The organism is Gluconacetobacter dulcium (assembly GCF_014174165.1).
GTDB lineage: Bacteria > Pseudomonadota > Alphaproteobacteria > Acetobacterales > Acetobacteraceae > Gluconacetobacter > Gluconacetobacter dulcium.
The window spans coordinates 1-42,545 of the sequence record NZ_JABEQN010000033.1 but is presented as its reverse complement, the minus strand read 5'-3'; the positions used below and the strand labels follow the sequence as shown (position 1 = coordinate 42,545).

The following is a 42,545-nucleotide window of genomic DNA, read 5'->3' as shown; positions in this document are numbered from 1 at the left end:
TCACCAATTCCCGCGTCTCCATCGAACGCCGCTGCTATTCGCGCCATGCCGCTTCCCTCCCATCGGAGAGAACCTAGCAGATTATCACTCTAAGTGAACAGTATTGGGGGTATACGCCACGAACGCCCCTGCCGGCGCACCGACTACCGAACCGGTCACGTTCCGCGGCCCGTACCACAAAGATCCGCCATTCAGCACCGACGCCCCCGCGAGCGTGCCCGACGTATAGTAAAGATACGGCCGGAACGCGGCCGTCAGGTGCCGGTTCAGGACGACATGCTGCGGCGCGCTGACCGTGATGGTCACGAACGGATTGATATGCAGTCCGAAATAATCCGCGTTCCGCCCAGTATAGGCCCCCGCGAGATTGGCGTTCACCCCCTGCGCCTGCCAGGCGGCCAGGCTCGGGTTCAGATACTGGGTCTTCGTGGCGTTGTCGTATGTCATCGAAACCCGGCTCGTCGAGCCATTGTCCCAATCCTTCAACAGCTTGAAATCGACATGCGTCCGCCGATCCCAGCCCGGTCCCCGGAAATGATTGTCCGAGATGTGCGAGGCCGACGCATAGGCCCGCACGCCCGACCGTCCGATTTCCCCGCTTTGCAACCGGATGAATTCGCGATTGTACGAAAACGACCCGCCGGACGCCGATACGAACCCGCCCGCTTTCCTGTCCGGGTCCGCAAGCTCCATGCTCACCAACCCGCCGGAAGCCCCGGTCACCGGCGTCTCGACATCGGACGCACCGGGTTGCAGGCTGATCCGGCCAAGATTTTCCGTATCGGCATACTGGTTCGGAAAAACCATGTAAGTTCCGACATCGTTCAACGGCACGCCATCCAGCGTAAAGCCGATCTGGTCGCTGTTCATGCCACGTACACTGATATTACCCTGCGCCATGCCGAACGGGTCGGCATTGGCGACGGTCGCGCCGGGCATGGTGGCCATATATTGCAGGGGGTTGGGGCTGGGGCTGAGCCGGGCGATGGCCGCCTGGGTCACGGTGCTCTGCGCGTGCGTGTCACGATGCACCGTCATGAACCCGCCCCCCAGCACGTCGCGGCCCAGCGTGCCGACGATATCGACACGCTCCGCCTGCGGCCGCGCCACAGGCGGCGACGCGGCGGCCCGGCGCGACTTGTGCAGCGTTTCCGCGCGCACGCCATTGTCGATACAGGACAGGGAAACCAATGACGTCACAAGAACGATATTGGATGATATCTTCGCAATATGTCGTTTTTCAACATTGAACATTTCTTTTGTTCCAAGAAATATTTAACATCAGCGGAAGAAATCATATCAATACCGCTAGCGATGCACGGAACATTGGTGCAGTATCAGAATAAATAGAACAAGCTGTATTTTCGATCAGGTCCGTGCAGGAAAACTGCACACTGGAGGAACGATGCCGATCCTGACCACCGGCGCCCGCTGCTTTCTCGAAGTCGCCGAAGTCGGTTCCATCCGCAAGGCGGCGGTCCATCTGAACCTGTCGGCATCGGCCGTGAACCGCCAGATTCTCAATTTCGAGGACGAACTGGGCGTCCGCCTGCTGGAGCGCCTGCCACGCGGCGTCCGACTGACCGGTGTCGGCACAATGGTGTGGGAAAAACTCTGTCAGTGCCGCGACCAGATCGACTCGCTGCATACCGAACTGGAAAATCTCCGGGTCGGGGAGCGCATCGAAATCACCATCGGCATCATGGATTGCCTGGTCGGCAGCACTTTCGCCGATCTGCTGGCCGCGATCACGGAGCGCAACCCGCGCATCAAGATCAATATCCGAGTCTATTTTCTCGCCGAGGATCTGGTCCGGAAACTGAAATCCCGCGAGATCGACCTGATGGTCGCCTTCGCCCAGAACATATCAGATGACGATATCTGGAAAATACACAGCATCACGACCAGGGTCGGCGTCATCGTGCCGCCCGGCCACAGGCTGGCCGGGCGTGGCGCGATCCCTGTCGAGGCATGCTATCCGGAAACGATGCTCCTGCCCGAACGCAGCATGACCCTGGGGCGTCTGGTGCGGAGCGCGTTGCCCGAACGCCTGCGCATCGCCCCCCTGCGCACGAACTCGATGCGCCTGATCCGCGAAACCATCAAGCACAACCGGGGCATTTCCTTCATGAACGAGGTCGATGTCTGGAACGACGTCCATGCCGCGACATTGGTCTTCGTTCCGCTGGCCGACATGGACCTCAGCACGGAACTGAATTTCTTCGTCCGCGACCCCAAATCGGTCAGCGAGCCGGTCAGGACAGTTGCCGCATCCCTGCACGACCTGATCACGGCGGAACTGGTCCGCCTGTATCGGTAACGCCGCGAATACCGGAAACAGAAAAACCGGAAAAAACGAGGACAAGCGCGCCGGGTCACCCCCGGCGCGCATGCACCTGTTCGCTCTCACGCAACCCGGCGCGAACCGCCACCGCGATGCTGCCCGCCACCCGAGCGGGACTGGTTGCGGCCACCGCCGCCACCCCCACGGCCCCGGCCGCCGCCACCGCCGAGCACCGGCGGACGCATGGTCGATTTCTCGGCCGCCTCGGAATGGTACGGATGCTCCATCACCACCGGGATCGGCTTGCCGATCGCCTTCTCGATGTCGCGCAGCCACGCCCGCTGCTCGGCATCGCACAGCGACACCGCCCAGCCATCACGCCCGGCACGCGCCGTCCGGCCGATCCGGTGGACATAGCTTTCCGGCACGTTGGGCAGGTCGTAGTTGAAGACGTGCGTCACGTCGTCCACGTCGATGCCGCGCGCCGCGATGTCGGTCGCCACCAGCACCTTGACGGCGCCGGAGCGGAAGCCCGACATCGCCCGCTCGCGCGCGCCCTGCGACTTGTTGCCGTGGATCGCCTCGGCCACGATGCCATGGTCGTTCAGGAAGGCGGCGACCTTGTTGGCTTCATGCTTCATCAGCGTGAACACCACGGCGCGCTCGACCTTGGGCGAATCCACCAGCATCTGCAACGCATCGCGCTTCTTGTCGGTATCGACGAACATCACCGCCTGGCGGATCCGGTCAACGGTGCTGGACGGCGGCGTCACCTGCACGGTGGCCGGGTCGCGCAGCAGGCCGTGCGCCAGTTCGGCGATGCTGCGCGGCATGGTGGCCGAGAACAGCAGCGTCTGCCGGTCGCGCGGCAGTTCGGCCACGATGCGGCGAATGTCGCGGACGAAGCCCATGTCCAGCATCCGGTCGGCCTCGTCCAGCACCAGCACTTCCAGGCCCGACAGGTCGATATGGCCCTGGCCCATCAGGTCCAGCAGGCGGCCGGGGGCCGCGACCAGCACGTCCACGCCACGGCGCATCGCCTCGACCTGCCGGCCCTGGCCGACGCCGCCGAAGATCACGGCATGGCTCAGGCGCATATGGCGGGCATAGGCTTTGAAGCTCTCGTCGATCTGCGACGCCAGTTCGCGCGTCGGCGCCAGCACCAGCACGCGCGCGCCCTTGGGGGCCGCGCGACGCTGATGGGTCAGCAGACGGTGCAGGATCGGCAGCGCGAAGGCCGCCGTCTTGCCGGTGCCGGTCTGCGCCAGCCCCAGCAGGTCCCGGCCGGCCAGCAGGTGCGGGATGGCCCCGGCCTGGATGGGGGTCGGGGTGGTGTATCCCTCCTCGTTCAGCGCACGCAGCAACGGCTCGGCAAGCTGAAGGTCGGCAAAAGTCGTCATGAAATGAAGCGCCTCCGGGCACTCGGCAAAGGCCGGATTCCTCACGACAGGATGAGCATCCGGAAAACTCGAAAAAAACACGACGCACGGCCCGCGTCCCTGCAAAGGCAGGACACGCTGTCATTCACCGTAATCCGTGGGTCAGAAAGGGTCTCTTGTCCGTCCAGTCCGTGCCCCCCGCATCAATCAAGGCACGCGCGTACAAGTCCAGATACGGGACAGGCGGGGGCCGTCCACGGCCGGGCTTCTACCCGCATGCCGCCTCCACCGCAAGTCCTTATTCCAGATGGCAGCCCAGCGGCCCCGCCCGAGCGCCTAGGCCGGCGGCGTCTCGTGCAGCCGCTTCGCCAGCCTCATCGCCCCGTCGATGGCATCGCCCTTCGGCGCGGAGAGCCCGGCCCGCGTGGCGGGGGAAAGATAGGGCAGCACCAGCGGCGCCAACCCACCCAGCACACAGCAGGGCAAGGAGGCAAACCCGTCCGCCGCCCGCAGGGCACCCAGCAGCAGTTCGATTTCCGCCCCGGCCCGGCCCAGCAGGTCCCGCGCCTCCGCGTCCCCGTCCCTGGCCAGCGCGGCGACCATCGGCACCAGCGCGGCAAAATCGGCGGCCCGCGCCCCGACCGCCCACAGCATCGGGTCCGCCCCGCCATCCGCCAGCCGCGCCCGCACGGCCTCGCTCAACAGGGTGCGGGGAATGCGGCCATCGCCGGCGCGCAGCATCAGCCGGATGGCCTGCAACCCGATCCAGGCGCCGCCGCCTTCATCCCCCTGCGGAAAGCCCCAGCCGCCGACCCGCCGCGTCGCCCCGCCGGCAATGGCCAGCCCGACCGTCCCGGTCCCGGCCGCGACCATCGCACCGTCCGCGCCCGCATGCGCCCCCACGCAGGACGTATAGGCATCCGAGACGATCCGCAGCCGCGCGAACATCGCCGGCCGGGCGTTGAAGCGCGCCACCGCCCCGGTCGCCTCGGCCCCCGCCAGCCCGGCAACCGCGATCAGCCGGCAGTCCGCCCCCAGCAGCCCGACGCGCGACAGCGCCAGATCCAGCGCCTGCCGGATCGACTCCCGCGCCGGCCCGGCATCGAGGGCGATATTGGCCGGGCCGCCGTCGCCATCGGCCAGCACAGTGCCTTCGGGCGTCGCCAGCCGCAGGCGCGTCCGCGTCCCACCCCCGTCGATCCCGACCAGAAGCGTACGGACCGTCACGAGCGGCCCGCCCCGTCCCGTCGCATCATTTCAGCGCCCCCGGCGCCGCAGCAGGAACAGCGCCTGCTCGCCGAACAGATTGGCCAGCCGGATGGAGCGGCGCCAGGGCGCGCGCTCGCCATCCTCGTCCACCGCCATCCACTGCTCGACCACATAGCCCTCTTCCCGGCACAGCATCAGGAAGTCGAGGATGGTGCAGGGGTGAATGTTGGGCGTCTGGTACCACGGCGTATGCCACACGGCAGTCATCGGCATGCGCCCGCTGGTCAGCAGCTTCAGCCGCAACTGCCAGTGGCCGAAATTGGGAAACGAGACGATGGCATGCCGCCCGATCCGCAGCATCTGGCGCAGCACCTCGCGCGGCCGCTCGACCGCCTGCAAGGTGCGCTGCAACACCACGTAATCGAAGGCTTCGTCGGGATAATGCGCCAGATCGTGGTCGGCATCGCCATGCATCACCGGCAGCCCGTGCGCGACCGAGCGCGTGACCTCGCGCATGTCGATCTCGATCCCCCGCGCATCGCAGCCACGGGTGCGGAACAGATAATCCAGCAACGTCCCGTCACCGCTGCCGATGTCGAGCACCCGCGTGCCGGGACGGATCATGTCGGCGATCAGCCGCTGGTCTAGGCGCATGGGTCAGCCGATCCGTGCATGTTCGGCGGCGCCGGAGAGGAAACCGCGCACCGTCCGGTCGAAATCCGGCTCGTCGAGCAGAAACGCATCATGCCCCTTGTCGCTGTCGATCTCGACGAACGACACGTTGGCCGCCGCCCGGTTCAGCGCCCGCGCCAGCACCCGCGCCTGCGAGGTCGGAAACAGCCAGTCGGAGGTGAACGAAACGATGCAGAAGCGCGTGCGCGTGCCATGGAAGGGCCGCGACGGGTCCCCGTCATGCTCGGCGCCGAGGTCGAAATAATCCATGGCACGGGTGATGGTCAGATAGGAATTGGCATCGAACCGCCGCACGAACGACGACCCCTGATGGCGCAGATAGCTCTCCACCTCGAAGATCTCGCCGAACAGCGACATCGCCCCCGCCTGGTTGTACGGGTCGCGCCGCACCCGGCGGCCGAATTTCCGCGTCAGCGCCTCTTCGGACAGATAGGTGATGTGCGCCATCATCCGCGCCACCGCCAGCCCGCGCGCCGGTATCGCCCCCTGCTCCCAGTAGCGCCCGCCATGCCATTCGGGGTCGGCGAAGATCGCCTGCCGGCTCACCTCGTTGAAGGCGATGTTCTGCGCCGAATGAAAGGGCGAGGTCGCGATCGGCATCGCGGCGAAAACCATCTCGGGGAAGGTCGCGGCCCATTCCAGCACCTGCATCCCGCCCATCGAGCCACCGACCACGGCAAACAGCCGGCCGATCCCCAGCGCATCGACCACCAGCTTCTGCGCCCGCACCATGTCGCGGATGGTGATCGGCGGAAAATCGGTGCCCCACGGCTCGCCCGGCATGTCGGGGCGCGCATCGCGCGGCCCGGTCGAGCCCATGCAGCCGCCGAGCACGTTCATGCAGATCACGAAGAACCGGTCGGTATCGATCGGCAGCCCCGGCCCGACCATGCGGCCCCACCATCCCGGCTTGCCGGTCAGCGGATGGGTCTCCGCCAGATACTGGTCGCCCGTCAGCGCATGACAGACCACGATCGCATTGTCGCGCGCCGCCGACAGCGTGCCATAGGTCCGATAGGCAACCCGGACCGGCGCCAGCAGAAAGCCGCACTCAAGCTGCATCCCCTCGGGGAACAGCATATGCGCATGTTCGATATGGGCGGGCGTTGTCTGGTCCATTGCGCGGGCAGGCATTCCGTCATGAGCGATTGCGGGAAGCGGGCAATATCCCTGTCACGGTCCGGTCGTCCTATGGCACCAGCGCCCGCCGCACGCAACAGGCGCCTGCACCGCACCCGCACCACGCCCCCTCTCACAGGATCGTGCGCGGCCGCGCAGGTCCCTCCCGCACGATGCCGCGTTAAGGTCGGGCACGCGGCCAACCATCGAAGGAACCGACGCCATGACCATCAAGAAATTCGGCACCGCCCACTGGGAAGGCAGCATCAAGGAGGGCAAAGGCACCGTCTCGACCGAAAGCGGCGCCCTGTCCGCCCAGCCCTACGGCTTCAACACCCGCTTCGAGGGCGTCGCCGGCACCAACCCCGAGGAACTGATCGGCGCGTCGCACGCCGCCTGCTTCGCCATGGCCCTCTCGGGCATCCTCGGCGGCGCCGGCCTCACCGCCACCGCGCTGGATACGAAATCGGTCATCTCGCTGGAAAAGCAGGCCGAAGGCTTCGCCGTCACCGCCGCCCACCTGACGCTGACGGCCACCATCCCCGGCATCACCGAAGAGCAGTTCCAGGAACTCGCCGCCAAGGCCAAGGCCGGCTGCCCGATCTCCAAACTACTCAAGGCCGAAATCACGCTGGAAGCGACGCTGAAAGCCTGACCCTCTCGCCCGTCAGGCGGGGCGCGGATCGTGCCCCGTCTGACCGCGATGGCGTAGAAGATGATCGGCGAGCACGCACGCCATCATCGCCTCGCCCACCGGCACGGCCCGAATCCCCACGCACGGATCATGCCGCCCGCGCGTCGAAACCGCCACATTCTCCCTGCTCCGCGTCACCGACGGCACGGGCGTCAGAATCGAGCTGGTCGGCTTCACCGCAAACCGCGCCACCAGCGGCTGGCCGGTCGAAATCCCGCCCAGCACACCGCCCGCATGATTGGCGTCGAAGACCAGTCGCCCGTCTTCCATCCGCATCGGGTCGGCGTTTTCCTCACCGGTCAGCGCGGCGGCGGCGAACCCGTCCCCGATCTCGACCCCCTTCACGGCATTGATGCTCATCAGCGCCATCGCCAGATCGGAATCCAGCTTGCCGTAGATCGGCGCCCCCAGCCCCGGCGGCACCCCTTCGGCCATGATCTCGACCACCGCGCCGACCGACGATCCCGCCTTGCGCACGGCGCCCAGATACTCTTCCCACACCGGCACCATCTGCGGGTCGGGACAGAAGAACGGATTGTCCCCCACCGCGTCCCAGTCCCAGCGCGCCCGGTCCACGGCATGGGTGCCGACCTGCACCAGCGCGCCCCGAATCCGCACGCCCGCGCCCAGCACCTGCCGCGCGACCGCACCCGCCGCCACCCGCATCGCCGTCTCGCGGGCCGAGGACCGGCCGCCGCCGCGATAATCGCGAATCCCGTATTTCAGGTCATAGGCCACATCGGCATGGCCCGGCCGATAGCGTTCGGCGATATCGCCGTAATCGCGCGACCGCTGGTCCACATTGCGGATCAGCAGCGAGATCGGGGTGCCGGTCGTCTTCCCCTCGAACACGCCGGACAGGATCTCGACGGTATCGGGCTCCTGCCGCTGGGTGGTGAATTTCGACTGGCCGGGCCGCCGCTGGTCCAGCCAGGGCTGGATATCGGCCTCGGACAGCGCAATGCGCGGCGGGCAGCCATCGACCACACAGCCAATGGCCGGCCCATGACTCTCCCCCCAGGTCGTCACCCGAAACAGATGCCCGAAACTGTTATCCGACATGACCCGATAATCCCTTTGCTACGATCCCCAGTTCGTAAAACCTGACCGGAAACGGGGGCTGGCGAGTGAGAGCGGCCCGCAGGGCCGCGCCCGTCGTGTGTTTCCGAGCATCGGAGCGGAGCGGCCTTGATGGCCGTGAGCACCGAAGCGCAGGAAACGCGCGTCGGATCGCCGCCAGCGCCCGTTTCCGGTCAGGTTTTCAGTCGTTGGTGACGCTGATGTCGGGCGCCTTGGGGTTCTTCATGCCCACGATGTTGTAGCCGCAATCCACATGATGGATCTCGCCGGTCACGCCGCCCGACAGGTCGGAGAGCATGTACAGCCCCGCCCCGCCGACTTCTTCCAGCGCCACGTTGCGCTCCAGCGGCGCGTTGTACTGGTTCCATTTCAGGATATAGCGGAAATCGCCGATCCCGTTGGCCGCCAGCGTCATGACCGGCCCGGCCGAAATGCCGTTGACGCGAATGCCGTCGCCGCCCAGATCGGCGGCCATGTAACGCACCGAGGCTTCCAGCGCCGCCTTGGCCACGCCCATGACGTTGTAATGCGGCATCACCTTCTCGGCGCCGAGATAGGACAGGGTGAGAATCGAGCCGCCATCGGTCATCAGCCGCGCCGCCCGCCGCGCCACGGCGGTGAACGAGTAGCACGAGATGTCCATCGCGGTCAGGAAGGCATCGCGCGGCGTGTCCAGGTAACGCCCGCGCAGGAACTGCTTGTCCGCCCAGCCGATGGCATGGACGAGGAAGTCGAGCCGCCCCCATTCTTCCTCGATCCGGGCGAAGGTCTCGTCCATCGCCGCGTCGTCGGACACATCGCACGGCAGCACCAGCGACGACCCCACGCGCTCGGCCAGCGGGCGGACGCGCTTGCCCAGCGCCTCGCCCTGGTAGGTAAAGGCCAGTTCGCCGCCCTGGGCCGCCACGGCATTGGCAATGCCCCAGGCGATCGAGCGGTCGTTGGCCACACCCATTACGAGGCCGCGCTTGCCCTTCATCAGGGTGCCGGCGGGCGGGGCTTTGGACGCGCCATCTGACATGATAGAATCCTCGGAATGGATGGAATATGGCATGATCGGATTGGCGCCGTGGTTGCACAAGCGCGCGCGTCGGACAAGGTCCGAGCGGCCGTGCAGCCCCGGTTTCACCGAATGCGTGGCATGCCGGCCATGTCTCCGCCTCCCGCCCGGCCAGAATGGGACCGACCGTCATGACCACGCCGCTGATCGACCTGGGCTCCGACCCGTTCGCCCTTTTCGCCCACTGGATGCGCGCGGCCGAGGCCGCCGAACCCAACGATCCCAATGCCATGGCCCTGGCCACGGCCACGCCCGACGGCCGCCCGTCGGTGCGGATGATCCTGCTGAAGGGCGCCGACCGGCGCGGCTTCGTCTTCTACACCAACCTCGAAAGCCGCAAGGCCGGCGAACTGGTCGAAAATCCGCAGGCCGCCCTGCTGTTCCACTGGAAGAGCCTGATGCGCCAGATCCGCATCGAAGGCCCGGTCGAACCGGTCACGGACGCGGAGGCCGATGCCTATTTCGCCAGCCGCTCGCGCCTGTCGCGGCTGGGCGCCATCGCCTCCGACCAGTCCCGCCCCCTGGCCGACCGCGCGCTGTTCGAGCATCGGCTGGCCGAGGAAGAGGCCCGCTACCCCGAAGGCGCGCCCATCCCCCGTCCCGCCGACTGGTCCGGCTTCCGCCTGATTCCAGAGCGGATCGAATTCTGGCAGAATCGCGCCCACCGGCTGCACGACCGAGCGGTCTGGCGCCGCCCGGCACCGGATGCGGCATGGGAGACCACGCGCCTCTACCCCTGACCCCTTTCCCCGTCCACGTTCCTGGCATTCTGGAGAATAACATTGAAAAATATACAGAAAGTCCTGCTGCCTCTGAACGGAACCTCCAATGCCGAGGCCGCCCTGGCCACCGCCCTGCTCTTCGCCCGGCAGTTCGGCGGCCACATCGCGGGGCTGCATGTGCGCGCCGACAGCCGCGATGTCGCCCCCCTGGCCGGCGAGGGCCTGTCGGGCGCGATGGTCGAGGACATGATGTCCGCCGCCGAGCGCGAAGGCTCCCGCCGCGCCCTGGCGGTGCGCGAGATCTTCGACCGCTTCACCGCCGCCCACGGCGTGAAGGTCACGGACATGATCCCGCCCTTCTCCGGCAATCCCGTCGGCAGCGCCTCGGCCAGCCTCGTCACCATGACGGGCCGCGAGCATGAGGTCGTGACCTACCGCGCCCGCCTGTCCGATGTCACCGTGGTCCCCCACCCGGATTCGGGCGAGGAAATCTCGTCGTCCGAAACCCTGCACGCCATCCTGTTCGACAGCGGCCGCCCGGTCGTCATCGCCCCCCGCCGCGTGCCCGCCACCGCCGGCCGGCGGATCTGCATCGCCTGGAACGGCACGTCGGAATCCACGGCGGCCCTGCACCATATCCTGCCCTGGGCGGCCGAGGCCGGGGCCGTGCGCATCCTCTATTCCGGCGACTACCAGCGCCGCGGCCCCGAAGCCCGCGATGCCGCCGACTACCTGACCATCCACGGCATCCACGCCGACCTGGTGGAATTCGGCGACCCGGACGAGACGGTGGGCGCCAGCCTGCTGGCCGCCTGCCACGATTTCGGCGCCGACATGCTGGCCATGGGCGCCTATTCCCACTCCCGCCTGCGCCAGTTGATTCTCGGCGGCGTTACACGCCACGTTCTGGAGAATGCCGAAATCCCCGTGCTGATGAGTCGTTGATCCCTCTCATCATTGGTGCCATGCCCAAATACCACGACCATCAGACGTATATTTCACTTGAATATGGATCAAGGAAGGATTAGATGCCACTCAAAGCACGATTACACCTCGTGCATTGAGGAATATGGGTCTGCACCGTGGGTCTTGAACCGTCGATCATCCATGCCATAGAAGCCGCCGGCGAAAATGCGCCGGCGATCCTGCGCGCGGCGCTGGGGGCAATGCCGCGCGGGCGCATCGGCCTCGTGTCGTCCTTCGGCACCGAATCCGCCGTCCTGCTGGCCATGGCGGCGGAGATCGACCCTTCGGTGCCGGTGCTGTTCCTGGAAACCGGGCAGCATTTCCCCGAGACGCTTGCCTATCGCGACCGGCTGATCGCGCATCTGGGCCTGACCGGCGTGCGCGACATCCACCCCGACCCGGCCCAGATCGCGGCCCGCGACCCGCAGGGCCAGCTCTGGGCGTTCGACCCGGACGCCTGCTGCGCCCTGCGCAAGGTCGAACCGCTGGACGAGGCGATCATCCCTTTCGACGCCTGGATCACCGGCCGCAAGCGCAGCCAGGCCGCCACCCGCGCCCACCTGCCGGTCATCGAGCCGCAGGCGGACGGCCGTTTCAAGATCAACCCCCTGGCACGCTGGAACGCGGCGGAACTGGATGCGGAAATGACCCGCCGCGCCCTGCCGCGTCACCCGCTGGCCGCCCTGGGCTACCGCTCGATCGGCTGCGCGCCCTGCACGCAACCGGTCGCCGAAGGCGCGGACCCCCGCGCCGGCCGCTGGGCCGGACTGGCCAAGACCGAATGCGGCATCCACGTCTGACCACCCGCCGCGACGACCCCGACCCCCTTTTGCCGAACCTGCAAGGTAGCGCCCCCATGGACGATCTCGACCAACTCGAAGCCCAGAGCGTTTACATCCTGCGCGAGGCGTACCGGAAGCTGAAGCCATTGGCGATGCTGTGGTCGCTGGGCAAGGATTCCAACGTCATGCTGTGGCTGGCGCGCAAGGCGTTCCTCGGCCGGGTGCCGTTCCCGGTGATGCATGTCGATACCGGCAAGAAATTCCCCGAGATGTACCGCTTCCGCGACGAATATGTAAAAAAGTGGGAGCTGGAACTGCTGCTGGGCGACTGCCCGCCGGTCGAGGAGATCGACCCGACGCTCCCTCCGGCCGCCCGCTCCGCCGCGCGCAAGACCGCCGGCCTGGCGGCGATGATCGAGAAATACAAGCTGGAAGGCGTCATCGCCGGCATCCGCCGCGACGAGCAGGCCACCCGCGCGAAGGAGCGCGTGTTCAGCCCGCGCGGATCGAGCCATAAATGGGATGTCCGCAACCAGCCCCCCGAATTCTGGGACCAGTACGCCACCCCGCATGAAGAGGGCGTGCATATCCGCGTCCACCCGCTGCTGTCATGGCGCGAGATCGACATCTGGCGCTATATCGAGCGCGAGGGCATCCCGCTGGTCGACCTGTATTTCTCCAAAAACGGCAAGCGGTACCGCTCGCTGGGCGATCAGGACATCACCAGCCCGATCGAGAGCGAGGCTGCGACGGTGGCCGAAGTGATCGCGGAGTTGCAGACCACCCGCACCTCCGAGCGCGCGGGCCGCGCCATGGACCATGAATCGGAAGATGCGTTCGAGCGGCTGCGCGTCGCCGGCTATCTGTGAACCCAGCGGACGGATCGAGACACATCATGAGCAACGATATCCTTCGCCAGGACGCGGCCACCCCCATCGTCATCGTCGGCCATGTCGATCACGGCAAATCCACCCTGATCGGCCGCCTGCTGCATGACACCGACAATCTGCCCGAGGGCCGGGTGGCGCAGATCATCGAATCCAGCCGCAAGCGCGGCCTGAAGGTGGAGTGGAGCTTCCTGCTCGACAGCCTTCAGATCGAGCGCGACCAGGGCGTGACCGTCGATTCCACCCGCATCCCGTTCCTGCTGGGCAACCGGCAGTTCGTGATCGTGGACGCCCCCGGCCACCGCCAGTTCCTGCGCAACATGATCACCGGCGCCGCCGATGCCGAGGCCGCCGTACTGGTGATCGACGCCGCCGAGGGCGCGCAGGAACAGACCCGCCGCCACGCCATGCTGCTGCGCCTGATCGGCATCCGCCACGTCGTCGTGCTGATGAACAAGGTGGACCTGCTGGAGTACGACGAGCACAAGATCGCCGCTTCGGAACAGGCGGTCGCCGCCCTGCTGAAACAGCTCGACATCGAACCCAGCCTGTTCATCCCCGCCTCGGCGCGCGAGGGCGACAACATCGCCTCCCGCTCCCCGCGGATGGACTGGTACAAGGGCCCGACCCTGACCGAGGCCCTGGCCCTGGTCCCGTCCCCCGCCGGCCGCGCGGACCTGCCGCTGCGCCTGCCGGTGCAGGATGTCTACCGCTTCGACAGCAAGCGCGTGGTCGCCGGCCGCATCGAGCGCGGCCGTGTTTCGGTCGGCGACACGCTGGTCATCGGCACCCACGGCACCACCGCCCGCGTCGCCTCCATCGAAAGCTGGCACACCGCCCCGCAGATTTCCGCCGTCGCCGGCCAGTCGGTCGCCATCACGCTGGAGCCGGATGTCATCCCCGATCGCGGCGACCTGCTGCACCGGCCGGACGAAGCGCCGATCCGCACCGCGCGCATCCGCTCGCGCCTGTTCTGGCTGCGGCAGGAGCCGCTGCGCGTGGGCGAGAGCTTCCGCCTGCGCCTGGCCACCGCCGAACATCAGGTTACCGTCGCCTCGATTGATTCCGTGGTGCGGCTGGACGACCTGACCGAACACGCATCCGATCACGTCCCGCCCGAGGGCTTCGCCGAGATCACGCTGGCGGCGTCGGAGAGCATCCTGTTCGATGCCTTCACCCCCGGCACCACCGACGGGCGCGGCGTGCTGGTCGATCGTCACCAGCGCATCGTCGGCGGCGCGCCGCTGATCGGCCCGGCCGAAATCGCCAGCGGCACCAAGGCCATCCACCCCACCGACAGCACCGTCTCGCTGTGGGACCGCGCACAGGCGCGCGGCCATCGCGGCGGCGTATTCTGGATGACCGGCCTGCCCGGCGCCGGCAAAAGCACCATCGCCCGCGCGGCGGAATCCCGCCTGTTCGCGCAAAAGATCGACGTTTCGGTGCTGGATGGCGACACGCTGCGCGCCGGCCTGTGCGCCGATCTGGGCTTCTCGGAGGCCGACCGCACCGAGAACGTGCGCCGCGCCGCCGCCGTCGCCCGCATCCTGGCCGAAACCGGTCAGGTGGTGCTGGTGGCGCTCATCTCGCCGCGTGCCGCCGACCGCGAACTGGCCCGTCAGGTGGTGGGCGAAGGCTTCCACGAAATCTTCGTGGATGCCGATCAGGCCACCTGCGAGGCCCGCGACCCCAAGGGCCTCTATCAGGCCGCCCGCGCCGGGCGGATCAGCGGCTTCACCGGCATCGACGCGCCCTACGACGTTCCGGCCACACCGGACCTGCATCTGGCCACCGGTGCCGGCAGCGTGGGCGACGTCGCGGACCGTCTGGCCGGCTATGTGGCCGATAGCGTCACACTGGCCGAAGCCACCCGCCGCCGCTCCTGAGCGGACGGGCCGAGGCAGATAGACAGAGCGCAATGCACGATTAACAATCGTGCATTCCTCTTGTATTGCGCGCATGAAACCCCTAATGCCTCTGTAGAACGGGGCGACATCCTGTCGGCATCGGCCGGATCGGACATAAGAGGTACGGACCAGTGAGCGATGTCAGGAACAACCGCCGCGAGGCCGGCGGTTCGAGCGTGATCACCGCCAACCGGCTGCTGGACGGGCGCATCGTCTGGCAGGTGGCCGAAGGCGACTGGTCCCCCATGATCAAGGACGCGCGGATCATCCCGAACGCGGAGATCGAGGCCGCCATCGCCCAGGCCGCCGCCCGCCAGCAGGCCGACGGCCTGGTCGGCGTCTACGGCGTGCAGATCGAATCCGACGAAGCCACGCCGACCCCCGTCACGGTGCGCGAGCGCATCCGCGCCTTCGGCCCCACCGTCCATCCCGATTTCACGCCCGCAGCCGAGCTCGAAGCCCATGCCTGACACCATCCCAGCACCCGCGCTGCCCGTCGGGCATTACGGCTACGATCAGGTCGACCGCGCCTTCCTGGCCGACCGGGTAGAGCAGTTCCGCGATCAGGTCGCCCGCCGCATCGCCGGCACCTTGTCCGAGGACGAGTTCAAGCCCCTGCGCCTGATGAACGGCCTGTATCTGCAACTGCACGCCTACATGCTGCGCATCGCCGTCCCCTACGGCGTGCTCGATTCCCGGCAGATGCGCGAACTGGCCCATATCGCCCGCACCTACGACCGCGATTACGGCCATTTCACCACCCGCCAGAACCTCCAGTTCAACTGGATCAGGCTGGAAGACACGCCCGACATCCTGGCCCGGCTGGCGGCGGTGGACATGCACGCCATCCAGACCAGCGGCAACTGCATCCGCAACGTCACCTGCGACCAGTTCGCCGGCGCGGCACAGGACGAACTGGTCGATCCGCGCGTCCATGCCGAAATCCTGCGGCAATGGTCCACGCTGCATCCGGAATTCACCTTCCTGCCGCGCAAGTTCAAGATCGCGATCAGCGGCAGCCCCAACGACCGCGTGGCCGCCCGCTTCCACGATATCGGGCTGGTGGCCAAGCCAGCCCCCGACGGCGGCACGCAGTTCGACGTCTTCGTAGGCGGCGGCATGGGCCGCACGCCCATCGTGGGCGTGCACCTGCGCGACGACCTGCCGGAAGAAGACCTGCTGGCCTATCTGGAAGCCATGGTCCGCGTCTATAACGAGTACGGTCGCCGCGACAATATCTACAAGGCGCGGATCAAGATCCTGGTCCAGGCGCTGGGCACCGAAGGCTACCGTCAGAAGGTCGATGCCGAGTTCGCGTCCATGAACCGCGCCCGCTACCGCCTGCCGCCCGAGACGGTCGCCGCCATCCGCGCCCGCTTCGGCACGCCGGACCTGAACGCGCCAGACGACGCGGCCGCCCGGCTCGACCGCGCCCGCCGCGCCGACCCGGCCTTCGACCGCTGGGTGCGCACCAACACGCATCCGCACCGCGCGCCGGGCTACATCTCCGCCGTCATCTCGCTCAAGCCCGCCGGCGGCATCCCCGGCGACGCCACCTCGGCGCAGATGGATACGGTGGCCGACCTCGCCGACCGCTACGCCTTCGGCGAAATCCGCGTCACGCACATGCAGAATCTCGTGCTGGGCCATGTGCGGCAGGACGAGTTGCATGCGCTGTGGCAGGCCCTGCGCGCGGCAGACCTCGCCTCGGCCAATATCGGGCTGATCGGCGACATCATCGCCTGCCCCGGCCTCGATTACTGCGCGCTGGCCAATGCGCGCTCGATTCCGATCGCCCAGAAACTCGGCGCCCGCTTCGCCAGCCCCGAACTCCAGGAGACGATCGGCCCGATCGAAATCAAGATTTCCGGCTGCATCAATGCCTGCGGCCATCACCATGCCGGCCATATCGGCATTCTGGGCGTGGACAAGAAGGGCGAGGAATTCTTCCAGCTCACGCTGGGCGGCTCGCCGGGCAGCGACGCCTCGGTTGGCCAGATCCTCGGCCCGGCCCTGCCCGAGGACGCGACGGTGGACGCCATCGCGCGCCTCGTCGATGCCTATCTGGTCCACCGCACGGGGGGCGAACGCTTCCTCGATACCTACCGGCGCCTGGGCGCCGCCCTGTTCAAGGATGCCGTCTATGCCACTGCTTGAAGACGGACAGCTCGTCCCCGACACCTGGACGACGCTGGACGCGGACTCCCCCCTCCCCGCCACCGGCCCGGTCATCGTGCCGCTGTCCCGGCTTGAGGAAGGGCTGGCCCGCGCGCCCGGCGAAAAACTGGGCGTAGCCCTCGCGCCGGACACGGAAATCGACACGCTGCGCACCGCCCTGCCCCGCCTGTCGCTGGTGGCGGTCACCTTCCCGATCTTCCGCGACGGCCGCGCCTTCAGCCAGGCCCGCGCCCTGCGCGAGCACCTGCATTTCACCGGCGAAATCCGCGCCACCGGCAAGCCCCTGCCCGACCAGTACGAATTTCTCCTGCGCTGCGGCGTCTCCACGGTCGCCCTGCCCGCCGGCAGCGATCCGGAAATCTGGGCTCGTGCTCACACAAGATTCCGTATCGCCTATCAGCCGTCGGTCCGTGGCGAACGCGCCGAAGGCTTCACCATGCGGCGCGTTCTCTAACCGCCCGGCCAGCCCTCATCAGCCACCGGAGCCGAGAACCGCATCCCATAAAGGCTGTTCCAGGAAACGCCCCGCCTCGTCGCGCGGGGTACATCCCAGTTCCGCGACCGCCCAATGGTTGGGCATGAACACGCCGGGTCGCGGCGCACATTGCGCGGCATCCGTCACGATGCGGATATGGTCGGGTGCCAGACCCAGGGCCGCATAGGTCTTTGCCATCCACGGTGCCTGCGCCTCATGCGCCGAATACATGCCCCACCAGCGCACGCCCGGCGTGGCGGACGGGCCGGACAGCCACGCAGCAAGGCTCCCCGTCTGCTGGTAATGATCCCAGGGGCTGGACAGCAGAACGACACGCCCGACCGGAATCCGCGTGGCCAGAAACGCCGCCAGCCCGGCCCCCTGCGAAAATCCGCTCACGGTCATGTCGCCCCAGCGCGGCTGCCCGTTTTCGAGGTAGCGATCCCAATGTTCCGCCGGCCATTCACGCGCGAGATAGCGCAGCATGGCCGCCGTCCGGGACACCAGCCCTTCCGAGGGCGCGATGCTCAGACCCGGCATCGGCGCCCCGCCGAAAATCTTCGCGTAGCGGTATTGTTCGAAGCAAGGGTCCCGCCCGCTGGAGCAGAGTTGCACACCGGGCGGATTATACGTGTAATCGACCATCAGCACCCGATAATGCCGCGTCAGCGCATCGGCCAGAAACGGAATGGTCGGAGAGCGGCGCAGAGACGGCGCGCCCCCGAAAAAGACCAGAAGCCGACCGCTCTCCCCCGTATCGGGCAGATAGGCCGCCACATTATTGGCATCGGTTTTCCGGATGGCCGGGTCCGTATCCTGCGGCGCGACATCATGTTCGACCATCCGCGCCGCCCAATCCGTCGCCAGAGCGACGGGCATCCGCACACATGAAAGAAGGCAGACAAAGAGAACGAATCCAGCGACGCCACGCATGCCCGTCATGTCTCCGGCTCGCCGTTCGCGAACCAAAATGAACCATGCGCACCATATCATGCGCGCGCCTCTCCAGATACCCTGCACGCCCCTTTGCGCACCCCGCTCCATAACCCTTCCCACCCTCTCCGCCGTCGCCCGCCCACCCGCCCGTCTCCCCTCTTCCACCCACGGCACACCCATGCTACCGCCAGACGGATGACCCGACGCCTTTCCTGGACGGCCCGCCCGGCGGCGATCGTGCTGCTGCGGTCCTATCTGCGACTGGCGATCGGCACCACACGCTGGACTTTCGACATCCACCCGGATGCCGAGCCGCTCCTGACCGGGCAGGGCGACCATTCCGTGCTGGTGGCCTTCTGGCACGAAACGCTGGCCCTCACCCCGGCCCTGCTCCGCCGGTCCCTCACCCGCAACCCCGCCATGCGGCCGCACGTCCTGATCAGCCGCAATCGCGACGGCCGGCTGATCGCCGACATCATCGCCCCTTGGGGTGCGGGCACCATCGCCGGCTCGACCGACCGCAAGGGCAAGGACAAGGGCGGCGCCGCAGCCCTGCGCCAATTACTGGCCCTGATCCGGAGCGGGGAGCCCGTCGTCATCACCCCCGACGGCCCGCGCGGCCCGCGCCGGCAGGTCGAACAGGGCACGATCGGCCTGGCCCGCCTGTCCGGCGCCCCGATCGTGCCGGTGGGCGGCTGGTGCGCGCACTGGCGGCTGGGCGGCTGGGACCGCATGATGCTCCCCCTGCCGTTCGGACGCGGCCGGATCGTCTGCGGCGCGCCGATCACCGTCACCCGTGCGGATCAGGACACAGCCCGCGCCACCCTCGCCACGGCCCTCGATGCGGCCATGCACGCCGCGGCCCCCGCCCCGGCCCGCGCGGCGCAACGGCTCTGGGCCAGACTGGCCACCCTGCTGGCCCCGGCCTTGACGCTGCTGCTGCACCGCCGCCTCGCCCGTGGCAAGGAAATACGCGGCCGCCAGCGCGAGCGCATGGGCCTGACCACACAGCCCCGCCCTCCCGGCAAACTGGTCTGGCTGCACGCCGCCAGCGTGGGCGAAACCCTGTCGATCCTGCCCGTGATCGCGGACCTGCTGGCCCAGGATGCCAGCCTGCATGTGCTGGTCACCACCGCGACCGTCACCGCCGCCACCCTGCTGAAACAGCGGCTGGCCGACATCGAAGGCGGCACGCGGGTAATCCATCAGTTCATCCCGCTGGATGTCCCCCGCTGGATCGGCCGCTTCCTCCGCCGCTGGCGCCCGAACGCCGCCGCCCTGACCGAAAGCGAACTCTGGCCCAACCTGATCGAGTCCTGCCACCGCCACGGCATCCCGCTGGCCCTGCTGAACGCGCGCCTGTCCGACCGCGCGCGGGCCGGCTGGGGCCGCGTGCCCGGCCTGGCCGCGCGCATGCTGGGCCGCTTCGCCTGGATCGCTGCCCGTTCCGATCGCGACGCCGCCCGGTTCCGGACCCTGGGCGCCGAACGGATCGACACGCCGGGCGACCTCAAGAACGCCGCCGGCCCCCTGCCGGTCGACCCGGCGGCACTCGCCCATGTCCGCACGCTCCTCGCCCACCGCCCCGTCTGGCTGGCCGCCGCCACGCATGAAGGCGAGGAAGAGGATATCGCCAAGGCCGCCCGGCAGATCCGCACCCGCTACCCCACATTGCTGACCGTCATCGTCCCCCGCCACCCCGAGCGCGGCCCGGCCATCGCCGAGGGCCTGGACAAGGCCCCCCGCCGCGCGGCCGGGCAGGAACCTGGCCCGGACGATGCCTTCTGGATCTGCGATACGCTGGGCGAACTGGGCCTGTTCTACCAGGCGGTGCCGATCGTCTTCATCGGCAACAGCCTGCCCGGCCCCGGCCGGCGCGGCGGCCACAACCCGCTGGAGCCGGCCCGCTTCGGCGCCACGCTGGCCACCGGCCCCGAGACGGAAAACTTCCTCGACGCCTTCACCCGCCTGGGCAATGCGGTACAGATCGTGCCCGATGCCGACGCCCTCGCCAAATGGGTGGAAACAATGCTGGCCGACCCCGCCCGCCGCGCCGGGGCCGGGCAACAGGCCGCAGCGGCGACCCACGCCGATTCCACCCTTCCCAACCGTCTGGCCACACGCCTGCTCGCCCTGATGGACGCACGCTGATGCGCGCCCCGCGTTTCTGGTACGCGGCGGATGGCGGCTGGCCGGCCCGGCTTCTGACCCCCGCCGCTGCCCTCTACGCGCGGGCCACCGCGCGCCGCCTGCGCCAACCCGGCTGGCGCGCCCCGATCCCGGTCCTGTGCTGCGGCAACCTCACCGCCGGCGGCGCGGGCAAGACGACACTGGTGCTGGATCTGGCAACCCGGCTGATCGCGCGCGGCCGGCGCGTCCATATCCTGACACGCGGCTACGGCCGCCGCCGCGCCGACCTGCTGCGGGTCGATCCCACCCGCCACGACGCCACCGATGTGGGCGACGAAGCCCTCCTGCTGGCCGCCCTCGCCCCCACCCACGTCTCGGCCGACCGCGCGACCGGCGCCCGGGCCGCGCTCGCCGAAGGCGCGGACTGCCTGCTCATGGACGACGGTTTCCAGAATCCCAGCCTCTTTCAGGACATGAAACTGCTGGTCATCGACGGCGCCAGCGGCTTCGGCAACGGCCGCGTCATCCCCGCCGGCCCCCTGCGCGAACCGGTCGCGACCGGCGCCGCCCGCGCCCAAGCCGCGATCCTGATCGGCGACGACCACACCGGCGCCCTCACTCACCTGCCCGGCCACCTGCCGATCCTGCACGCCAGCCTGGCGATGCAGGACCCAACAGCCCTGCTGGCCGGCCGCCCCGCCATCGCCTTCGCCGGCATCGGCCGCCCGGAAAAATTCTTCGACGGCCTGCGCGAACAGGGCATCGCACCGGCGGCCTGCGTCCCCTTCGCCGATCACCACCCCTACACCCCCCGCGACCTGAATCGCCTGCGGGGCCTGGCCACCACCCACGGCGCGGCGCTGCTGACCACGCCGAAAGATGCCGCGCGCCTGCCCGAAACCATGCAGGCCCAGGTCCTGAGCATCGGCGTCGGGCTGGCATGGTCCGACCCAGCCACTCCGGAACGGCTGCTGGACCAATGGCTGGCAGGCAGACCGGAAAACAGCACCTCATGAGCACGCCCCGCGACGAAACCCGCCCCGTCACCCGGCTGATGCGGCTGGAAGCCCTGGCAGCGCGCACAGCCCTGGCAGTGCTGCGCCGCCTGGGTCCGGTCGGTGCCTCGAACGCCGGCGGCGCCGTCTGCCGCATCATCGGCCCGCGCCTGCCGGTCTCGCGCATCGCGGACGCCAATCTGCGCCTGGCCATGCCGGAACTGGACGCCTCCGCCCGCCGGGCGGTGATCCGCGCGGTGTGGGACAATCTGGGCCGCACGGTCGGCGAGTTCCCGCATATCGCCGCCCTGCCGGAAAACCCGACATCGGGGCCGGGCTGGGATGTCGTCGGGGCCGAACATCTGGCGGCGCAGGTCGCGCGCGGCGGCCCGGTGATCTTCATGTCCGGCCATATCGGCAACTGGGAGATGCTGCCGCCCGGCGTGGCCCGCCACGGGCTGCCCTTCGCCTCGTTCTACCGCGCCGCCGGCAATCCGCTGGTCGACGGCTTGATCCGCGCGCTACGCGAAGCGGCAATGGGCGAGACGGTGCCCATGTTCGCCAAGGGCGCGCGCGGCGCGCGCGGCGCGCTGGCCCATATCGCGCGCGGCGGCCGGCTGGGCATGCTGGTCGACCAGAAGATGAATGACGGCATCGAGGCGACGCTCTTCGGCCACCCGGCCATGACCGCCCCCGCCCTGGCCGCCATGGCCCTGCGCTATCGCTGCCCGGTCATCCCCGGCTATGTCGAGCGACTTGGCCCGGCCCGCCTGCGCATCCATGTCGAACCCCCGCTCGCCCTGCCCGACAGCGGCGACCGGCAGACCGACATCCTGGCCCTGACGCAGGCCGTCAACGACCGGCTGGAACGCTGGGTCCGCGCCCGCCCCGGCACCTGGCTGTGGCTGCATCGCCGCTGGCCCAAATCCTCCTACACCTGACCCACAGGCCATGCGCCCATTCCGATCCCCGCTCCAAGCAGGGTCGATCGCGGGCAGATTCGTCTCACAATCGCTTCAATCATAGGCAATCCACGCCAGAAATGTGACAAAGAAATGAAGCCCGCGTCTGTTCGCTGATTACGTTACGATCATATGCACCATTTCGTGCCTAAAATTAGGTCTTTCCTGCAACAAATCATTGCTTTTTTGCCACATGTCCGAACTTCTGCCTTTTTGAGTGGCGACTTCCACCAGATTCAATTTGGCAATGCCCGGCACCGCGCACTAGCGTTCCCCCGTTCCGCCCATACTCCGAGGACATGACAGATGCCCGCGACGATGACCCTGAAGGCGACCACTTTCTCCACCGACAACGTCGTTTCGCTGCGCGCGAATTTCCTGCCCCGCCATCGGGAATATCTGATGCGCTGGCTCGACGCCGGAACCTGTATGGGACTGTGCGACGTCGATGTTTCCCCCCGCTCCGGCAACGGCCCGATCGAGCATGTGCTGGTCTGGGTACGTGAGAACGCCGATCCGGCCTATCTGTTGCGTCCCGAGGGCATGAACTGGGTTCTGGTCGACAATCTGCGCGACCACCGTCTGGGCACCTTCAAGACCTTCGAAGCGGCGCTCTACGCAATCCGCCCCGTCCTGGCCTGCGGCGCGACTGCGGCGGCCTGACCGCCGCCGCTTTTCTGCCCGTCAGCTCTGTTCCCGCGCCAGACGGCCCGCCGCGGGACTGACAATCCGCCCGCCTCCCGCTGGCTGGATCTGGAAAATCGCCAGATCCCGGCGTGTCTGACCATCCGGTGTCAGCCCGAACACGCCATCCACCCCCGAAAATCCATCCGGCCGCGTCAGGGCTTCGACCGTGTAGCCGTTCGGCCTGTCCGCCGGCCGCGCGCGATCCAGCGCCCCAACCAGTGCCGAGGCGTCATAAGCCAGATCGCTCAGGGGCGTCGGCATGGTGTGATAGCGCGCCATGTAAAGCTGGACGAACCGCTGCCGCGCCGTCGGGTCGGGCGCCGCGTACCATGCGCCCTGCAACTGGCCGAGCTTGCCGGCGAATGACGCCCACAGCGCCGTCCCCAGGATTCGCACCGGCGGCAGGCCGGCATTCACCGGCGCCGCCGCAGGCGCGGCCCCATCGGCCGTCGCCACCGCACCCGGCACCGGCGGCACGCCGATCACCTGGAACGATTGCAGCGCCTCGATCACCGACGCCAGTTGCAGCCCGGTATCGGCCAGCAGCAGCGCATCGAAGGGCGGCGGCCCCAGCCGCGAGGGTGCGGGCGCCGGCTGCGCCTGCTGCACCGCGCCCCCCACCGGATCGACCGCCGCGGCCGCGTCAGGCGGCAACGCGGCCTGGGCGGCAGGCTGCGCCGCCATCGCGCGCACGTCGAAATTGGAAAGGGTCTTCAGCCCCTGCGTGATGCTGGCCGGGCTGTCGGCATGATAGACGATCTGCGGCACGGCCAGGCCCCGCGCCGCGCAATTCCGTGTCAGCGCCCGGCCCATCGCCCGGCCCAGCGCCGTCTCGGGCAGGAAGGCGGCAAAATGCTGCCGCCCCTCGGCCTGCGCCGCCATCACCATCCGCTCGACCTGCTGCTCCGGCGCGATCCCCAGCGCCCAAACCCCAGGCCGACCGACCGACACATCGCTGGTAAAGGCCAGCATGGGCACCGACGCCGTGGTGGAGACCGCGGCAGCCTGCCCGGTCTCGGCCGCCGTCAGCGGCCCGAGGATCACGCCGTCACCATTCGCAAGGGCCGCCTGCGCCGCCGCCCCGGCGCCACCGGGGGCACCCGTGTCGCGGATATCCAGCGGCGGCGCCGTCGGGCTGCCCAGCGCCATGCGCGTCGCCGACAGCATCGCCTGACCCAACCGTGCGTTCCCGCCACTCAGCGGCAGCAGCACGCCCACCGTCCGCCCCGGCACCACTGCCGCCGGAACCGGCGGGGTCACCGTCGTCGGGCCGCTCTCGGGGCCGGCGCAGGCGGCCAGACCGGCCAACGAGGCCACCAGCAGCAGTCCGGCCTTGCCAGACAGGCCATGACGGGCTGACTCTACGGGCTGTTTCTGCATCCGGGTTGCGAATGACCGATTCATCTTCCTCGTCCCTGCCTTTCCACGCGCCTCATGAAGCCGCGTCCTCCAGCCCTGCGCCATCTTCCCATAGCGGAGCCGACCTCGCCCGTCATGCCCCCGACACGCACGAGGACACGCCTCCGACGGAGGACCCGTTCGAAACCCACACCGAAGAGGAAGACGACACCCCTCCCACCGGCCATCCCGGCCGTGGCGTGCTGACTCTCGTCTCCACACCCATCGGCAATCTCGGCGATTTCAGCGACCGCGCCGCCGCCACCCTGGCGCAAGCCGACCTGATCCTGTGCGAGGACACCCGCACCAGCGCGCGCCTGCTCACCGCGCGCGGCATCACCACCCGCACCGAGCCCCTGCACGACCATAACGAGCAGCAGCGCATTCCCGCCCTGATCGGCCAGTTGGAACGCGGTCGCCGCATCGCCATCATTTCCGACGCCGGCACGCCTCTGCTCTCCGACCCCGGCTTTCGCCTGGCCCGCGCCGCGATCGCGGCCGATATCACGCTGACGGCGGTCCCCGGCCCCAACGCCGCGATCACGGCGCTGACCCTGTCCGGCCTGCCGCCGCATCCGTTCATGTTCTCGGGTTTCCTGCCGCCGCGCACGGCGGCAAGGCGCGAAACGCTGGCCAGACTGCGCGCCGCCGAGCAGGCCGGCCTGTCCGCCACCCTGATCTGGCACGAGGCCCCGCACCGGCTGGCCGAGATGCTGGCCGACCTCGCCGACATTTTCGGCGCCGACCGTCCCGCCGCCGTGGCGCGCGAACTGACAAAACGGTTCGAGGAAGTGCGGCGTGGCCCGGTCGCCACACTGGCCGCCTGGTACGCCGACAATCGGGCACGCGGGGAAATCACCGTCCTGCTGGGGCCGCCCGCCGAGGATGACGGCGGCGCCGACGATCTGGACGACCGGCTGCGCGCGGCACTGGCCACCCTGTCGGTCAAGGATGCGGCGTCGCTGGTCGCCGGCGCGATCAACCTGCCGCGCCGCACGGTCTATGCCCGCGCGCTGGAACTGGCCCGCGATGCCGGCTCCCAGGGCCCGCATCGCTAGCCCCCGATGCCCGGCCGATCCATCCCGCTTACTGGTCACCAATATTCGTATCGAACAGCCCATCGGGCATCGGGCCGCCGCCAAGACGGACATTGAACAGATCGACCTGCGTCGCCTGCCCCTGCGCATCCACCACACTCCACGAGCGCAGCGACAATGGATTGTCATGGAATACCAATGTCAGGCTCCCGTCCCCCGGCGAGGCGGTCCGCACCAGCGTAACCTGCACCAGCCCGTTGGCATGCGTGAAAGCCGTAACGGTCACGTCGCCCGACAGTTGCAGGCCGGGGCGCAGCAGCAGCCCCAGCGGCGTCTTGTCCAGCGGCAGCGTCGTGGTCTGGCCCAACTGGCTGTCATTGAAGACGACCTGACCATGATTGGCCACCAGCAACAACGGGCTCGGCTTGTCATATTCGAAGCGCATCCGCCCCGGCCGGTTCAGCCAAGCGGTGCCTGTGGCCCGCTTGCCATCCGGCGCCAGTTGCTGGAACTGCGCCTCCAGCGTCGTAATTCCGTCCAGATAGGTCTGAATACGCTGCACCCACCCGCGATCGGCGGTCGAGAGCGTCGCGGCCGCCGTCTGGGCATGCAGCGCGGCCACAGGCAGACAGGCCCCGGCCATCAACCCGCCCAGCAGGCAGGTCGCAAGACGGGTCGGCAGGAAAGGCAGGCGGTTCGGTCGCGTCATGGCACCCGGTCGGTCGCAGGAGGTCGCCAGCCGACACCTCGCGCAGGCACCGGTCCAGCCCGACTTCGTTGCCCGATCATTCCGGCAAGATCAAGGCGCCGACCCGACGGAAATGTTCTTTAAAAAGAGAACGAAAAAAACTGTTTCGTTAAGGAACCGTGTACTGGAGCCACACAACGCCCCTGCACGGATCAAAAGTCTTTTTGCTTCTTTTTCTTCAGAAAAAGAAGAAGACTCACCCCGCCGACCCGATCAGAATGCCGGCGGCAAATACCAACGCCCCACCGAACACGATCTGCACCACGGCGGAGCCGAACGGCGTATCCTGATACCGCCACCGCACCCACGAAATCAGCAGCAACTCGACCACGACCACCCCCATCGCCACGCTCATGGCAACCGGGAACCGGTCGATCAGGAACGGCACCGTATGGCCGATCCCGCCGGCGGTCGTCATCAGCCCGCAGATCAATCCGCGCAGTACCGGCGCCCCGCGCCCCGACAGTTTGCCGTCATCCGACAAGGCTTCGGCAAACCCCATGGAAATCCCGGCCCCCACCGACGCCGCGATCCCGACCAGAAAAGCCTCCCACGGCCGATGCGACGCGAAGGCAGCGGCAAAGACCGGCGCAAGCGTGGAGACCGACCCATCCATCAACCCAACCAGACCGGGCTGGATCACCTGCAACACGAAGCGCCGCCGCGCGTCCTCGTCCTCGTCTTCACGCTTGCCGGCCGGCAGGCGCTTCAGTTCGATCACCCCCGCCGCCTGCTCGTGCCGATCCTCGGCCACCGCCAGATCGCCCAGCAATTTGCGCGTGGCGGCATCATTCGTGCGCAACGCCGCCTGACGATAAAACCGCGCCGCGTCCGTCTCCATCTGGCACGCATGCCGGCGCACGGCCTCGATTCCCAGGCTCTGCACCTGCCAGGCCGGCCGCCGCACCATCACGCCCGCGATATCTTGCCGGCGAATCAGCGGAACATGCTGGCCGAACCGCTCGACATACAGATCGATCAGATCGCGCCGGTGCTCGTTTTCCTCATGCGCCATATCCGTAAATATACTGGCGGTGTCGGGATATTTCTCCCGAAGCACATAGGCGAAATCGGCATAGATCCGCGCGTCCTCATCCTCGCTCGAAATGGCGAGGGCAAGGATCTCCCGATCGTTCAGCGTCGTGAATTTGCGCATGGGAACTGTATGCCGGAACTCTCCCGGCATACACAAGACGTTTCGATATCGTGAGAATAACTCGCGTTATCGACTACAACAAATCAGAGACCGGTCAAACCGCCGCTTCGGCGAATATCCTGCTCACATCGCCCTGCCACGCGCCATGATACCGCTCCAGCCAATGCTCGGCCTGGGTCGGGGCGCCGGCCGCGATCGCCTGCAACGGCGCCAGCAGATGGCTCTCGTCCCGCCCGTTGCCATCCGTCACCGCCCGCGCGCGCAGCCCCTCGGCCGCGATCGCCACCATCCGGGCGGCCAGGTCGCGCGCCACCCCTCCGGCCCAGGGCGCGTCCAGCCCCTGGCGCGGCACGGCGGCACGCAGCGTGACATAGTCCGCCCAGTCCCGCTCGCGCACCAGCGCATCGGCCGCCGTCAGCGCCGCATCGTCATACAGCAGGCCCACCCACAGCGCGGACTGCGCCAGCATCATCTGGGGCGACCCCGCATCCGCGCCGCGCATTTCCAGGAAGCGCTTCAGCCGCACATCGGTAAAGGCGGTGGTCATGTGGTCCTCGAAATCGCCGATGGTCGGCACCAGACCCTCCAGCCCCTCCTGGCGCTCGCCCTTCATCCACGCCCGGAACGACCGCCCGGCCACATCCAGGATCTGCCCGTCGCGCACGATGAAATACATCGGCACATCCAGCAGCCATTCCACATAAGCCTCGAACCCGAATGACGGATCGAAGAAAGCCAACGGCATGCCCGAGCGCGCATTGTCGGTATCGGTCCACACATGCGCACGGTTCGAGAGCAGCCCGTTCGGCTTCCCCTCATAGAACGGCGAATTGGCGAACAACGCGGTCGCCACCGGCTGCAACGCCAGCGACACGCGCAGCTTGCGCAGCATGTCGGTTTCCGAGGCGAAATCCAGATTGACCTGCACGGTGCAGGTCCGCGTCATCATGTCCAACCCCAGCGTGCCGACCTTGGGCATGTAGTTGCGCATGATCGCGTAGCGGCTCTTGGGCATCCACGGCATATCCGCGCGCCGCGCCATCGGGTGGAAGCCCAGCGGCGCGAAGCCGATGCCCAGCGAGCGGCTGATGGGGCGGATCGCCTCGAAATGCCGGGCCATCTCATGGCTCGTATCATGCAGGCTGGCCAGCGGCGCGCCCGACAGTTCGAACTGCCCCGCCGGCTCCAGCGACACCGACCCACCGCGTTCCGAGCCGATTCCCTTCAGCCCGATCAGCTTTCCCTTGTCCTCGATCGCTTCCCATCTGCCGCCGCCATCCTGGCGGTTCAGGTCGGTCAGGACCTCGCCGATTCCGTCAGGTGCATAGGGCGGCGGCATCCAGGGCGCCCGCGCCGGCCCGGCGGCGGCCGGCAGGACAAAGCCGAATTTCTCATGCTCGGTGCCGATCCGCCACCGTTCGCGCGGCTTGCCCCCATCCGCCAGCAACCCGGCCAACTGGCCGATCGATTCAATAGGGGTGGTATCTTGCTCGCCGGGGTTCGACATCGTTTCTGAACAAGCCTTCAAAGACAGAACGGATCGACGGAAGGGTCCGCCGCAGCCATGCGACCGACCGGTCGGTTAGCGCGAATCTGCACCAGACGCGCGCCGGAAGCCAGCCCCCATCAGGGAGAGGCCGCATGCCGCCGCCGTATCCGCCCGCAGGATCCGTTTTCCCAACGTGATCATCCTGACAAACGGCCGCGCACGCAACATGCGCCGCTCGGCGTCGGAAAACCCACCCTCGGGGCCGACCAGCAGCCCGTCGCCATCGGCCACGCGGTCGATCTCCCCTACCCCGTCATCCGGCCCGCCGCGCTCCGCCGCCACGAACAGGGTGCTCCCGGCCGGCCACGCCGCCAGTTGCTCGGGCAGGCGCGCGGGCTCGCCGATCGTCGGCACGTCCAGGCGCTCGCACTGCTCCGCCGCCTCCATCGCAATGGCTTCCAGCCGCCCGACATTGACGCGATGCGTATTGGTGCGCTCGGTCAGCACGGGCAGGAAGCGCGTCACTCCCAGTTCGGTGCCCATGCGCACCACCATGTCGGTGGCATCGCGTTTCAGCGGCGCGAACAGCAGCACCGGCCCGCATACGGGTTCGGGCGCGCGACGGCGATGCAGCAGCCGCACCTGCGCGCGGTCGCGCCGCACCGCCACCAGACTGGCCAGCCATTCCCCGTCCCCGGCATTGAACAGCGCGACCTCCGCCCCCGGCGCCAGCCGCATCACGGTCCCAAGGTAATGGGCCTGCCCCGGCTCCAGATCGCGCACCGCATCCGCCTCCATCGGCGGCTTTCCGGCCGGATCGGCGAACAGGCGAGGACAATCCTTCATGACGACACCACCTCCGACCGGCCGGGAACGCGCCCTCCCGCACCCGGCCCTTGACCGCTTCCATCCCGCGCCCCATTCACACGCGGGCACAAGCCGCTCCCGATGCCTCTATTGTGCCCGCGTGTCCAGACGGAGACCCCAGCGTGACCCCGCTCCCCCATACCGACATCCGGACAACAGGCTGGATCAGCCGCCTGCCCGCGGCGCTGCGCCCTTACGCGCTGCTGGCACGGCTGGACCGGCCCATCGGCACCTGGCTGCTGTTCCTGCCCGGCCTGTGGGGCATCCTGCTGCCCGGCGGGGTCGAGGCCGGCGAGCGCCTGCGGCTGGCGCTGCTGTTCGGGATCGGCAGCGTGGTGATGCGGTCGGCCGGCTGCGTGGTCAACGACATGTGGGATCGCGATATCGACCGGATGGTGGCGCGCACGGCGGGCCGCCCCCTGGCCTCCGGTGCGCTGCGCATGCGCCAGGCCGCCTGGTTCCTCGCCCTGCTGCTGGCGATCGGACTGGTCATCCTGCTGCAACTCAACGGGCTCTGCCGCCTGCTGGGCGTGGGCTCGCTGCTGCTGGTGGGGCTGTATCCGCTGGCCAAACGCTTCACCTGGTGGCCCCAGCTCGTCATGGGCTTCACCTTCGGCTTCGGCGCCCCGATGGGCTACGCGGCGGCGGCCGGGCGGATCGACACCGCATGGGCGGCGCTCTATGCCGCCACCGTCCTGTGGCAGCTCGGCTTCGACACCATCTACGGCTTCCAGGACATGGAGGACGACGCGCGCATCGGCGTCAAATCGACATCCCGCCTATGGGCGGGCCAACCCCGCCAGTTCGTCGGGGCCTGCTACGGGCTGGCCGTGGCCGCCCTGCTTCTGGCGGGCTGGCTGGCTGGCTGCACCATCGGCTTCTGGGTGGCGATGGTGCTGCCCGCCATCGCACTGGCCTGGCAGGTCGCGCATCTCCACAGCACCGATCCGCGCCGCTGCCTGATGCTGTTCCGCTCCAACCGCGAGACGGGGCTGGCCGTGGCCCTGGCCATCCTGGCCGGACTGACCGGCCGATGAGCACCCGCCCCGATCCCGAATCCTTCATCCTCGCCAATACCAGCCCGGCCCACGCCCAGCTGGTGCCCGAAATCACGCTGCACCTGGCCACCGAGATCACCCCGATCTGGCAGGCCAGCGAGGACTGGCTGACCCGGCAGGATATCGAGCCCCCCTTCTGGGCCTTCGCCTGGCCGGGCGGCCAGTTGCTGGCCCGCCATATCCTGGACAATCCCGCCCTGGTCGCCGGCCGCCGGGTGCTGGATTTCGCGGCGGGCTGCGGCGTCGCCGCCATCGCCTGCGCACGGGCCGGCGCCAGCATGGTGGAGGCCGCCGAAATCGACCCGCTGGCCGTCGCCGCCATCACGCTGAACGCCCGCGCCAACGGCGTGGCCGTCACCGCCACTGGCGAGGACCTCGTCGGCACCACGCCGCGCTGGGACCTGATCCTGTGCGGCGATGTCTGCTACGAAAACCCGATGACGGAGCATATTCTCCCCTGGCTGCGCGCGTGCGCGCGCACCGCCGAGGTCTGGATCGCCGATCCCGGCCGCGCCTACCTGCCCCGCGCCGGTCTGCACCCGATCATCACCCGCGACATCCCGACCACCCGCGAACTCGAAGACCGCGACGCAAGACGCACCACCCTCTACCGCGTCACCCCCTGATCCGCCTGGAAACAGGCGCAGGCGACGATCCGACACACACTTCCTGCACCATCGGCCCGCACCGCTCCTCATCCGCGCGCGGCGTTGACCACGCGGTCCTCCAGCCAGTCCCGCATGTCGCGCGCCATCTCCTCCGGCACCGGGCCGGCGGAACAGATGCGGTACCATCGCGCTGCCTCGGCATCGTCGCGACCCAACCGTTCCAGCCATCGCGTCAGCGGTCCGTCCCCGAACGCGAACTGCCCCAATGGCGGGCAGTCGCGCGTAGCCGTCCACAGCCAGGCCAGCGCACCGAGAACGCTGCGGATTTCGCTGTCCTCTTCCACCCGGTCGCGGCCCGGATCACGCTCCGCATAGGCACGATGCCAGTCCAGGAAATCATCTGGCGGCATGGGCCGGGCGATGCCGAACCCCTGCCCGTACCGGCAGCCAAGATGACGGATCGCCTCGATCATGTCGGCATCTTCCAGCCCTTCCACCACCACCTGGCTGTGCAGATCACGGCCCATTTCCCGTAGCGAGCGGATCACGCTGAAGACCTGCAAGGGCACGTCGCGGACATAGCGCAACAGGCCCTGATCCACCTTGATGCAGTCGAAGGGCGCCGCGGAAAGCCGCAGCAGCGTGCTATGGCCGGCCCCGAGATCGTCGATGGCCATCTGCACGCCCCTGGAGCGGAAATCCCGCAGCGCCGCCTTCTGCTTGGCGGAATCGAGGCCCTGGGTCTCCAGCACTTCCAGCGTCAGCCGGCGGGGGGCGATATCGTGACGGTTCAGCATGTCGTCGACCATGCGCAACACATTGGTGTTCGACAGACAGGATGGCGGCAGATTGACCGACATTTCGGTCGACAGACCCTTGCCGTCCCACGACCGCAGCCATGACAGGCTCTGCTCAAGCCCGAACTGGAACAGTCGGTCCAGTTCATCATGCCCCAGCAATGCCAGAAAGGTCGCGGGCGGCAGGATGGTGCCGTCGGCATCCTGCAGCCGCGCCAGCGCCTCCACCTTCAGCAACTGCCCGGTGCGCAGGTCGATGACGGGCTGCATGAACATGCGCAGCCCCCCGGAGAACAGGCGCTCGCGCAGGCGGGCCGCACGCGCGTCGGAAATGTCCTGCCCATCCCGCCACAAGCGTTCCCATTTTTCCTGCAATCCAACGATGAACTGCCGCATGTCGGCGGATTCGAACTGGTTGGGGCATGCACCGAACAGGGTCAACACCAGCGCCGTCGTCCCGTCGAGGCGCCGGATCGGCACGCTCATGGCCGAATGGATCCGCAGATTGGCCATCAGCGCATGCCACGGTGCCATGGCACCATCCAGCTCGACCGACGGACAACTCTGCCACGCACCCGTGCGCCATGCCTGGGCGCCGATAAAGCTGCCCCGGCGCGCATTGGCGGCAATCACGGGCCGCACCTCGCTACGCAGCAGCGCCTCGTCCAGCACCGTGGCACAGGTTCCGGCAATGGTCTGCGCGACCAGTTCTCCCGCCGCGTTGGGGCGCATCAGAAATGCCGACTGAATACCGGGCAGTTTCGCAAGCGCGGTCAGCGCGTCGTTACTGATCGCGCTCCACGCGCCGCCGGGCATCTCGTCAGAGAGGGCGGCGATATAGGCCTTGCGCACCCGCTGCGCGATCATGCGCCGCATCCTGCGATCATCCCGATAGCGGGCTTCGACGATCTGCTGCACGCGATAGCGGTCATCGCCGTCCATGCCGCCGGCTTCCATCTCCGCCAGCAGCAGGCGTAGGTAGAAGCCCTGTTCGGCGACGAACACGACCGGATCGACGCCGAACAGGGCATACATCGAACCCAGCCTCCGCGCTTCCCCGAGCAGGTCCTCCCGGACGATCGCGGGCGCGACCACGAATTCCAGATGCTTCACCTCGCGCTCGGTCAGGCGCTCATGCTGCTCGGCCGTCAGATTAGCCAGCACCGCTGCGCCGCCGCTTTTCTGCCACAGCGCCGGAATCACACCCTGGCGAATGCGCTCGCCAATCCGCGCGACGACCGCGGCCACCTGCCCCAGCAGGTCGGCGGCGACCGCCCCGTAGGGCGTGATCGGCAACAGGTCCGCGGCCGCTTCATCATCGAGAATCCGCGCTTCGTCGAGGGCTCCTGCGAAATGCCAGTTGGCATCGCGCGGCTCCTGGCTCTGCTTGACCTGGTACATCGCGTTATCGGCCTGGCGCAGCAACGTCTCCGGCTTTTCACCGTCCTGCGGATAAAACGCCACCCCCATGGCGAGCCCCACCCTCGCGGTGGTCCCATCTTCCAGGATGAACGGCTCTCCCACGACCGACGACAGACGGTCCAGTTCCGCCGCGGCCTGCTCGCTCGCCGTATCCTTGTCGAGATTTTCCAGAACGACCACGAACTCGTCGCCTCCCAGCCGGGCGACATAGCCGTTCTCGCGCAGCGCCTCCCATAACCGCCGGCTGAGTTCGACCAGCACCTTGTCCCCGGCCGCATGGCCATAGGTGTCGTTGACGGATTTGAATCCGTCCAGATCCATCAGCCCCACTGCCACGGACATGCCGCGTGCCCGTGCCCGTTCCTGTGCCCTGGGCAGATATTCCTCCAGCGCCAGCCGGTTGGGCAGCGCGGTCAGCACGTCGCGCCGGGCCCGCCTCGCTTCCTCCTGCCGCAACTGTTCCAGATTGCGGCTGGTATCCAGCCGATCGAAGCTCCGGCCCAGCAATTCCGCCAGCCGCCGGCACAGCGTGATGCTTTTGTCCTCGAAGCCGCTGGCCCGCAGCGTCGTGAGCGTCAGCACGGCCCAGATCTGCCCACTCCGCAGTACTGGAACCGACAGCACGGCGCGCCATCCGTAGCGCATCACCGTCCCATATCCCGGGATCCCGACAAGATCGGTCGCCATATCATTGGTATGGACCAGACACGCGTTCTGCCAGGCCCGCACCGTCACCGGCAGGGGGCCGGAATCCTGATCGATCCGCCAGTTCAGCCGGGCGATCATGTCTCCGCCCCGGCCCGCGTGCGCCCGCACCACCATCCGGCCGGACAGGTCGGGCCGCACGAGCCACACGGCATTGAACAGCGTGCCATCCACCAGCGTCTCGCACACGGCACGACATTTTTCCGCCTCGTCCTCGGCGGCCAGCATGGCGGAGACGGCATTGATCAGCGCGCGGTACAAACGCTCCGTTTCATCGCGCCCGGTCACGTCCTCCATCGTCCACACCGAGTCCGCACTCGGCGTATCGTCCAACGCCACGGCGGAAAGATCGGCAATCAGGTCATGCCCGTCCGGCCGGGGCAGCGGCACACCGGAGAGCCTGGCCCGACCCGTCTCCCGCAATTGCGCCCGCGCCTGCTCCAGCCGGGCTTCATCGCCACCCACAATGCGTTCCGCTGGCGCGTGATGCAGGCCATCGGGCGCACAACCCGCAAGACCGGCGGCAAAGCTGTTCGCGGCATGGATGCGCGCATCGCGCAGCAGCACGATCCCCACCTGTGCCCGGTCGATCTGGGCGGCCTTCAGTCGCCGCTCGTCAAGCGTCTTCAGCCCACGCGAAAGGCTGGTCGCCGCCTCCAGCAAGATCGTCGAGATCGCGGGATCGAACGCATCCGCCTGCCCGTCATAAACGCCGAACACGGCCCAGACCTCGCCACCGCGCCACAGCGGCAGCACCGCGCACGATCGCACCCCCAGTTCCCGCATCCGCGCCCGCCAGGGCAGCAACGCGTCCTCCCGCGCCACATCGGCGCAAAAGACCGGCTGCCCCCCATGCCAGACACGCCCGACAAGACCGTACCGTCCCGCCATGTCCGGGCGGGCGGAAAAAACAGGATCATGCAATTGCACGACCGGCCCACTTTCCGCGAGCAGATGAAACGCCCCCTGCGCATCCGGCCGGGCGATAAAGGCCGCCCGCAGCCGCGCATTCCGGGTCGCGGCCTCACACGCCGCACTCAATATGGCGGTTTCGTCCGATGCAGGATCGAACGCCATGCCGACACGCGCCAGGAAACTATTGAAGCCATTCAGACGATAAAGCTGCTGAAACCGCCTGCGATGGCGTGGGCCGCCGTCCTCACCGCTGCGCTCGGGTTCGCCTTCGGCCTGCGTCGCAAGGCGACGACGCGATGCAGGCAACAAAACGCGCGGCAGACGCATCAGATAGTCCAGCTCTCGAAATAGAAAATTACATTCCGCACAAGATTGACCGAAAACCCACGCCGCGCCAGCGTCATATTCATGAATTCAAACAATTGCTCAAATTCCGATCACGTTCTCACAGCCTGACCGAAAAAGTAGGCTGGCAAGCGGGAGCAACCCCAGATGCCAGCAACTGGCCTTTATGGTCAGAGGCTGCTCAAACACTCATCCTGCCGAGCGTGCGTGCCGGAAGGCAGCATGGCTGGCGGATCTTGTCGCGCATCCGGGCGGAGCAGCCCAGATGCCTGCAACACCGGGCACGGAGAACACGCCGGCACGGTGTAACCATGCAAACAGCTTCTCAGCCGCCCCGATGCCGCTCGCGCACCAGGCGGCTGGAACTGATCAGCGCCGCCCCATAGGCGCAGGCCGCCGCCAGTTCCAGGCAACGCAGCGTCGGATCATGACGGACGAAGCCGAAGGTCAGGGCCACGAACATCGCCCCCATCGTCTGCCCCCACAGCCGCGCGACCGAGACCATGCCGCTGGCGCTGCCCGAGCGCCCACGCGGCGCCGCCACCATCATCGCGCGATTGTTCGGCGCCTGGAAAATTCCGAATCCCATCCCGGCGATGGCGATCCGCCAGGCGATGTCCAAATTCCCGGCATCCGCCGGCAGCAGGCATAGCAGCAGGAAGCCCGTCCCCGTCACGCACAGCCCGATCGACGAGAGAATGCCCGCCGGCACCCGGTCCGCCAGCCGCCCGACCAGCGGCGAGATCGCAACGATGCCTACCGGCCAAGGCGTGATCAGCAGCCCGGTCGCCACCGCCGAGCGATGCAGCACCGTCTCCAGCGTAAAAGGCATGGAGATGATGAAGAAATTGGATGCCACGAACGCCAGCGAGCCGACGCTGAACGCGATCAGGAAATCCGGCGCCGCCAGCAGGTCCAGCGGCAGCATGGGGTCCGAACGCCCCGTCTGCCGCCGCGCGAGCTGGAAGAACGCGGCGCCGCCGATCAGCAGCAGCCACACCGCCACCACCGGGCCGCTGCGATGCGCCAGACTGTCCAGCCCGACCACCAGACAGCCGATGGCCACCACGTTCAGGGCTGCGCTGGGCAGGTCGAATGACGACAGGCTGCGCGGCGTGACGGGCAGATAAACCAGTGCCGCCACCATCGCCGCCCCGCCCAGCGGCAGGTTGATCAGGAAAATCCACGGCCAGTCCGCCACCGACAGCACCGCCGAGGCAATGGTCGGCCCCAACGCCACACCCGTCGCCACCACCACCCCGTTCAGCGCGATGCCCTTGCCGATCTCGGCATGGGGGTAGATGAAGCGCACCAGCGCGATATTCACGCTCATGATGCACGCGCCGCCGATGCCCTGAAGCGCGCGGGCCAGCGCAAGCTCCAGCAGCGTATGCGACATCGCGCAGAACACCGACGCCACCACGAACGTCGCCAGCCCGATCCGGCACAGCCGCGCGAAGCCCAGCCGCGACCCCAGCGAGGCCAGCGGCAGCAGCGTCGCCAAACAGGCCATCTGATAGGCGTTGATCACCCAGATCGACGAAGACGGGCTGGCATGGATATCCTGCGCGATCGTCGGCAACGCAACGTTGGCGATGGCATAATCCAGCACCGACAGCAGGACCGACAGCGCCACGGCGAACATCGCCAGCGCCCTGGGCAGACCGTAAAGCCCCTCGCCTTCGTGCAGGGTTTTCCCCGTCATGGCCGCTCAGTCCGCCCGCAGGGCACGGGCGAACAGCGCCTGAACCCATCCCATGGCCTGAAGGAACAGCGCAGGGTCGAACCGATGCCCCTCGTCACGCAGAAAGGCATGCTGGCCATTCACCTCGTACCATTCGTGCCGAACCCCGGCCCCCTCCAACGCCGCACGGATCGTCTGCCGCCCCGCGAAAGGCACATGCGGGTCCTGCCGTCCCCAAACCATCATCGCCTCGCCGGCAATCTCGTCCAGCCGCGACAGGGTATCGTCGGCGCGCCCCTCGCCCAGCGACGCGGAATGAATGTCGGTGGCATAGAAGCACGCCGCCGCCTGCACGGCGGGGTTCATCGCCGCCCGCAGCGCCAGATGCCCGCCCAGGCACACCCCCATCGTCCCGATCCGCCCGGTGCAGGCCGGATGCGCCGCCAGCCACGCCACGGCCGCACGGGCATCGTCGTCATAGGCCGCCAGCGGCTTGGCATATTTCAGCGCATTGCCGCGATCGGTCCCCGGCGTGTCATAGGCCAGCACGCAGCCGGCCGGCTCGTATTCGTGATAGACTTCCGGCACCGCCACCACATGGCCCATCCCGGCGACCATCGCGGCCAGCCGGCGAATCGGCGCCGTCACCTGATAGATCTCGGAAAACAGGACCACGCCGGGAAAGCGCCCTTCCGCCGCCGGGCGCAGCACATGCAGCCGCATCGGGCCGGTCGCCGTCGCGATATCCTGTATTTCGTCCCCGCGCAGTATCATCGCCGTCGCCCCGCCCTATCGTCCCAGATCCCGCAGCCGACGGCCCGCCATCAGCCGCGCCTCGATCTCCTCCAGCGACACGCCCCTGGTCTCGGGCACGTAGGCAAGGGTGATCAGGATGAACACACCGTTCATGATGGCAAACAGCCAGAAGGTCCAGCTCTGCCCCAGCGCCGCCATCACGCTCAGGAAAATGTTGCTGACCAGCCAGTTGGCCGCCCAATTGGTGAAGGTGGAGCACGCAATGCCGAAATCGCGTCCCCGCAGCGGCTGGATCTCCGAACACAGCGTCCACACCATCGGCCCCGCCCCGATGGCGAACCCGGCCACGAACAGCAGCAGCGCCACCACCATGCCCCCAAGGATCAGCGTCGACTCCCCGCCGATCGCGGCCAGTCCACCGGCCATCAGCATCGCGGCGGTCATGATCGCGCAGCTCAGCACCAGCAGCGGGCGCCGCCCCCAGCGGTCGATGAAGGCAATGGCGAGACCGGTCGCGGCCATGTTGACCAGCCCGATCAGCGCCGTGGCCCAGGTCGCGGCGGACACGCCGAAATGTGCGGCCTGGAAGATTTTCGGCGCGTAATACATCAGCACGTTGATGCCGGTGACCTGCTGCATCACCTGCAACGCCACCCCCAGCAGCACCGAGCGGCGGAAGTTCGGGTTGCTGCGGAAGAACGCCAGCCCGTTGCTCCCTCCCCGCTTCAGTTCCTGCGCAATGTCGCGGATTTCCGCATCGGCCTCCGCCGGGCTCACGCGCAGCAGCCGCATCACCTGGCTGGCCCGGCTCCGCTCGCCCCGCATCATCAGCCAGCGCGGGCTGTCGGGCAGGAACAGGCAGGCGGCACAGAACAGCGCCGCCGGCACCGCCATCAGCCCCAGCATCCAGCGCCAGTGCCCGCCATAGGCGAGCAGGCTGTCGGTGACATAGGCGAGAAAGATGCCGAGCGTGACCATGAGCTGGTAGAACGAGATCATCGCCCCACGCACCGATTCCTGCGAGATTTCCGAGATATAGAGCGGCGCCGCAAACGCAGCGATCCCGACGGCGAGCCCCAGCAGCACCCGGCCGACGATCAGCACCGCCACCGACGGCGCCAGCGCGCACAACCCGGAGCCCACGACGAACAGCAGCGACGCCGCCAGCAGCGCCCGCCGCCGCCCCAGCCGGAACGAGATGCGCCCCGCCACCACCGACCCCAGCGCGGCGGCGGCCATCATCGACGAGACGATCCACTCCTGCGTCCGGGCGGCGGCATGGAATTCATCGCCGATAAAGCCCAGCGCCCCGGCGATCACGCCGGTATCCAGCCCGAACATCAGACCGGCCATCGCCGCCAGAATGCCGACCACCACCGCCCGCGCGGCCGCATGCGACCCGCCCGCCGCCAGCCCCGTCGCCGTCTCGCCCGCTGCTGGCTGCCCCACTGCCGGCTGGGGTACCTTCCTCTGATCCGCTGTCATGTCATGGTGTCCTTTCCCGGATTCGGCGCCCGGCGGGGCGTCCAGGCGGGTTGTCTCCCGCCCTATCTGACCTGTGTCGTTCCATGCAAACCCGATCCCGGCACCGCGAAGCAGGGAAATCGCTCCGTTATGGAACCAAATCCACACGCATGGCCAGACACCATGCCACGCCGCCCCGCGAAGAAAAAAAATGCCCGGACAGTGAACCGATCCACCTCTCCCGGATATGAAAGCGAAACCATTGACAATCGTGCATCCGTTCCGTGCTGATACACGTTCACATTCACTACAGACGCGGTCCAATGTCCCCAATTCTGGCAATTTCCCTAGCGACCGCGGCGATTGGTGCGGTCGTGCTCCTCATCGGGCGCTACAAGCTCAATCCCTTCATCGTGCTGGTCTGCGTCTCTATTCTGCTGGCGATCTGCGCCGGCATGCCGCCCCAGAAGGCCATCGCCTCGTTCGAAGAAGGCGCGGGCCATGTGCTCGGCCATATCGCAACCGTCATCGCGCTGGGCACCATGCTGGGCAAGATGCTGGCCGAATCCGGCGGCGCGGACCAGATTGCTCTCACCATCACCCGCCTGGCCGGTGAAAAGCGCATCAGTTGGGCCATGATGGTCATCGGCCTGCTGATCGGCCTGCCGGTATTCTTCGAGGTCGGCTTCGTGCTGCTGATCCCGCTGGCCTTCACCCTGGCCAGGCGCACATCCACGCCCCTGCTGCTGGTAGCGCTGCCGATGGCGGCGGCGCTCTCCGTCACCCATGCGATGGTCCCGCCGCATCCGGCCACCCTGCTGGCGCTGGCGGCATATCATGCCGATACCGGCCGCACGATCTTCTGGGGCGTGATCATCGGTACGCCGATCGCAGCCCTCGCCGGCCCGGTCTATGCCCGCTTCATCACGCCGCACATCCGTTTGGAAGGCGAGGCCGCACTGGCCGAGCAGTTCGCCAGCAAGGACCGGCCAACCGACATGCCGCCCTTCCTCACCACGGTGCTGACCATCCTGGCGCCGGTGCTGCTGATGCTGCTGGGCTCGGCCGCCGACCTGGTCACGCCTCCCGGCAGCATGCCGAACACCGCCCTGCATTTCGTGGGCAATACCGACATCGCCCTGCTGCTGGCCACGGTCCTGTCCTTCTACGTGCTCGGCCTGGCGCGCGGCTTCTCGCGTGAGACGATCCTGCACTTCACCACCGAATGTCTCGGCCCTACGGCGCTGATCATGCTGCTGGTCGGCGCCGGCGGCGGCTTCGGGCGCGAGTTGATCGACAGCGGCGTGTCGAAGGCCATCACCGATGTCGCGGTGGGCGCGCACGTGCCGCTGCTGGTGCTGGCATGGCTGGTGGCGGTGGTGGTCCGCGTCGCGGCGGGCTCGGCCACCGTGGCCATGAGCACCGCATCGGGCATCGTCGGCCCGATCCTGCTGCACAGCCACGGCACGTCGCCTGAACTGATGGTGCTGGCCACCGGCGCCGGCTCGGTCGCCCTGGGCCCGATGAACGATGCCGGCTTCTGGCAGATCAAGGAATATCTCGGCCTCACCGTCGGCCAGGCCATCAAGACCTGGTCGGTCGTCGAGACCCTGATCGCGGTACTGGGCCTGGTCTTCTGTCTGCTGGCCTCACTCTTCATCCACTAAGAGCCCATCGCCCGAACCAGGAACATGCGAAACCCATCGCAAGAAACAGCTTGCGTCATCCCCTGAGGATGACCTTACCACCGACTCCATGGCAAAAAATCACTCCATGGCGTCACCCTTTCCAGACGGAGCGGCCGCCGTCGCCCGCCGCTTCGGGGTGACGGTAAAAGCCCTCCGTGTCTACGAGGAAGCGGGGCTGATCCGGCCGGTGCGGAACGGTCATGGCTGGCGGACTTACGGTCAGGCGGAGTGCGAGCGGCTTCACCTCGTCCTCCTGCTGCGACGCTTCGACCTGACGATTGCCCGCATTGCTGAAATGTTTGCCGCAGGGCAACCCGATCTCGCAGCCATGCTGGACCTTCAGGCCGAAGCCTTGACAGAACAGCAGGCGCGCATCCGTGAAACCCTGTCGCTGATCGGTCGCGCCCGCCGGCATCTGAGCGCGCATGGCAGCATCGACCGTGAAACGCTGCCCGCATCGCGGCGTCGCCCTGTCGCTCGGTACGGTATCCCAGGGCCTGATCGCCTGCGCCTATCATGGCTGGCGGTTCGACGGCACGGGGCGCTGCCGGCACATCCCCTCCCTGCGTCCCGAACAGCCGGTCAAGACGGCGCCAGCGCGCACCTACCCCACGGCCGATCGCGCCGGCTATGTCTGGGTATGGACGGGTCAGGGCGCACCGACAGGGCAACCGCTGCCGATCCAGGGGTTCGATCGTTATACTTGGCTGCAAGGCGCAACGGCGCTCGCCTGTGAAGCAATCATGCCGATCGAGAACAATCTCGACATCTGCCACGCGGCATTCACCCACCCGCACATGCAATGGTTCCGCGCACAGGCCGCCGGTTCCAGCCGACCCGGTACGACCTGGCGACCGATCCGGGAGGATTGACCATAAGCGCGCCCGGCACGCTGCCGCTCTTCGACCTGCCCGACCGGGTGACGGTCGGAGGCGGCGAAGCCTTCAGGCTCGTCCTCCACCATGTTCCCACGATGCCCGGCCAATGCCTCCAGCATTGGCTGTTGCAACGGGAGCCGACCCACGAGCCGGCAACGCCGATATGGTCGGACAAGGAACCCGAAATCCTGGCGCAGGACCGCCGCTGAAAACTCCACCAGCATCATTGCCGGCCCGCCGCGCGCTCACCACCAAGCCACCCGCACGCATACTGAGGGCTTGTCTTATGATTTTTTTGTCGCGTTGAGCGATAAAGGACCGTTCAGCCGGGGTGGCCACCCCGGCTGAACGGGAAGGGGACGGGTCGCCCGGGCTGGACCATAGC

Annotated in this window: 37 protein-coding genes and 1 pseudogene; 21 read left to right on the top strand and 17 right to left on the bottom strand. The window is 67.8% G+C overall.

Annotated elements, in window-relative coordinates; genetic code table 11:
• Window positions 1–84: 84 nt before the first annotated feature.
• Window positions 85–1,200, bottom strand: a complete 1,116-nt coding sequence (locus HLH25_RS18650) for a TonB-dependent receptor plug domain-containing protein (RefSeq protein WP_182975508.1) — start codon at window positions 1,198–1,200, stop codon at window positions 85–87.
• Between the two features lie 205 nt (window positions 1,201–1,405).
• Here HLH25_RS18650 and HLH25_RS18645 point away from each other — a divergent pair, with 205 nt between their 5' ends.
• Window positions 1,406–2,320 carry a LysR family transcriptional regulator gene (locus HLH25_RS18645; RefSeq protein ID WP_182975507.1) on the top strand — a complete coding sequence of 305 codons (915 nt, stop codon included), beginning with the start codon at window positions 1,406–1,408 and terminating at the stop codon, window positions 2,318–2,320.
• An 86-nt stretch (window positions 2,321–2,406) separates the two neighbouring features.
• Here the strand turns inward: HLH25_RS18645 and HLH25_RS18640 are convergent, their stop codons facing one another.
• From HLH25_RS18640 to metX, 4 genes are all read right to left on the bottom strand, one after another.
• Window positions 2,407–3,684, bottom strand: a complete 1,278-nt coding sequence (locus tag HLH25_RS18640) for a DEAD/DEAH box helicase (RefSeq protein ID WP_182975506.1) — start codon at window positions 3,682–3,684, stop codon at window positions 2,407–2,409.
• Window positions 3,685–3,999: 315 nt separating this feature from the next.
• On the bottom strand, window positions 4,000–4,890 hold the full coding sequence (locus tag HLH25_RS18635; RefSeq protein WP_182975505.1) for a BadF/BadG/BcrA/BcrD ATPase family protein: 891 nt from the start codon (window positions 4,888–4,890) through the stop codon (window positions 4,000–4,002).
• Between the two features lie 30 nt (window positions 4,891–4,920).
• On the bottom strand, window positions 4,921–5,526 hold the full coding sequence (gene metW, locus HLH25_RS18630; protein WP_182975504.1) for a methionine biosynthesis protein MetW: 606 nt from the start codon (window positions 5,524–5,526) through the stop codon (window positions 4,921–4,923).
• Window positions 5,527–5,529: 3 nt separating this feature from the next.
• Complete coding sequence (gene metX, locus HLH25_RS18625; protein WP_182975503.1) at window positions 5,530–6,684, bottom strand: homoserine O-acetyltransferase MetX; 1,155 nt, start codon at window positions 6,682–6,684, stop codon at window positions 5,530–5,532.
• A gap of 223 nt (window positions 6,685–6,907) precedes the next feature.
• Here metX and HLH25_RS18620 point away from each other — a divergent pair, with 223 nt between their 5' ends.
• Window positions 6,908–7,339, top strand: a complete 432-nt coding sequence (locus HLH25_RS18620; RefSeq protein ID WP_182975502.1) for an OsmC family protein — start codon at window positions 6,908–6,910, stop codon at window positions 7,337–7,339.
• 12 nt (window positions 7,340–7,351) lie between these two features.
• Here the strand turns inward: HLH25_RS18620 and aroC are convergent, their stop codons facing one another.
• Together aroC and fabI are read right to left on the bottom strand one after the other, a co-directional pair.
• Complete coding sequence (gene aroC, locus HLH25_RS18615; RefSeq protein ID WP_182975501.1) at window positions 7,352–8,440, bottom strand: chorismate synthase; 1,089 nt, start codon at window positions 8,438–8,440, stop codon at window positions 7,352–7,354.
• Between the two features lie 199 nt (window positions 8,441–8,639).
• Complete coding sequence (gene fabI, locus HLH25_RS18610; RefSeq protein ID WP_182975500.1) at window positions 8,640–9,479, bottom strand: enoyl-ACP reductase FabI; 840 nt, start codon at window positions 9,477–9,479, stop codon at window positions 8,640–8,642.
• 170 nt (window positions 9,480–9,649) lie between these two features.
• On the opposite strand from fabI, the gene pdxH reads away from it, so the two are divergent.
• The 8 genes from pdxH (at window position 9,650) to HLH25_RS18570 (ending at window position 17,414) form a co-directional block, all read left to right on the top strand.
• Window positions 9,650–10,258 (top strand): pyridoxamine 5'-phosphate oxidase, encoded by a 609-nt coding sequence (pdxH, locus tag HLH25_RS18605; protein ID WP_182975499.1) that lies wholly within the window; start codon window positions 9,650–9,652, stop codon window positions 10,256–10,258.
• A 42-nt stretch (window positions 10,259–10,300) separates the two neighbouring features.
• Window positions 10,301–11,185, top strand: coding sequence for a universal stress protein (locus tag HLH25_RS18600; protein ID WP_182975498.1), 885 nt, complete (start codon window positions 10,301–10,303; stop codon window positions 11,183–11,185).
• 221 nt (window positions 11,186–11,406) lie between these two features.
• Entirely contained in the window at window positions 11,407–12,006 is a 600-nt protein-coding gene (locus tag HLH25_RS18595) for a phosphoadenylyl-sulfate reductase (RefSeq protein WP_246402740.1), read from the top strand.
• A 56-nt stretch (window positions 12,007–12,062) separates the two neighbouring features.
• A complete protein-coding gene (gene cysD / locus HLH25_RS18590; RefSeq protein ID WP_182975496.1) occupies window positions 12,063–12,857 on the top strand; it encodes a sulfate adenylyltransferase subunit CysD in 795 nt (264 codons plus the stop codon).
• Between the two features lie 26 nt (window positions 12,858–12,883).
• Complete coding sequence (gene cysC, locus HLH25_RS18585) at window positions 12,884–14,761, top strand: adenylyl-sulfate kinase (RefSeq protein ID WP_182975495.1); 1,878 nt, start codon at window positions 12,884–12,886, stop codon at window positions 14,759–14,761.
• Between the two features lie 152 nt (window positions 14,762–14,913).
• The gene (locus HLH25_RS18580; RefSeq protein ID WP_182975494.1) at window positions 14,914–15,252 is read left to right on the top strand and encodes a DUF2849 domain-containing protein; all 339 of its coding nucleotides are present in this window, start codon (window positions 14,914–14,916) and stop codon (window positions 15,250–15,252) included.
• Window positions 15,245–16,939, top strand: a complete 1,695-nt coding sequence (locus tag HLH25_RS18575; RefSeq protein WP_182975493.1) for a nitrite/sulfite reductase — start codon at window positions 15,245–15,247, stop codon at window positions 16,937–16,939. Before HLH25_RS18580 ends, HLH25_RS18575 begins: the two co-directional genes overlap by 8 nt.
• On the top strand, window positions 16,926–17,414 hold the full coding sequence (locus HLH25_RS18570; protein ID WP_182975492.1) for a DUF934 domain-containing protein: 489 nt from the start codon (window positions 16,926–16,928) through the stop codon (window positions 17,412–17,414). The genes HLH25_RS18575 and HLH25_RS18570 overlap by 14 nt, the downstream gene beginning before the upstream one ends.
• 18 nt (window positions 17,415–17,432) lie before the next feature.
• Here HLH25_RS18570 and HLH25_RS18565 read toward each other — a convergent pair whose 3' ends face one another.
• A complete protein-coding gene (locus HLH25_RS18565) occupies window positions 17,433–18,314 on the bottom strand; it encodes a BPSS1187 family protein (protein WP_182975491.1) in 882 nt (293 codons plus the stop codon).
• Between the two features lie 252 nt (window positions 18,315–18,566).
• Here HLH25_RS18565 and HLH25_RS18560 point away from each other — a divergent pair, with 252 nt between their 5' ends.
• The 4 genes from HLH25_RS18560 to HLH25_RS18545 all read left to right on the top strand — a co-directional run bounded on the left by HLH25_RS18560 (window position 18,567) and on the right by HLH25_RS18545 (window position 23,121).
• Window positions 18,567–20,522, top strand: coding sequence for a glycosyltransferase N-terminal domain-containing protein (locus HLH25_RS18560; RefSeq protein WP_182975490.1), 1,956 nt, complete (start codon window positions 18,567–18,569; stop codon window positions 20,520–20,522).
• Complete coding sequence (gene lpxK / locus HLH25_RS18555) at window positions 20,522–21,517, top strand: tetraacyldisaccharide 4'-kinase (RefSeq protein ID WP_182975489.1); 996 nt, start codon at window positions 20,522–20,524, stop codon at window positions 21,515–21,517. Before HLH25_RS18560 ends, lpxK begins: the two co-directional genes overlap by 1 nt.
• Window positions 21,514–22,437: a lysophospholipid acyltransferase family protein gene (locus HLH25_RS18550; RefSeq protein ID WP_182975488.1), complete on the top strand. Its 924-nt coding sequence runs from the start codon at window positions 21,514–21,516 to the stop codon at window positions 22,435–22,437. Before lpxK ends, HLH25_RS18550 begins: the two co-directional genes overlap by 4 nt.
• A gap of 327 nt (window positions 22,438–22,764) precedes the next feature.
• A complete protein-coding gene (locus HLH25_RS18545; RefSeq protein ID WP_114728532.1) occupies window positions 22,765–23,121 on the top strand; it encodes a hypothetical protein in 357 nt (118 codons plus the stop codon).
• 21 nt (window positions 23,122–23,142) lie between these two features.
• On the opposite strand, the gene HLH25_RS18540 is transcribed toward HLH25_RS18545, so the two are convergent.
• Complete coding sequence (locus HLH25_RS18540) at window positions 23,143–24,549, bottom strand: penicillin-binding protein activator (RefSeq protein ID WP_182975487.1); 1,407 nt, start codon at window positions 24,547–24,549, stop codon at window positions 23,143–23,145.
• Here HLH25_RS18540 and rsmI point away from each other — a divergent pair.
• A complete protein-coding gene (gene rsmI / locus HLH25_RS18535; RefSeq protein WP_246402731.1) occupies window positions 24,537–25,601 on the top strand; it encodes a 16S rRNA (cytidine(1402)-2'-O)-methyltransferase in 1,065 nt (354 codons plus the stop codon). The genes HLH25_RS18540 and rsmI overlap by 13 nt on opposite strands.
• 28 nt (window positions 25,602–25,629) lie before the next feature.
• Here the strand turns inward: rsmI and HLH25_RS18530 are convergent, their stop codons facing one another.
• From HLH25_RS18530 to HLH25_RS18515, 4 genes are all read right to left on the bottom strand, one after another.
• A complete protein-coding gene (locus tag HLH25_RS18530; RefSeq protein WP_114728528.1) occupies window positions 25,630–26,289 on the bottom strand; it encodes a LolA family protein in 660 nt (219 codons plus the stop codon).
• Window positions 26,290–26,524: 235 nt separating this feature from the next.
• The gene (gene mbfA / locus HLH25_RS18525) at window positions 26,525–27,484 is read right to left on the bottom strand and encodes an iron exporter MbfA (protein ID WP_182975486.1); all 960 of its coding nucleotides are present in this window, start codon (window positions 27,482–27,484) and stop codon (window positions 26,525–26,527) included.
• Between the two features lie 94 nt (window positions 27,485–27,578).
• On the bottom strand, window positions 27,579–28,991 hold the full coding sequence (locus HLH25_RS18520) for a glutamate--cysteine ligase (RefSeq protein ID WP_182975485.1): 1,413 nt from the start codon (window positions 28,989–28,991) through the stop codon (window positions 27,579–27,581).
• Window positions 28,992–29,066: 75 nt separating this feature from the next.
• Window positions 29,067–29,819, bottom strand: a complete 753-nt coding sequence (locus HLH25_RS18515; RefSeq protein WP_182975484.1) for a 16S rRNA (uracil(1498)-N(3))-methyltransferase — start codon at window positions 29,817–29,819, stop codon at window positions 29,067–29,069.
• A 143-nt stretch (window positions 29,820–29,962) separates the two neighbouring features.
• Between HLH25_RS18515 and ubiA the strand changes: the two genes are divergently transcribed.
• Together ubiA and HLH25_RS18505 are read left to right on the top strand one after the other, a co-directional pair.
• Window positions 29,963–30,877, top strand: coding sequence for a 4-hydroxybenzoate octaprenyltransferase (gene ubiA, locus HLH25_RS18510; RefSeq protein ID WP_310889147.1), 915 nt, complete (start codon window positions 29,963–29,965; stop codon window positions 30,875–30,877).
• Window positions 30,874–31,524: a class I SAM-dependent methyltransferase gene (locus tag HLH25_RS18505; protein WP_182975482.1), complete on the top strand. Its 651-nt coding sequence runs from the start codon at window positions 30,874–30,876 to the stop codon at window positions 31,522–31,524. The genes ubiA and HLH25_RS18505 overlap by 4 nt, the downstream gene beginning before the upstream one ends.
• 68 nt (window positions 31,525–31,592) lie before the next feature.
• Here HLH25_RS18505 and HLH25_RS18500 read toward each other — a convergent pair whose 3' ends face one another.
• From HLH25_RS18500 to HLH25_RS18485, 4 genes are all read right to left on the bottom strand, one after another.
• Window positions 31,593–35,672, bottom strand: coding sequence for an EAL domain-containing protein (locus tag HLH25_RS18500; RefSeq protein WP_182975481.1), 4,080 nt, complete (start codon window positions 35,670–35,672; stop codon window positions 31,593–31,595).
• Between the two features lie 343 nt (window positions 35,673–36,015).
• Complete coding sequence (locus HLH25_RS18495; protein ID WP_182975480.1) at window positions 36,016–37,395, bottom strand: MFS transporter; 1,380 nt, start codon at window positions 37,393–37,395, stop codon at window positions 36,016–36,018.
• Window positions 37,396–37,401: 6 nt separating this feature from the next.
• Window positions 37,402–38,148, bottom strand: a complete 747-nt coding sequence (locus tag HLH25_RS18490) for a dienelactone hydrolase family protein (RefSeq protein ID WP_182975479.1) — start codon at window positions 38,146–38,148, stop codon at window positions 37,402–37,404.
• Window positions 38,149–38,163: 15 nt separating this feature from the next.
• Window positions 38,164–39,615: a sugar porter family MFS transporter gene (locus HLH25_RS18485; RefSeq protein WP_182975478.1), complete on the bottom strand. Its 1,452-nt coding sequence runs from the start codon at window positions 39,613–39,615 to the stop codon at window positions 38,164–38,166.
• Window positions 39,616–39,917: 302 nt separating this feature from the next.
• Here HLH25_RS18485 and HLH25_RS18480 point away from each other — a divergent pair, with 302 nt between their 5' ends.
• The 4 genes and pseudogenes from HLH25_RS18480 to HLH25_RS18465 all read left to right on the top strand — a co-directional run bounded on the left by HLH25_RS18480 (window position 39,918) and on the right by HLH25_RS18465 (window position 42,369).
• Window positions 39,918–41,261 carry a GntT/GntP/DsdX family permease gene (locus tag HLH25_RS18480; protein WP_182975477.1) on the top strand — a complete coding sequence of 448 codons (1,344 nt, stop codon included), beginning with the start codon at window positions 39,918–39,920 and terminating at the stop codon, window positions 41,259–41,261.
• 88 nt (window positions 41,262–41,349) lie between these two features.
• Window positions 41,350–41,526: pseudogene (locus HLH25_RS20800) on the top strand (MerR family transcriptional regulator); the annotation flags it as partial.
• A gap of 181 nt (window positions 41,527–41,707) precedes the next feature.
• Window positions 41,708–42,154, top strand: coding sequence for a Rieske 2Fe-2S domain-containing protein (locus HLH25_RS18470; protein ID WP_182975476.1), 447 nt, complete (start codon window positions 41,708–41,710; stop codon window positions 42,152–42,154).
• Window positions 42,151–42,369 (top strand): hypothetical protein, encoded by a 219-nt coding sequence (locus tag HLH25_RS18465; protein WP_182975475.1) that lies wholly within the window; start codon window positions 42,151–42,153, stop codon window positions 42,367–42,369. Before HLH25_RS18470 ends, HLH25_RS18465 begins: the two co-directional genes overlap by 4 nt.
• Window positions 42,370–42,545 lie beyond the last annotated feature (176 nt).

Coding starts and splice junctions, on each gene's coding strand:
- HLH25_RS18540 (WP_182975487.1), bottom strand. CDS start 24,549: ATGAATCGGTCATTCGCAACCCGGATGCAGAAACAGCCCGTAGAGTCA.
- cysD (WP_182975496.1), top strand. CDS start 12,063: ATGGACGATCTCGACCAACTCGAAGCCCAGAGCGTTTACATCCTGCGC.
- HLH25_RS18620 (WP_182975502.1), top strand. CDS start 6,908: ATGACCATCAAGAAATTCGGCACCGCCCACTGGGAAGGCAGCATCAAG.
- aroC (WP_182975501.1), bottom strand. CDS start 8,440: ATGTCGGATAACAGTTTCGGGCATCTGTTTCGGGTGACGACCTGGGGG.
- HLH25_RS18560 (WP_182975490.1), top strand. CDS start 18,567: ATGACCCGACGCCTTTCCTGGACGGCCCGCCCGGCGGCGATCGTGCTG.
- pdxH (WP_182975499.1), top strand. CDS start 9,650: ATGACCACGCCGCTGATCGACCTGGGCTCCGACCCGTTCGCCCTTTTC.
- metW (WP_182975504.1), bottom strand. CDS start 5,526: ATGCGCCTAGACCAGCGGCTGATCGCCGACATGATCCGTCCCGGCACG.
- HLH25_RS18470 (WP_182975476.1), top strand. CDS start 41,708: ATGGCAGCATCGACCGTGAAACGCTGCCCGCATCGCGGCGTCGCCCTG.
- HLH25_RS18480 (WP_182975477.1), top strand. CDS start 39,918: ATGTCCCCAATTCTGGCAATTTCCCTAGCGACCGCGGCGATTGGTGCG.
- mbfA (WP_182975486.1), bottom strand. CDS start 27,484: ATGCGCAAATTCACGACGCTGAACGATCGGGAGATCCTTGCCCTCGCC.
- rsmI (WP_246402731.1), top strand. CDS start 24,537: ATGACCGATTCATCTTCCTCGTCCCTGCCTTTCCACGCGCCTCATGAA.
- HLH25_RS18500 (WP_182975481.1), bottom strand. CDS start 35,672: ATGCGTCTGCCGCGCGTTTTGTTGCCTGCATCGCGTCGTCGCCTTGCG.
- cysC (WP_182975495.1), top strand. CDS start 12,884: ATGAGCAACGATATCCTTCGCCAGGACGCGGCCACCCCCATCGTCATC.
- HLH25_RS18515 (WP_182975484.1), bottom strand. CDS start 29,819: ATGAAGGATTGTCCTCGCCTGTTCGCCGATCCGGCCGGAAAGCCGCCG.
- HLH25_RS18490 (WP_182975479.1), bottom strand. CDS start 38,148: ATGATACTGCGCGGGGACGAAATACAGGATATCGCGACGGCGACCGGC.
- HLH25_RS18640 (WP_182975506.1), bottom strand. CDS start 3,684: ATGACGACTTTTGCCGACCTTCAGCTTGCCGAGCCGTTGCTGCGTGCG.
- HLH25_RS18645 (WP_182975507.1), top strand. CDS start 1,406: ATGCCGATCCTGACCACCGGCGCCCGCTGCTTTCTCGAAGTCGCCGAA.
- lpxK (WP_182975489.1), top strand. CDS start 20,522: ATGCGCGCCCCGCGTTTCTGGTACGCGGCGGATGGCGGCTGGCCGGCC.
- HLH25_RS18495 (WP_182975480.1), bottom strand. CDS start 37,395: ATGACGGGGAAAACCCTGCACGAAGGCGAGGGGCTTTACGGTCTGCCC.
- metX (WP_182975503.1), bottom strand. CDS start 6,684: ATGGACCAGACAACGCCCGCCCATATCGAACATGCGCATATGCTGTTC.
- fabI (WP_182975500.1), bottom strand. CDS start 9,479: ATGTCAGATGGCGCGTCCAAAGCCCCGCCCGCCGGCACCCTGATGAAG.
- HLH25_RS18545 (WP_114728532.1), top strand. CDS start 22,765: ATGCCCGCGACGATGACCCTGAAGGCGACCACTTTCTCCACCGACAAC.
- HLH25_RS18530 (WP_114728528.1), bottom strand. CDS start 26,289: ATGACGCGACCGAACCGCCTGCCTTTCCTGCCGACCCGTCTTGCGACC.
- HLH25_RS18570 (WP_182975492.1), top strand. CDS start 16,926: ATGCCACTGCTTGAAGACGGACAGCTCGTCCCCGACACCTGGACGACG.
- HLH25_RS18520 (WP_182975485.1), bottom strand. CDS start 28,991: ATGTCGAACCCCGGCGAGCAAGATACCACCCCTATTGAATCGATCGGC.
- HLH25_RS18575 (WP_182975493.1), top strand. CDS start 15,245: ATGCCTGACACCATCCCAGCACCCGCGCTGCCCGTCGGGCATTACGGC.
- HLH25_RS18485 (WP_182975478.1), bottom strand. CDS start 39,615: ATGACAGCGGATCAGAGGAAGGTACCCCAGCCGGCAGTGGGGCAGCCA.
- HLH25_RS18505 (WP_182975482.1), top strand. CDS start 30,874: ATGAGCACCCGCCCCGATCCCGAATCCTTCATCCTCGCCAATACCAGC.
- HLH25_RS18595 (WP_246402740.1), top strand. CDS start 11,407: ATGCCGCGCGGGCGCATCGGCCTCGTGTCGTCCTTCGGCACCGAATCC.
- HLH25_RS18550 (WP_182975488.1), top strand. CDS start 21,514: ATGAGCACGCCCCGCGACGAAACCCGCCCCGTCACCCGGCTGATGCGG.
- HLH25_RS18565 (WP_182975491.1), bottom strand. CDS start 18,314: ATGCCCGTCGCTCTGGCGACGGATTGGGCGGCGCGGATGGTCGAACAT.